Genomic DNA, 55675 nt, shown 5'->3' with positions numbered 1-55675 from the left:
CCGGGCCGCACCCCTGCTGATGACCGTCCGCCGGGCTCACGACCTGCTCGGCGCCGCCGGGCTCGCGGGCCTCATCGAGATGCTGATCGACGCCACCCGCACCAGGCAGCGGCACGACGCGGGCTGAACACGACGACGGGCCCGGCCGGCTGGTGCCGGCCGGGCCCGTTGCTCACGTCAGCCGCAGGCTGATCCGTTGAGGGTGATCAGCTCCGGCGCCGGGTTCGGTCCGCCCGGCGTCGTGGCGTTGAAGCCGAAGTACACCGTCTGCCCCGGTTGGATCCGGCGGTTGGTCGTGGTGTTCCGCGCCGTGACCGTGGCCCCGGCCTGGGTCGCCTCGGCCGACCACGCCTCCCGCACCTTCTGGCCGCCGAGGAAGGCGAAGCGGGCCGTCCAGCCGTCGACCACCGCGGTGCCCGTGTTGGTGATGGCCAGCTGCGCGGTGAAGCCACCGTTGCCCTGCCAGGGACCGTAGTTGGTGTACTCGGCCTTGCAGGACGAGCCCGCCGGAAGCTGCCCGGTGCCCTGGTCGGCCAGGAAGGAGGCCACCCAGGCGAGCGCCGAGTTCCAGTTGATCGCCACCTCGTTGGTCGCGTACGACTCGATGTGGTCGACGTAGCAGAACTGCGGCTTGCAGCCCTCCAGCAGATCCTTGGCGTACGGGTCGTCCAGGCCCGCGTTGGCCCCGCCGGCCAGTGATCCGGCCGGCGGATGCGGCGTGCTCGGGTCGGCCTGGTGGGCGAAGATCCGGCTGTGCTGGTTCTGCGAGGCGTGCTCGCCCCAGCCGGTGACGTACGACTGGTTCAGCGCGTTGCGGCCGAAGATGTAGTCGACGCCCTGCACCGCCCCGTCGCGGTAGCCGGCCTTGCCGGTCAGGTCGAACGCGGTGGCCAGTACCACGACGTTGTTGAGGATGTTGCTGTTGCCGCCCCAGAAGTAGCTGCCGGCGTCGCCCGGCAGAGGCAGCCCGTACGCCTGGGCCTTGAGCGTGGCCAGGTAGCGGTCCGCCGCGGTGACCACCGACTGGCGCACGCGCTGGCGGTCGGCCGCCGGCAGCAGGTTCGGCACGGTGGCCAGGTCGAGCCGGCCCAGAGCGGCCGTGCTGCCCCAGCCGAAGCCCGTGGCCGCGAAGACGTCACCGGTGTGGTGCGGCGACGCGGTCAGATCAGTGAGGTACGGCTGCTCGGCGGTGCTCAGGTACAGCTCCGCCGCGGCCCAGTAGAACTCGTCGCTGACGTCGGCGTCGCCGTAGCCACCACCGCCGCCACCGAGGTCCTGGGCCAGCTTCCCCGGATTCGCCTTCGCCGCGGTGTAGGCGGTGCGCGCCGCGGTGAGGCACTTGTCGGCGAACGCCGCGTCGTAGGGCGCGAACAGCCGCGCGCACTGGGCGGCGGTGGCAGCCAGGTTCAGGGTGGCGGCCGTCGATGGCGGGTGCAGCTCGCGGAGCTCAGGGTCGTCCTCGGGCTGCATCGGGATGCCGGTCCAGTTGGCGTCGTGCATCTTGTGGTGCACCATGCCGGCGAGCGGCTTGCCCGCCGGGACCTGCATGCGCATCAGGAACTCCAGCTCCCACCGCGCCTCGTCGAGGATGTCGGGCACGTTGTTGCCCCGCTCGGGCACCCGCAGCGTGCTGTCCGCCAGGGCGGCACCGTGCGCGGCGGTGACCGCGGTCTTGGTGCGTTCGAAGGTGCTCATGAGCTGGTGCACGGCGATGCCGCCGTTGACCACGTATTTGCCGTGGTCACCGGCGTCGTACCAGCCGCCGCGCACGTCGAGCCGGTAGTCGCAGGCGCTGGCGCGGCAGGGCACGTCGGTGTCGCCGCGGTTGGGGGCCACGCCGAGGTGGCCGGCCGGGCGGGCGTACTCCTCGCCGACCAGGTCGCCGTCGATCTCGATGCCGCTGCGCTGGATGTAGAAGAACTGCAGGGCGTCGGAGCGCAGCTGCTTGTAGACGGTGCCGGAGATGTCGAACGGGTGGCTGGTCTGCCCGTCGGCCACCAGGGTGTAGCCGGTGCCGGCGGTGCGGAAGCCGGTGAAGTCGATGGTGTGCACGTTCTGGCCGGAGGCGGCGTCCACCCCGCGCGGCGTGCTGGTGCCGTCGGCGACCACGTCACCGCCGGCGTTCTTCAGCTGCCAGCCGAACGCCTCGGTGGCGGCGGTGACCACGGTGGCGTTCTTGGGCCCGGCCGGGAGGTAGCCGACCTGGTTGACGCGGACCCGCGGCCCGGTGTCCGGCGTGTACGGAGGCTCTTCCTCACCGCCGATCAGCGATACGTTGTCCACGCAGAAACGGTACGCCTCGGCACTGCCACCCACCTGGAAGGCGACCTGACCCGCGGTGGTGTCCGCGGTTGCGGTGAAGGTGAACTCCAGGTGCTGGGCGGTGGGAGTCAGCGCGACGTCCCGCGACAGGAACGACGTGTACGGCTCGGCCCCCAGCTGCACGGCGGCCCGCACGCTGGCACCCGGGCTGGCCGAGGCGTCGAACGACAAGGTGTACGACGAGCCGGCCACCAGCGTCACGCCGTTCTGGCCGATGCCGGCGTCCCAGGGATTGGCCAGCCCGGCCGGCACCGCGGTGCACAGCCGCCCGTCGTCGATCCCGGTGTCCGTGGTGCCGTACGAGTACCAGCCCGCGGTCCCGTCGGAGAAGTCACCGTTCTCGACCTGTTCCGGCCCGGCCGGCGGTGGCGTCGCGCCGTCGCTGGTCAGGCTGACGTCGTCCAGGCAGAAGGTGTACGCCTCGGCGCTGCCCCCGAGCTGGAAGGTCAGCGTGCCGTTGGCCGAGTCCAGACCTGAGGTGAAGGTGTACTCGAAGGTCTGCGCCTCGGTGGTGAGCGCGACGGCCCGGGACAGCGCCGTGGTGTACGGCGCCTCGTTGAGCTGCACGTTGGCCCGGACGGTGACCGCGGCACTGGCCGAGGCGCTGAAGCTGAGGGCGTAGGCAGCGCCGTTGATCAGCGGGACGTCGTTGTGGCCGAGGCTGACGTCCCAGGCGTTGGTGGTGCCGGCCGGAACCTCGGCGCAGAGCCGACCGCCGACGACGGAGATCGGTGCGTTCTCGGTGGACCACCAGCCGGTGGTGCCGCTGGTGAAGCTGCCGTTCGGGATGTGCTGGACCGGCTCGGCGGCGGCCGGTTGGGCCGTCAACAGGGTCAGTCCGAGGCCGGCCGCGGCGCTCGCCGCGATCAGCCTGGCAGCCCGCCGGCGTCGATGTGGAGTCACAGGGGTCCTCTCAGGACTTCGCGGCCGGGTGCCGGAACGGTGGGACGGCCACGAGGGGGACGGAGCGATGGTGGGAGCGCTCCCATACTCGCGAATGTTGCCAGCCTGTGAACCGCCCGTCAATCGACCACCGTGATGGTTTGCACCGGTCTGCAAGAGTTACGGCCATCGATGGGCCGGGTCATCGGACCCGGCTGACGGGAGGCCCTTTCCATGCGCCTGCGAAAACTGCCCGCCGCTCTGCTCGCCGCCGGGACGGCTGCCGCGCTCGCCGCGGTCGCGCCCGCCGCGGCGAGCGCGGCACCCGGTCCGAGAGCCCAACTGAGCCCAGTGTCCACGGCATCCACCAGCATCACCCTGATCACCGGGGACCGGGTGATCGTCGCCCCGGACGGCCGGACCAGCGTCGAGAGCGCGCCCGGTCGCGCCGGCACCAGGTTCGTCAGCCGCAAGGCGGCCGGGCACCACTACGTGATCCCGGCGGACGCCCTGCCGCTGGTCCAGCGCGGCCGGCTCGACCAGCGGCTGTTCGACCTGACCGCACTGCGCAACTTCGGCTACACCGGCGAGGCCGAGCTGCCGTTGCTGGTCGCGTACCCGCGCTCCGGCAACCGCAAGGGGCCGGCCGCCGCCCGCGCGGCGACCGGCGCGACGGCCCGCATCGCCCGCGACCTGGGTGGGGTGGGCGCACTCGCGGTGCGCGCGCAGCGCACCGCGAGGGCCGAGCTCTGGACCTCTCTGACCGGGGGTACGGCCGCAGCCCGCACCCTGAGCCCGGGCGTCGAGCGGATCTACCTGGACGGCAAGCGCAAGCTCAACCTCGACGTCAGCGTGCCGCAGATCGGCGCCCCGGCGGCCTGGCAGGCGGGTCTGGACGGCACCGGCGTGACGGTGGCGGTCCTGGACTCGGGCATCGACGCCACCCACCCGGACTTCGCCGGCAAGATCGTGGCGGCCGAGAACTTCACGCCCGACCCGAACGCCGACGATCTCGTCGGCCACGGTACGCATGTCGCCTCGATCATCGCCGGCAGCGGCGCGAAGTCCGGCGGCAAGTACAAGGGCGTGGCCCCCGGTGCGAAGCTGGCGATCGGCAAGGTGTGCTCGACCGAGTTCTGCGAGGAATCGTCGATCCTGGCCGGCATGCAGTGGGCCGCCAAGGCCGCCCCGGTGATCAACATCAGCCTGGGCGGCGGTGACACGGCGAACATCGACCCGCTGGAGCAGGCCGTCGACGACCTCACCGCGGCCCACGGGGCCCTCTTCGTGATCTCGGCCGGCAACTCCGGAGCCACCGCGACCATCGGCTCGCCGGGCAGCGCCGACTCGGCGCTCACCGTCGGTGCGGTGGACGACGAGGACCAGCTGGCCGACTTCTCCAGTCGCGGCCCCCGGGTCGGCGACGACGCGATCAAGCCGGACATCACCGGGCCGGGCGTGGACATCGTCGCGGCCCGCGCCGCGAACGGTCAGATCGGCACCCCGGCCGGGGACGGCTACGTGAGCCTCTCCGGCACCTCGATGTCCTCCCCGCACGTCGCCGGCGCGGCGGCGATCGTCACCCAGCAGCACCCCGGCTGGTCGCCCAACCACCGCAAGACCCTGCTCATGGGGGCCGCGAAGCCGGCCCCCGGGGTGGACGTGTTCGGCCAGGGCGCGGGCCGGGTCGACGTGGCCCGCGTGGTGCGCCAGGCGGTGTCGGTGGATGAGGGCAGCATCAGCTTCGGCCGGCAGCAGTGGCCGCACGACGACGACGTCCCGGTCACCGAGACCGTCACCTACCGCAACGGCGGCACCGCCCCGATCACCCTGGCGCTGGCGCTGACCGACGCATCCGACACGTTCAGCGTGGCCGCGACCAGCCTGACCGTGCCGGCCGGCGGCACCGCCACGACCACGGTCACGGCGGACACCAGCGGCGAGGGCACCGACGGTTTCAAGTCCGCGCGGCTGGTCGCGACCGGCCCCGGCGACGTGCGGGTGGAGACCCCGGTCGCGGTGAACCGTGAGGTGGAGAGCTACGACGTCAAGCTGGTGCACGTGGGGCGCGACGGCAAGCCGGCCGAGCACGTCACCTCGTTCAACCGGCTGGACGAGCTGGCGTTCCACGACGTCTTCAGCGCCGAGCCGACCGACACGATCCGGCTGCCCAAGGGCGAGTACGGCCTCTTCACCTGGATCTACGGTGCCGAGGACATGACGATGCTGGTCCAGCCGAAGGTCGTGATCGACGGTCCGCTGACCATCCGGCTCGACGCCCGCCGCGGGGAACCGGTGAAGATCACCGTGCCCCGCAAGGACGCGACACCGGTCCTGGTCGCGGCCAACGCCGACTGGGTCAACGACGAGTTCGGGGTCAGCGTCTCCGCATTGTCCGAGACCGGCGACGACATGTTCCTCGGGCAGGTCGGCCCGCGCCGCAAGCAGCCGGGCTTCTACGGGTCGATCAACGCGGCCTTCGCGAAGTACGACGCGGCGACCGAGTCGTTCCGGGACACCCCGTTCACCTACAGTCTCGCCTACCTCAAGGAGGGCGCGTTCTACACCGGCTTCGCCAAGCGGGTCCGGGCCGGCGAGCTGGCCACGGTGCGGTCCCGCTTCGCGCGGGAGGCCGAGGGCGCCACGGGCATCAAGCTGAACTGGCCGAACCTGGGGCCGAACATCGGCGGATGGGCCGCCGGCCTGCCGTTCTCCCTGCCGTCGCAGCGCACCGAGTGGCTGAGCACCGAGGGCGCCACCACCTGGGCGCGCGAGTTCGACCAGGAAGTGCAGACGGACCCGGACAGTTTCCCCGAGCTGCTGAGCATCGCCTTCTCGGACGAGAATCGGTACCGGGCGGGCCGGACGTACTCCGAGGACTGGAACCGTGCGGTCTTCGCCCCCTGGGTCGGCGGGGACATCAACGCCGCCCTGCGGATCGAGAACACCATCGTGGCCGGCGTCCCGCTGTTCGGCGACGGCGTGGGGCACTGGGGTGACGCCCGCCCGGACACGGCACGCACCGCGCTGTACTCCGGCGGCAAGCTGATCGGCGAGGAGCCGTCCGGCTACGCCGAGTTCGAGGTGCCGGCGGGCAACGCGCAGTACCGGCTGGAGCAGTCGGCCACCCGCGGCGCCCCGTTCCGGCTGTCGACCTCGGTCAGTGCGGCCTGGACGTTCCGCTCGGCGACGGCCGGGGAGACCCCGACGCGGCTGCCGCTGTCGACCGTACGGTTCAGCCCGCGGGTGAACGAGCTGAACGTGGCCCCGGCCGGTAAGGCGTTCAGCATCCCGGTCACCGTGGGGCGCACGTCCGGATCGGCGGCCCGGCCCAACCGCACGCTGACCGCAGAGTTCTCGACGGACGACGGGCGCACGTGGCAGCCGGCCACCGTGCGCGGCACCGGTGACCGGCGCACGGTGCAGGTCACCAACCCGGCCGGACCCGGGTTCGTGTCGCTGCGCGCCAACGCGACCGACGCCGCGGGCAACACCGCCGCGGTGACGGTGCTGAGGGCGTACGAGGTGCGCTGAGCAGGATCACGAGAGGCGGTGGGTCACCTGACCCACCGCCTCTTCACCTGTCCAGGAGGACGGAGACCGTTACCCGGCCCCGGTCGTCGCGGTGGGATGTCGCGTGGCCGGCCCGGTCCGTGCCGTCCAGGTGCAGTGACAGCGGCGCGCCCGCGCCGAGGAAGTTGCGCCACCAGGTCTTGGCCTCGGGCATCCGGACGCCGATGGTGATCCGGTCGCCGTCGCGGACGAAGCCGACCGGAATGGTGAACGTCCGCCCGGAGCGACGCCCGGTGTAGGTGAGCAGCACGATCTTCCGCCCGACGAACCGGCCCCAGCGCGGCGACGCGATCAGGGCGGACATCCGCTTGTTGAACGGCACGGCGAAACGCACCAGCGAGGCGCGCGAGAGTGACGGCATGCGAGGACGCTAACGGAACACCCCGTCCGTTTCGCCGAAGTGAGGCAGGTGCCCGGCCATTCGCCTCACTACCAGCGGTGCTGCGGTGGTCAGCCGCGGCTCGGCCGGACGAGGTGCCCGGTGCTGGTGAGGGCCCGGGCGACGTCGATGAGTCTGGTGTTGCGAAGGCCAGCTCGGCGGTCCCGGCCCGGGTGTAGATCGCCCGGCGGTGGCGGCAGTCCGGGGGGATCTCCTTACCCTCCGGACATGTCCGGCTCACGCCGATGATTGAGGGGCCGCTATCGGGGCACTCGTCCGATTGCCGCCCACCTTCGGAGGACACCATCATGCGGGCCCTGATCTATACCGTCGCGGCGGTAGCTGTCGTGCTCATTGTGCTGGGCCTGATCATCAAGGCCGTCAAATGGCTGATCATCATCGGCCTCGTCGCCCTGGTCGCCGCCATCGTCATGGGCGTCGTGAAGGGCCGCCGGGCGTTGCGCTGAGCCGGCCCGCGCGGGAGGACCGCACGGGCACCGGCAGCACGAAGGCCCTGATCGCGGTGATCAGGGCCTTCGGTGCGGGTGGTGCGTCAGCCGGCGACCGTGATGGTGAACGTGTCGACGTTGGCGTTGTCGCTCTGTTGCACGTCCTCGTTGGTGTACGCCACCAGCGTCGTGGCGGTGCCGAGCGGGCCGGCCGGCGTCTCCGCGGGTGCCGTCAGGACCCACTCGAAGGTGCGCTCCTCGCCCTCGGCCAGCTGGCCGCCGTAGAGGACGCAGCCCACGCTGGTGCCGCCCGGCGGGACCGGCAGGCGGTCCGTCGGCACGCAGACGTCACTGGGCTCGATGGCCGGCCAGCCCTCGAGACCGGCCGGGACCACGACCTCGGTCCACAGTCCCTGGTGCGGGGCGTCGCTGTCGTTGCGTACGGTCACCGGCACCCGGCCCGTGAAGGTGCCGTCCGCCTGACGGGTGAGCGTCGCGTCGGCGGCGGTCACGGTGAGGGCGCCGGTCGTGTCCTGCACGTACGGCTGGGGGTTGCGCAGGGAACCGGTGGTGGCCCGGAACAGCGCCGGGAACTCGGTGGTCACCCCGTCGACCTCGACACTGCCGGCCAGCGGGGCGATCCGCGCGTACGACTGGGGCCGGGCCGGTGAGCGGAAGTTGGCCGTGATCACCGCGGAGCCGCCCGCGGCGATCTCGCCGTCGAGGGGGCACAGGGCGATCTGGCGGTTGTCGGGCGTGCGGTTGATGCCGCAGCCACCGGCGCCCTCGATGTCGCCGAGGGTCTCGGCGATCGGCTCGGTGATGCTGAAGCCGCCGTCGAAGGGCTCGCTGCCGGTGTTGCTGATGACGATGCGGACGCGGCCGGTGTGGCCGGAATCCGCCGGCTGCAGGATGAGCCGGTTCACCGTGAAGGTGACGTCGGCGGCCGGCGCGGCCTGGGCGGCGACGGCGCCGCCGAGCATGACGGAGCCCGCGGCGAGCGCTATCGCGCCCGCGCGTACGAAGATGCGCATGGTGGTTTCCTCACGTCGATTCCCCGTGTGACCGGAAACGATCGTCCCGGTCGATCGATCGCCGACCACGGTAGCAACGAGAGATCTCTATGTCTGCCCCGGCCGGATCACCGCTGGTCGAGCAGCTGGGCCAGGTGCACGGCGGGGCGGTCGCGCAGATCGGCGACCTGGGTACGGCAGGAGAACCCGTCGGCCAGCACCACAGCATCCGGGGCCGCGTCCAGGGCGGGCAACAGGTTCTGCTCCGCCACGGCCACGGAGACCTCGTAGTGGCCGATCTCGACGCCGAAGTTGCCGGCCAGGCCGCAGCACCCGGCGAGCCGTCGCACCCGGGCCCCGGTCGTGGCCAGCAGATCCGCGTCGGCCTTCCAGCCCAGGACGGCGTGGTGGTGGCAGTGCGGCTGGGCGATGACGTCCACACCGGACAGATCCGGCGGGGTCCAGCCCGGGGTCTGCGCGAGCAGCTCGGCCAGAGTCCGCACCGAGCCGGCCACCGCGGCGGCGTCCGCGTCTCCAGGGAGCAGCTCGTGGACGTCGGAGCGCAGGACAGCGGTACAGGAGGGCTCGATGCCGACGATCGGGATGCCGGCGCGGGCGTCGGCGGCGAGGGCGGCGACCGTACGGCCGAGGATCTTCTTGGCCGCGTCCAGCTGACCGGTCGTGATCCAGGTCAGCCCGCAGCAGACCGACCCGGACGGCAGCCGCGGCTCGTAGCCGGCGGCGCGCAGCACCCGTACCGTGGCCTCGGCGACCTCGGGTGAGAAGGCGTCGGAGAAGGAGTCGGCGAAGAGCACCACGGGTTGGCGGCCCTCGGCCGCCGTGGTGGCGAAGGTGCGCCGGAACGGGCGCCGGGCGAAGGCCGGCACGGACCGGCGCTTGTCCACCCCGGCCAGCCAGAGGAGGAACGGGCCGAGGACGGGCATCCGCACGGCGAGGTTGGCCAGCCGCGGCGTCCAGCCGGCCAGGCGGGCCCAGAGCGGCAGCTTGCCCAGCGTGTAGTGCGAGCGCGGGCGCAGTTTGCGCCGGTAGGTCTGGTGCAGCACCTCGGACTTGTAGGTGGCCATGTCGATGCCGGTCGGGCAGTCCGAGGCGCAGCCCTTGCAGGACAGGCAGAGGTCCATCGCGTCGTGCACCGACGGGTGCGACCACGGGAGCTCGCCGCGGACGACCTCCTGCAGCACCCGGGCGCGCCCGCGGGTGGAGTCCTTCTCCTCGCGGGTGGCCAGGTAGGACGGGCACATGACGCCGCCGGCGGCGGAGTTGTCGGCGCGGCACTTCCCGACGCCGGTGCAGCGGTGCACGGCCTGACCGAGCTCGCCGTCGTCGTGCGGGTACGCCATGGCGAGCTGCGTGAGCGGGAAGCGCCCCGCGGGCCGGACGTCGGCGTCGATCGGGTCCGGGTCGACCAGCACGCCGGGGTTGAGCAGGTTGCCCGGGTCGAAGGCGTGCTTGATCCCGGCGAACAGGGCGATGGCCTCCGCGGAGTACATGTGCGGGAGCAGCTCCGAGCGGGCGCGGCCGTCGCCGTGCTCCCCGGACAGCGAACCGCCGAACTCGCCGACGAGCCGGGCCGCGTCGGTGAGGAACTCGCGCATGATCTTGGTCCCGCCCGGCTGGTCCAGCGGGAGGTCGAGCCGGACGTGCATGCACCCGTCGCCGAAGTGGCCGAACGGGGCCGAGGTCATGTCGTACGAGGCGACGAGCTCGTCGAACCGGGCCAGGTAGGCACCCAGACGCTGCGGCGGGACGGCCGCGTCCTCCCAGCCCGGCCAGGCCGGCTTGTCCGACGGTGCCCGGCCGGCCAGGCCCGCGCCGTCCTCCCGGATCCGCCACAGCCGGGCCTGCACGGCGGGATCGGTCACCACCAGGGCGTCGTCGGCGATGCCGTCGGCCGCGAGCCGCTGCGCCCGCGCCGTCACCTCGCCGGCCTGGTCGCCGGCCAGCTCGACGAAGAGCCAGGCCCCGCCGCGCGGCAGCGGCGGGACGGCGTCCGGTCCGCGCCGGGCCCGCAGCACGTCGAGCAGGCGCGAGTCGAGTCCCTCGCAGGAGGTCGGGCCGTGCGCGACGACCGCCGGGGCTGCCTCGCCGGCCGCGACGATGTCCCGGAAGCCGAGCACGACCACCACCCGGACCGGGGAGTCCACGACCAGCTTGACGGTCGCCCGGGTGATGACCGCCAGCGTGCCCTCCGAGCCGACGAGCGCCCGGGTCAGGTCGAAGCGCTCCGGCAGCAGGTGCTGCACGGCGTAGCCGGAGACCTGCCGGCCGAACCGGTCGAACTCGGTGCGGGCGGTGGCCAGATGGGCGCCGACGACCGCGCGTACGCCGTCGATGACCTGCCCGGCGCCGTGCACACCCTCCGGTCCGGTGGTGAGCCTCTCCCCCGCCGCGGTCAGCAGCTCCAGGCCGGCCACGTTGTCGGAGGTGCGGCCGTAGGCAAGCGAGCGCGAGCCGCAGGCGTTGTTGCCGATCATCCCGCCGATGGTGCAGCGCGGGTGGGTCGACGGGTCGGGACCGAAGCGGACGCCGTGCGGCACGACGGCCTTCTGCAGGACGGCGTGCACGGTGCCCGGCTCCACCACCGCCGTCCGGGCGTCCGGGTCGATCTCCAGCACCCGGTTGAGGTGGCGGGAGAAGTCCAGCACGATGCCGCGCCCGACGGCGTTGCCGGCTACCGACGTGCCCGCGCCCCGGGAGGTCAGCGGCACCCCGGTCTCCCGGGCCACGGCCAGCGCCGCGGCCACCTCGTCGACGTGCCGGGGCCGCACCACGGCCAGCGGCGGGATCCGGTACAGCGAGGCGTCGGAGGCGTACATGCCGAGGGTGCCGGCGTCGGCCCGCACCTCGAGTCCGGCCCTGCCCAGTGCCGCCACCACATCATTCATAGGTAACATGTTACTCATGCCCGCGCTTCGTCTTCCTCCGGAGGCATCTTCTCTCGCCGACGCCGTCTCCCAGGCGGTCCGGGACGGCGTGGCCGCCGGGGAGCTCGTGCCGGAGACCACCTATTCCGTCTATCAGCTGGCGGAGCTGCTGGGCGTGTCCCGCAGCCCGGTCCGCGAGGGGCTGCTGCGGCTGGCCCAGGCCGGGCTGGTGGAGATCAGGCGCAACCGCGGCTTCCGGGTGCTCCCGCCGCGGGCGCACGACATCGAGGAGATCATCGGCATCCGCCTGGCCCTGGAACCGCCGGCCGCCCGCCTGGCGGCCGAGCAGGCGACGGACGACCAGCACGCCACCATCCGGACGGCGCTCGGCACCATGGCCGCCGCAGCCGCACGGGGTGACGACGCGTCCTTCTGGCCGGCCGACCGCGCCCTGCACGACCTGCTGCTGCGGGCCTCGGGCCGCCCGCGCACCGCGGCCATCGTCGAGCAGCTGCGCAGCACGACCGCCCTGCTCGGCCCGCCGACCACGGCCAGCGGACGCACCCTGACCGAGATCCACGCCGAGCACGAGCCGGTGGTCACCGCCGTGCTGGCCCGCGACGGGGCGGCCGCCGAGTCCGCGATGCGCGCCCACCTCGAGGCCACCCGCGGCCTGCTGATGGCGAAGCTGCGCTGACGGCCGGCCGCGTTTCGTGGCGGCGGCGCCGGGTACGCGACGGGCACACTGCAGAAAGGACACGGCCATGACCGAAACCCCGTCCGCTGCCGGACTTCCCCTCGCTGCGACCGTCGCGGGTGACCTCGTCGGCGACGACGAGAACCAGGGCGGCGGCGGTCCGACCGTCGGCGCCTCGGACCGCGACGCCGACGCGGCCCGTACCGGTGCCGACGTCGACCTGGAGAACGCGAACCGCGACTCCGACGGCGTACCGGTGGGTGAGGCCGACGCGGCGGCCGACGCCGAAACCGACTGACCACGCCGGGCCTGTTCAGCGCAGCGGCGGCAGCGCCTGCCGGTGGTCCAGCACCGCGCTGAACAGGTCGCCGTGCGTCTCGAGGCGCGGCAGGACCGACCGGATGGTGAACCCGTCGGGCCGCAGGCCCGGGTCGTCCAGTTCGTCCCAGGTGATCGGCGCGGACACCGGCGCGCCCGGCGCGGGACGCGGACTGTACGGCGCCACCAGGGTCCGGTTGATCGCGTTCTGGGGGTAGTCCAGCGGGACAGGCTGCCGCGGTCGCTCTTCTGCCACTTCCCGCTCCGGTTCCGCGACCACCACAGCCCGGCCGCGGACGCGACCGTGCCCTACGACCCTGGGGCTCGAAGCCGCCCACCCGGCCCGGTGCCCCGGCCGCCCGTGAGGATGCGGTGGCTGACCTCGCCCGACCGGGCGGCCAGGGCCCAGCCGGTGGCCGACGACACCAGGCGCAGCTCGTCGATCGTCGCGCCCTTCCCGCGGCCCTGACCGGCTCCGCGACCGGGGCCCTGACCGCGGCCCTGCCCCGGGTCCTCACCCGCCGGGCACGGCTGGCCGACCGCCGGCGCCACCGAGGTGCCCGAGATGCCGGAGGTCGCCCCGGTGAGCCGGAACCCGGTGATGCCGTCGCCGTAGCCCGCGGCGGAACGGGACCCGGACCCGCGGACCACAGCGTCGGTCAGCTCGTAGTGGCCGTACTCCTTGTGGTGCACCACCGGGTACGTGCGCTTGCCGCAGACGACCGAGTAGGTGTCGTCGGTCCAGAAGTCGTGGTCGAAGGCGACCTCTCCGGCCCGCGAGGCCAGCATCGCGGCGGTCCAGCCGAACGCCCGCCGGACGTCGGCCGCCCCGACGAAACCGGTCCGCGACGCGGGGTCGTACGTGACGGCCGCGGACGCCGGGGCGGCGGACACGATCCCGGCGGCGAGCGTCGCACCGGCGAGGGACAGCCGGAAAAGGCAACGCAAAGACATGTCTGACTCCTGGATCGCGCGGGCACCTGAGCCGACTAACGATCAACCCCGGTCCGGGGTGTGCGTGATGGTCAGCCATGTCCGCCGCGAGTTCGGGGCTCGGCGGGTAAGCGGCGGCGAATGCGGCGGGGTCGGCGCCCTCCCGGAACGAGACAGGGCGATCAAGCGGTGCGCCCGGTGGGGCTACGACCCTGTGGCGGCTGTCTCGGCGGACTCGATGGCCGACTTGAAGTCGGGGCCGGCCCCGAGTTGGGCGAGCAGCACATTCGCCGCGTTGTAGCAGTTGAAGCTCTCGATTCTTCCCTCCCGGAGATACCAGAGATCCGCCGTCGGCACGTCGATACGGTTACCGGTCGGCGGAATCTCGCCGACCGGAGTCGGGAAACTGCCGAGATGCGTTCCCTGAATGCGCAGTTCGACGGCAACGACATCGCCGGCCGCGTGCACTTCGAGGAGCTCGCGGTGGACGTCGGGAAATACGCCGGCAAAGCCCGCCAGCGCCTGAGGAATCTCGTCCCCGCGGAAGGTCAGTGCATTCGGCACGTCGTTGAACGTGCCGTTCTCGGTGAACAAGGCCCGGAAACCGGCTCCGTCGAGGACATTCCCTTCCGCCAGCCGGTACGCCTCGCGAACAATCTCCTCGTTACTCTTCACGTCTGCTCTCCTCGATGGTTCCGTGGTCTCCGGATGCGCGCGCTCCAGCCAGGCTAACAAGGTTTTTGACCGTGTAGTCAATAACGTAAGCTTGCTCACATGCCCCGCCCCCGCAAGTTCCTCGAGAGTGATGTCGTCAGCAGCGCCAGTGAGGTGTTCGCCGTGCACGGCCTGGCCGCGGCGACGCTGGACGACCTGGTGCGGGCGACCGGCTTGGGGAAACAGAGCTTGTACAACGCATTCGGCGGGAAGCGGGAATTGTTCTTCCGGGCACTCTCCGAGGACCGCGAGGAGGCGACGCGCGCCGTCTCGGAAGCGCTCGGACACGACGACGCGTCGCCGCTGGAACGCATTCGGGGTCACCTGCTCACGATGGCCATCGAGTTCAGCAGCAGTGATCGCCGGGTCTCGCTCACCACGCGTGCGCTGGTCGAATCGACCGGCGAGGAGGATCCCCTTTCGACGGCCACCAAGACCGGCATCGAACAGCTCGCCGGGGTCTATGCACAATGCCTGGAGCATGCGCGGGAGAACCGGGAGATCCCCGAGGACGCGAACGTGCAGTCGCTGGCGGTCTACTTCGTCGCCGTCACCCGGGGGATGGAGCTGCTCGGCCGAGCCGGTGTCGGCCGCGGCGTGCTCACCGCGGTCGCCCTCGACGCACTCCGCGTGCTCCACGGCCGGCGGATGGACGAGACCACCCCACCCGGCGATGCGGGTCAGCCGGGCTTGCGGGGACCGAAGCAGACGTAGCAGGCCAGTTCATCGGTGGTGTGGCGCGGAGGGCGCCCACAGCGGAGCACCTCGGCCGGAGGTCGCGAACGGCCCGGCACGGCCGCTTGCCGGGCCGTGGGCCAGCCGCGCCCGGTGCTGCGTCTGTGGACGGCTGCGCCCGTACCGTCGAAGTGGTTTGCTCAGGGCAACCGGACGACGTAGGAGTCGACCCGGGCGATGTGGCCGTCGCGGAATGTGAACAGGTCGTTGAAGGCGAACCGGAACGGTCCATGGTGGACACTGACGCCCCGGCCCTCCCCCGTCGTGATGACGACCGGGCCGTCCTCGTGGACGCGGTGGACGTCCAGCTGCGGATGGCCGGTGAAGCCCGGGTTCTCGATCTCGCCGTCGAACTCGGCCTTGCCGTGGGTGGTGCGGTGGCCGTGGATCACCCACTCGACGTCGTCGGTGAGGGTGGCGAGGATGCGCGGGTGGTCGCCGGTCCGGAAACCGGCGAAGTATTCCGCGACGAGATCGCGCTGGGTCATCGGATGCTCCGTTCCGGGGTGGTCGTGGGTGGCCGCAGGTGGGCCGCGAGCGCTTCGAGGATCGAGGCGAGTCCGTCGGCTGCCTGACTGGTCCGCAGCTCCGGGGGAAGCCGGCGCTGGTGGACGGTCAGGTCCGTGCCGTCGCCGGCCGGGCCGAGGGTGACGGTCGTGCGCAGGCCGGTGACCGGTTCGTCGAAGACCAGCTCGTGCGGCTCGGTGACGCTCACGTAGACGAACCGCAGCCGGCGCGTCGTGCCGTCCGGGCCCCGGGTGTCGAGGGCGAAGTCGCCGCCGGGGCGCAGGTCGACGGTCACCGAGTTCGCGGGCACGGTGGCGTGTGAGCCGCCCCAGAACGCCGCGATGCTCGCCGGGGAGGTGAAGGCCGCCCAGACACGCGCGGGCGGCGCCGGGAGGTGGCGCCGGGCGATCAGTTCGTCGCCGCGCAGTTCCGTGGTCAACGGCCGGCCTCCTCTTCGGTCAGGTGCTGTTCGAGGGCGTCGAGGCGGTCGGCCCAGGTGCGGCGCTGGTCGTCGATCCAGGCGCTGAGCCGGGCCAGCCGGTCGGCCCGCAGCCGGCAGGGGCGGCTGGTGCCCTCGCGGCGCTGCTCGACCAGGCCGCAGCGGCGCAGCACCCCGACGTGGTGGGAGATCGCCTGGTGGGTCAGGTCGAACGGCGCGGCGAGCTCCCCCACCGTGGCGTCACTGCGGGCCAGCCGGGTCACCAGGGCACGCCGGACGGGGTCGCCCAGAGCGGCGAAGGCGGCGTCGAGTTCGGAGGTGACCATGGCTCCACCCTAGCGCAAACGTCTGTTTGCGCAAGTCATTGTTTGTGCTTACGGCGGACCGCGGTGGACGGGGTCGGACACCGGTGGACCCTGTCAGCTGGACGCCGCCCGGACCGAGACTCCACCTCGAACGCGCCACTCATTCCAGGAGGAACTCCCATGTCCGGCAGCACCACCACCGAGATCGTCCTTCCCGGCATCGTCGAGCCCGAGCAGCTGCTCGTACGCCGCCGCCCGACCGCCGCACCCGGCCCCGGCCAGGCGCTCGTCGCCGTGGAGGCCAGCGGCGTCTCCTTCGCCGAGCAGCAGATGCGCCGCGGGCGCTACTTCGCCCAGCCCGCCTTCCCGTTCGTCCCCGGCTACGACCTCGTCGGCACCGTCGCCGCCGTCGGACCCGGCGTCGGCCCGGACCTCGTCGGCCGGCGGGTCGCCGCCCTGACCAAGACCGGCGGCTGGTCCTCCACGGCCCGGCTGGAAGCGGCGGACCTCGTCCCCGTGCCCGACGGCATCACGCCCAGCGAGGCCGAGACCGTCGTGGTCAACGGCGTCACGGCCTGGCAGATGCTGCACCGCGTCGCGAAGGTCAGCTCCGGCGGCACGATCCTCGTCCACGGCGCGAACGGCGGCGTCGGCTCGACCCTCGTGCAGCTGGCCCGGCACGCCGGCATCCGGGTCATCGGCACCTCGTCGGCCCGCAACCGCAAGGCCGTCAGCGACCTCGGCGCCGAGCCGCTGGACTACGCCTCCGCCGACCTCCCCGCCCGGGTGAGGGCCCTGGCCCCCGCCGGGGTGGACGCGGTCTTCGACCACGTGGGCGGCCCCGGCATCGTCGATTCGTTCCGCCTGCTCGCGCGCGGTGGCACCCTGGTCGCCTACGGCACCGCCTCGACCCGCGACGACAAGGGCAACCCGCTGCTGCCGGTCCTCGCCCTCGCCGCCCGCCTGGCGGTGTGGAACTACCTGCCGAACGGCCGGTCCGCGTCGTTCTACAACGTCTGGGGCGGCCGGCGCCGCCGGCAGGCGTTCCGCACCAAGCTGCGCGACGACCTCGGCCAGGTCTTCCAGCTGCTGGCCCAGGGCGTGCTCACCGCGCAGGTGGCCGCCGAACTGCCGCTCGAGCGCGCCGGCGAGGCCCTGCGCCTGGCCGAGTCGCGCACGGTCGTCGGCAAGGTCGTCCTGGTCGTGGACCACGGCACCGGGTCGGGACGCTGAGTCACCGGGCGGCGACGTCGGCCTCCCACAGCACGTCGCTCACCCGGGCGACAGCCGCCCGCAGGTGCCGGCGGTACGTGCCGAAGGGCAGGCCGAGCCGCCGCGCCGCCGCCTCCTGGGTCGGCGCGCCGGAGAAGTACGTGGCCACCAGAGCCGCGCGGGCCTTCACCCCGGCGAGGTCCGAGCGCATCGCGTCGACCGCCTCCTGCATCATCGCCCGCAGGACGACGGCCGGGTCACCACCGGCCGACGTCACGAACCGCCGGCGCAGCAGGCGGTTCGACGCGAACCCCTCGGGGTGGCGCCAGGTCTGCAGGGCCAGCCGGACGTCCTCGTCGAACTCCTCGCGGTCCGGCACCGCGTCGGCGCCGGGATCCGCCGGCCGGGCCGGGCGCCCCGGGACGGGACCCTGGTCGCCCACGCTGGCCGGTACGTGGCCGGTCACCACCGCCTGGAACCACTCCTCGAACGACTCCAGCCGCCAGTCGTTGACGAACAGTCCGTAGGTGGCGCCGCCCACGCGTGCGCGCCGGCCCGAGTCGGCCATGGCGGTGCCGAGCCGGGCCGCCCAGGCCGCCATGTCCTGGTAGACGTCGAAGTCGTGGGCCCGCCCGGTCGCCCGGTACGCCTCGACCAGCGCCCGCCAGTGGTTCAGCTCGACCACCGCCGAGGGCTGCTCGTACGCGCCCGGATACACCGCGAAGCGCGTGATGGAGATGTGCTCGCCCGGACGGGCCGGGCTGGTCGTGTTGCTGTACTCCCAGGCGGCGGCCACAACCGGGTCGGTCGCGAGGTCCTGCGGATCCGCCGGAACGGGGAGCACCAGGTGCGCCGAGAAGGCCACCATCTCGCCGCTGCGGACGTCGTGGAAGACATGGAACGCCTGCGGCTGCCGGGCGTACCAGTACGAGACCAGCGCCGCGGACTCCTCGCCCTCGGCCGCGCGGCTCAGCTCCAGCACACGCGGGAGGTGCTCCGCGGCCATCGCGTCCTCCTGCACACCGCCCTGGCGGGACCAGGCGTACGCCGCGCCCACGAGCGGCACGTCGCGGTAGAGGTAGAAGGCGCGGCCCATCGCGTCGAGCATCTGGCTGTCCGGGGCTTCGCGCGCCTGGCCCAGGTAGACCTCCAGCAGCCGCCGGCGGATGTCCTCGTACGCCTGCGGCGACCGCCAGCGCAGATCCGCGACGAGCGTCTCCCGAGCCGCGTCGTGCGGGAAGAGCCCCTGCGGCGAGGGTTCCACGAACGGCAGCCCGCGCAGCCAGCCGAACAGCGTCCCGGCGTCCTCCCCCGGCAGGGCGGCCAGCAGCAGCTCCTCGGTCGTCACGTAGGCCTGGGCCGCCACCTCCAGCGCCCGCCGGTGGGTGGCCGAGGGAACGTCGCCGATCAGGCGGGTCATCAGGGTCGCGAGCACCTCGCCGGTCGGCGTCCAGTCCCGGTCCTCCGCCGCGGGATGCTGCATGACGGCGGCGGCGAGCGAGAGCGCCAGCGGGTTGCCACCGGCGAATCCCGCGACCGCGGGCACCTCGGCCGCGCCGACCCCGCGGGCCGCCAGCAGCGCCGCCGCCTGCTCGTCGGTCAGGGGCGACAGCTCGAACACCGCGAGGACCTGCGACCAGCCGGGATCCACCGACCACTCGACCTCGGGCCGGCTGCGCCCGCTGAGCACCACGAGGGCACCGTCGGCCAGGCGCGGCAGGAACCGCTCGCGCAACCACCCCTCGAGCCACTGGCACTGGTCGAAGGAGTCCACCACCAGCACCGCGGAACCGTCCTCGAGCACCGCGGCCGCCGTCCGCTCGAACTCCTGCGGCGCCCGGGTGACGAAACGCCCGTCGATCTCGACCACGGACCGGCCGGCCTGCCGCGCCTGCTGCACCCAGAGCCGGGTCAGCGTCGACTTGCCGATGCCGCCCGGTCCGTGGACCCACAGCACCGCCACGCCGGAGTCACCGGACAGCGCCGCCCGGAAGGCCGCCCGCTCGTGCTCCCGGCCCACGAAGGCGCGTTCGCGAGCGGCTTCCAGCCGGCCTGCGAGCCCGCGACCCGCAGAACCGGGAACCGTCTCCGACCGCATCGTGCGCTCCTCCCGGGGAGTCGTCCGCAGTTCTCCGCCGGCGCGATTCTCCCAAATCCCCGACCCGGTGGACATGGCTGGACCCCGCTGGACGGTTGTGCCCGCTTCCGGGTGGACCGCGATCGATCCAAGACTCGGCCTGAGCGACGGGCACCGGCCCGGCGCCGGACCGGACCGGAGACAAACCATGACCAGTACGCCAGTTCCCGCCATCGACGAGAACGCACCCGTCATCGCCCGCCACAGCATCGTCGTGCACGCCTCGCCGGAGACCGTCTGGCAGGTGCACACGGACCTGCAGTCCTGGCCCGAGTGGCAGTCCGGCGTGGGCAGCATGGAGCTGCTCACCCCGGGACCGTTGCGGCCGGGCTCGGCCTTCCGCTGGCACGTCGAGGGCCTCGACATCACCTCCACCGTCCGCCAGGTCGTCCCGCGGCGCCGGCTGGTCTGGGGCGGTCCCGCCAACGGCATCACCGGGGTGCACGTCTGGGAGTTCACCGAGGATCCGGGCGGCGGGGTGCTGGTGCACACCGAGGAGTCGTGGAGCGGGGAGCCCGTCGAGGCCGACATCGCGTACGCGCAGGAGGCGCTCGACTCCTCCCTGACCACGTGGCTGGGCAACCTCCAGCAGCGCGCGGAAGGGGTCTGAGTCATGGCCGAACCACTCATCATCATCGACATGCTGCTCGCCCTGGCCGCCCTGATCGCCGTGTCCTTCGCGGGCCGGAACGCCGGGCGGCTGCACCGGGACCCGGCCTCGGCCCGGCGCCTGCGCCGCGCGCTCATCGTTACCGCCGGCCTCCTCACCCTGCGGCTGGCCGGCGCCGTGCTGCTGGCCACCGGCGGCCCGGAGCTGCTCGGGCTCGAACTCACCCTCGGACTGCCGCTCGCGGTGGCGACGACGGGATGGGCACTGCTCGACCGCCGCCGGTCGGTGCCGGCGACCCACGCCGCGGTCGCGGGCGGACTGGTCGCCTTCTGGCTGCGGTTGGTTCCGCCGGGGCCGCAGGACACCATGACGACCGTGGCCGTCGCCGTTCTGCTGGTCGCCGCCGCCATCGCCGGGTCGGTGCTGCTGACCCGCTGGCGTTCCGGTGGCTCCCGGCGGGCGAGGGCACCCTGGTTCGGCGCGGGCGCCCTGGCCGCGCTGGCGGTCCTGGGACTGGTCGGCTGGCTCGGCGCGGGTGGCCGACCGGCGTCGGCGTCCAGCGGCACCGACCACGCCGCCCACACCGGCGGACCCGTGGATCTGGGCGGTGGGCCGGCGGGCGGGCACCACGCCGGGCACCGGGCGGTCCAGGACCTGACCGGCCCCCGCGACCGCAAGCCGGACGTCAGCGTCACGCTCACCGCGGCGCATGCGACGGTACGGCTGAGCTCCGGGCGTACCGTCGACGGGCTGACGTTCAACGGCCGGGCACCGGGTCCCGAGATCCGGGTCCGGCAGGGGCAGTTGCTCGAAGTCGTCCTGGTCAACCGGGACGTCACCGAGGGCGTCACCGTGCACTGGCACGGCGTGGACGTGCCCAACGCCGAGGACGGCGTCGCGGGCCTGACCCAGGAGGCGGTCCCGCCCGGCGCCAGCCACCGCTACCGGTTCGTCCCCGACCGGGCCGGCACGTTCTGGTACCACACCCACCACGCGGCCGATCAGACCGTCCGGCGTGGACTCTTCGGCGCACTGATCGTCGCCCCGCCGGCCGAGGGCTTCGAGCGGACGTTCTTCACCCACCTCTGGCCCGGCGACGATCAGCCGACCCCGGCCTTCGGAACCGCTGACGCCGTTCAGCAGCACCGGCTGGCGGCGGGCGAGCGCGCGTACCTGAGGTTCGTCAACAGCTCACCCGAGCCGCAACGCCTGACCACCCACGGCACCGCGCTGACCGTCGCCGCCATCGACGGCAACGCGGTCGACGGCGCCACCGAACTGGCCGCCGGCACGGATGTGCTGCTCCCGGCCGGCGGGCGGGCCGACCTCACGTTCAGCATGCCGGACGCTGCCGTGACGATCCGCATCGACGCCGGGGAGAACCCCAACGACGCGGCCCTCGTGCTCAGCCCGGCCGGCTCGGCGCAGCCCGCCGCCCCGGGACGGGGCACTCCGGTCGACCCGCTGACCTACGGCGCCCGGCCGGCGAGCCCGCCACCGATCGCCACCGGCGGGTACGACCGCGAGTTCACGGTCGCGCTGCAGGACGGCTTCGCGTGGCACGACGGCGGCCTCACCTACGGCACTCTGATGAACGGCCGGATGGCCCCGTCGGTGCCGACCCTCATGGTGACCGAGGGCGACCGGGTCCGCGTCCGCATCGTCAACCGCGGCATCATGGACCACCCGATGCATCTGCACGGCCACCGCGTCCTGGTGCTGTCGCGCAACGGCACGCCGAGCACCGGCGGCCCGTGGTGGACGGACACGCTCAACGTCGGACCCGGCCAGAGCTTCGAGGTGGTCTTCACGGCCGACAACCCGGGCATCTGGATGGACCACTGCCACAACCTCGAACACGCCGCCGCGGGGATGGTCATGCACCTGGCCTACACCGGCGTGCACGCCTGACCCGGCCGAACAACGCCCCGGTCCCGGTCACACGGGCCGGGGCGTCCGGTCCGCAGCCGCGGCTTCGACTGCGGCGACCAGGTCGTCGAGCCGGCCGCGGACGCGGGCGGTGGTGAGGTGGTCGAAGTAGTCGCGGGAGCTGACGATCTCGCCGTCGCGGACGCGCAGGACGAAGATGCCCGGCTGGGTGAACGGTTCGCCGGTGTCGGCGACCGCGGGCGGGAATAGAGAAACCGGCCCCGGCGGCAAACGCCGCCGGGGCCGGGTCGGAGCGACTGTCCTCAGCGGACGGGTTCGATCCAGACGTTGCGGTACTGCACCTTGTTGCCGTGGTCCTGCAGGCGGATGGCGCCGGTGGCCGGGCCCTCCGGGATGTTACCGCCGGTGCCCCGGGGGATCTCGACGTTGTCCTGCACCTTCTTACCGTTCCAGACCAGGGTGACGCGGGCGTTCTCGGTCTTGGTGCCGGCCGCGTCGTAGCGGGCCGCCCGGAACGTGATGTCGTAGCTCTGCCACGTCTCCGGCGCGGTGGCCGCGTTCACGTCCGGGGCCTTGATCGTGTAGATCGCGCCCGCCTCGTTGTTGTCGAGCGTCGTGTCCCCGAACGAGTCGAGGATCTGGATCTCGTAGCGCTCCTGCTGGTAGACGCCGCTGTTGCCACGGTTCTGCCCGGTCACGTCCGGCGGCAGCAGCGGGACCTTGAACTCGACGTGCAGCTTGTAGTCGCCGAACGCGTCCTTGGTGCGCAGGTCACCGCAGCACACCTCGGTCGCGCCACCCGCGACGGCCGGCCACTGCGGGCGCCGCCCGTCGGTGTGCTGCCAGTTGTCGAGGCCGTGCCCGTCGATGAGCGCGATCCGCTGTCCCGGCTTACGCACGCTGATCAGGTCGAGGTTGACGTGTCCGGTGTCCAGGGCGTCGACCCGGTACTGAATCTTGTTCACGCCCTTGCGCAGGGTCAGCTTCTCCGTGGCGGTCGCCCACTCCTCCCAGGTGACCGTGGACGGCAGCGCGACCTGGCGGATCTTGCGGTCGTTGACGTGCACGCTCACCGTCTTGGTGCCGCTGAACGGGTTGGGACCGTTGGAGTAGCGCAGCCCGACGTCGTAGTCGCCGGCCTTGTCCACGGTGACGTGCATGGTGGTCGAGGCGTTCAGGGCGCCGAAGCCGGACGCGAAGCCGATGCCGGAGAAGCCGCGGTGGTCGGTGGCCAGCCCGGCAGCGCCTTCGCGGTTGCCCTCCTCGGCCTCGTAGTAGACCTGCTGCGCCTGCTTACCGGGGACCTCGTTCAGCGTGTACCAGGCCTCGGTGCTCCACAGCGTCTCGCCGTCACGGGCACTGAACGGCCGTGGCGACCGCAGGTGCACGACGCGGTCCCGGCGCAGCCCGGGCACGGTGAGGGTGACAGTCCTGCGATCGCCGGAGACCTTGGTGGCGGTCACCGTCAGCGTCTCCTTGTCCACCTCGGGACCGCCGTACTGCGCGGTCGGCGCGTAACGCCACTGCTCCACCTTGTACGCGGTCGGCAGCGCCTTGACCGTGGCGTCGGACAGCGGCTTGGTGTACTCGACCGTGAAGCCGGTCCCGGTGGCCTTCATCGTCTTCATGTCGAAGACGTCCTTGCCGTTCGGGGTGAGCTTCTGCAGGCCGAAGCGGAGCTTGCCCTCCTGGCCCCAGTTGCCCTCCGCGCCGAGCCCGCCGAGGTAGATCGCGCCGTCCGGCCCGATCGACACCTCGTTGATGCCGGCCTCCAGACCCTGGGTGTGCCGGAAGACCGCGCCCTGCTCCTGGCCGTGCACGGTCTCCAGGTACGCCCGCTGCAGCCCGCCGTAGGTGACGTCACCGATCAGCATCTGCCCCTTGTACGGCCCCGACTTGAGCAGTACGGGGGTGCTGGGCGAGTTGGCGATCTGGTTCTGCGGCAGCCAAAGCACCGGCCGGGTCACCGGCTCGGAATCGAACGGGCCGTCCGGGTTGGTGTAGTGGTTGTAGAACGCACCCTGCTCGATCTTGAGCAGCTTCGACGAGGGGAGCCAGCCGCCCTGGTTGTCGGTGACGTAGATGTCGCCGCCGGGACCCCAGCCGATCCCGTTCGGGGTCCGCAGACCGCCCGCGACCGTGGTGACCTTGCCGGTGCGCCGGTTGACCACGATGCTCGTGCCGCGGCCGCCGACCGGCTGCGGGTCCGTGGTCGCGCCGCCCTGATTGATCGACACCGACAGGTTGAGGTAGAAGTTGCCGTCCTTGTAGAGCAGGCCGAACGCGAACTCGTGGAAGTTGCCGCCGAACGGCCACACCGCCACCGTGCGCTGCGCGTCGAGCACCTGGTCACCGTTGGTGTCGCGCAGCTCGGTCAGCTCGTGCTTCTGCGACACGTAGACCATGCCGTCGACGACGGCGAGGCCCATCGGCTCCTTGAGCCCCTCGGCGATCTTGCGGTACGTGACCTTGGCCGGCCCGGTCTTGCCGGTCACCTTGTCGACCAGGTAGATCTCACCGGCCACCTTGTCGGACTTGCCCCAGGTGCTGAGCACCATCTTGCCGTCGGGCCGCCAGGCGATGCCGGTGACCTGAGGCTCGAAGCCCGGAGGACGCAGGTTCGTCAGGTCGTAGCCGGGGTGCACCGCGTTCAGCGGCAGCCCGTCGCCGGGAGCGTCGGTGCCGGCCACGCACTCCTTCTGCCCCGGCGCGGTCACCCGGACCACTCCGGCGTCGGTGCTCAGCGCGCTGGTCGGCACGACCGCGAAGTCGTCCGCGCCCGGCGGCTGCCAGGCGAGCGTGAGCTGCTGACCGAAGTTGCGCTCGAAGTGCTCGATCCGCAGCGGATGCACCCCCGCGGTCAGGTTGATGGCACCGTCCTTGGGCTCGGCGCCGTGCAGGCCGTCGTGGTCGACGACGAGGGTGTCGCCGATCCACAGCTTCGAGCCGTCGTCGCTGGTCAACCGGAAGGTGTAGGAGCCGGCGGCGGACACGGTCAGATTGGCCAGCGCGTGGGTGACGAAGTCGTCCTCCTGGCCGAACTGCTCGGCGGTCGACCAGTCCACTGTGGGCATGAGCTTGTCCACGTTCGGGGTCTGGCCGGGCTTGAGCTCGCAGACCCGGTTCAGGGGCAGCCCGATGTCGTAGGTCCGCAGGGTGACCCCGGGCTCCTGCGGCGGCAGCTCGGCGGCATAGGCGGGCGCAGCGGTGAATGTTCCGACGAGTAAGGCTGCCACTACCAGACGTTTCATGGCGCTCCCCTGTTACCAGCTCACTTCAAAGACGTGAACATCCTGATCCACTTTCGACGCCACGTCCATATCTTCTGCCGTGCGGATTCGAACTTTCTACTCCGGAGACAAAAGTGTCGACAGAACCGTTCTCGGACAGGTCGGAACAGGGACTTCGACGATCGGCGCCCGCGGACGCCGGCTCACTGCTCGCGCATCTTGCCCCAGCCGTGCCAGCGTTCGATCGTCACCTGGGCGCTCACCCGGGGGCTCACCCTGTTCGGGTAGTCGTTGCCGGTGTAGTGCCGGGCCAGGCGGTCGATGTCCCGCAGGCCCTCGTCGTCGGTGATGGAGTCGACGCGGCCCTGCAGGCTGACGTGGGTGTACCAGTCGTCCTCGGCCAGCACGGTCAGGGAGATCCGCGGGTCCGCACGCATGTGCTTGAGGCGGGCCCGGGTCGCGTCGAGGCCGAGCAGCACGCGGCCGTCGTCCTCCAGCAGGTACCAGGTCGCCACGGTCACCGGGCGGCCGTCGGCGGCCACCGTGGCCATGACGGCCGGGTTCGGGCGGCGGAGCAGGGCGAGGACGGATTCGGGCAGAGGCGTGTTCGGCATCCGGTCAGCCTAGATCCATCCCCGGGGCCCGGCCTGCCGGACCCTTGGCGGCACCCGGGGTGAGGAACTCGACCCGGGTGCCGCTCAGCAGCGGATCCTTGCGCGCGTGGAACTCCCGGACGTGCTCGGCCTGCTCGTGGGCCTGGAAGGCGTCCCGGTCCCGGTACACCTCGTAGAACACCCGGGCCAGCGGCTCGCCCTCGACCGCGGCCGTGGCGTAGACCAGCGTGCCCGGTTCGCGCTCGGTGATCTGGCGTACCGCCACCGCGGTGAGCTCGTCGAAGGCGGCCGCAGCGGCCTCGTCCCGGCAGTCGAACCGCACCACGAGTGCGAACACGTCGTCACCTCCGCGCATCAGGGATGGAAGACCACCTCAGGATTGTCCGGGTCCGGGCCGTCCAGCAGCGGCCGGGGCGCGCCGCGCAGGTGCAGATCGAAGAACGCGGTCACGTAGGCGCGCACGATCCGGGCTGTCCGGTCGCCGGGCAGGGGCGAGCCGGTGTCCGGGAGGCCGGCCTGGTCGGCCAGCACCGCGGTGTCGCTGAAGTCCAGGTGCCCGACGCCGGTGACGGTGAGCCAGCGCTTCCAGCCGTCGAGGCGTCGCCAGGCGCAGTCCCAGGTCTCGTCGGTGCCGCCGGGGATGTGGCCGGGCTGGCCGAGCAGCAGGAACGGGCGTCCGTCGAGGCCGTCGGCCGGGACGGGGGCGGCGACGGTGCCGTCCATGTTGATCCCGGCTCGGATGCGGCGGTCGATCGCCATGGTCGCCGAGGCGGCGTTGCCACCGATGGAGTGTCCCGCGATGCCGATCCGGGCCCGGTCGATCAGCGCCGCGTGGCGCCACGCCGGCCGGGCTCCGGTCAGCCGGTCGAGGACGAACGAGATGTCCCGGGCCCGGCCGGTGGCGACCCGGGCGGACCCCGCGCGCCCCTGGCCTTCGACAGCCTTGCAGGCGGTGCAGGTGAGGACGCGGCCGCCGGGGAAGGCGGTGCCCGCTGACTCGTAGGCGTGGTCGACCGCGGCGACCACGTACCCCCGGCTGGTCAGCTCCTCGGCGAGGTGGGTGAGCATGTGCCGGTGCAAAGTGAAGCCGGGTGACAGCACCACCAGCGGGTAGCGGCCGGGGCGCGGCTGGGCTCGGGTGCGGGCGGCGGTACGGGTGGCACTGAGCGCCTCGGGCGCGACGACGCCGTCGAGGTCGCGGTCCTCGAGGAACAGGCGGGCCTCGGCCGGGGTCAGGTACTGCGCCGGGCGGCCCGGACCCGCCGACGCCGGGTAGTACATCGACACCATCACCTCGCGGGGACCGGCGGGCACCCAGGGATCCCGCCGGGACCGGTCGACCAGGTGCAGGGCGTCCCGGCCGACGGCGTACGTCCCGGAGGGTGACGGCAGCGCGAACGTGGTCGGTGGAGTGCCGGCGGCCGAAGGAGGTGCGGGAGCGAGAGCGACGGCGGCCACCGCGACGGTTGCGGCAGCCCTCCTGGCGATAGCGAACGTAGTCGTCATGCGGCCAGCCAACCCGACCGGACCCGCCGGGAGCACTCCCCCACAGTGGAGTCCCTGGGTATACCGGGCACTACCCCCAGGGTCAGTCCGGCACGTGCTGCACGGCGACCACGCCGGGCATCGCCATCATCTCGGCCGCCAGCCCGCGGAACAGGCCGGGGCTGGTCAGCTCGACACTCCAGTGACTGGGCAGCCGCTCGGCGACCTCGGAATCCACCCGGCCGTGACTGCAGTACGCGCTCAGGAAGCCGGGTGCCCGCGGGTCCCCGGCGAACTCCGGGCTACCGCCCATGCCGCGCCAGATCGCCGCCTGGGCCAGGTTGCGCTGGTCCTCGGTGGCCTGCCGGTCGATGAACACCCGGGCCTTGTCGCTGGTCCGCGCGCTCGGCGGGTCCACGATGCCCGACGGCACCGCCGGGGTGCACGATCCCGGGAGCAGCTGCTGGGTGACCAGGGCGTACAGGCCCAGGCCGGTGAGCAGCGACGTGACCGCGGCCAGCGCGACAGCCGCGACCGGCCGGCGCCGCGCCAGGTCCAGTCCTCTGGTCGCCTGCCGCTGCCACTGCGGGAGCCGGCGCGGTGGCCGTTGCACCGCCGCGAGGAACAGCAGCAGCGCGGCCAGGAGGCCGAACAGCACCGCCGGCGTCCGCAGCGAGAAGGCCAGCCCCTGCCACGACGGCGCCGCGGTCTCGTCGGCCCGTCCGTCGGACGACAGCGCCAGCAGCGTGGCCGGCACGACACAGAGCACGGCCAGGACCGCGCCGACGGCGACCGGGGCGGTGATCCCGGGGTTGGGCTCCAGGCGGCGGCTGGCCCAGCCGGTCAGCAGCCAGGCGAGGAACGCGCCGGGCAGGAACCCGAGCCAGGTCACGGTCAGCAGCCACGACGGCGGCTCCTGCCACAGGTAGTACGTGGCGTTGCCGTCGCCGTCGTAGGCCGGGCGCCCGGCCCAGTAGTAGTCGTTGAAACGCAGACCCAGCCGGCCGCGGGTCGCCGTGAAGCTCTCGGACCGGTCCGCCGGGTCGGCGTCCACGACGTTGGTCTGGTCCAGCGGTGGATCCACGCCGGTGACCGTCCACCCGGCTGCCTCCAGCCGGGCGCGGACCCCGGCGGTGTAGGCGGCGACGTCCCGGGTGGCCGCGGTGTGCTTGACCCAGGAGACGGCGTAGCCGTACTCGATGCCCTCGCCGTCGCTCTGGCTGACGACCCGGGCCGCCTCGCCGCCGCCCCACACCGTCAGCCCGGGGAACACCGTCTCGCTGATCTCGGCGGCCTCGGCACCGGTCGGCAGCGGCTCGACGGCGTGCCAGCCGACCCAGTTCGCCACGCCGGCCCCGAGGCATCCGCCGGCCACCGCGACGAGCAGCGTCAGCACGACGATGCCCCGGCTCTTCGGCCGGCCGAGCCGGGCCCGGCTGCCGTGCCACAGGAGGTTCACCATCTCGCGCAGGCGTGGCCGGCGCCGGCCCGGCGGCGCGCTCTCCACCAGCGTGTCCAGCAATTCGTCGCGGCGCGGGCCGGGCGGATAGGCCCGCAGGAGCCGGCGGTACGCCCGGAGCAGCCGCGGATCAGCAGCGGTGGACGAGGTGACGAGGTCGCTCACCACGCCGGCCGCCCACCGAACCGGTGCGCGCCGGCCGGGCCGAGCCCGAACCGCTTGAGCTGGGAGGTCGCCGCCTCCAGGCTGGCCCGCAGCCGGTCGGTCTCGGCGGTCAGCGCGGTCGCGCCGCGGTGGGTGAGCCGGTAGTACCGCCGGTTGCGCCCGTCGACGAGCTCCTCGCGGTCCACCTCGACCAGGCCCTCGGCGGTCAGCCGGTCGAGTGCGGCGTACAGCGTGCCGGCCTGCAGGACCACCCGGCCGTCGGAGAGGGCGGTGGCCTCCTGGATGACGCCGTAGCCGTGCCGGGGCTGGGACGCCAGGGCGGTGAGGATCCAGAAGGTGGGTTCCCGCATCGAGGCAGCCATCGTCCCAATATAGAGATCATCTGACTATCGGGCAAGATGTCCGGGGGGCCGGGCCGGGAACCGGACGGCGCCCGCCGACGACTATCGGATCATGAGCTCCGAGGGGTACGGCCCGGCACCGCGCACGGCCGGTACCCGGTACTGCCGGGCCGGGCGAGGCCGGGGCGCCCCCGGCCGTGGCGCGTTCGTCGCCCGGCACAGCGCTGACGGCATCGTCCTGGTGAAATGCTGGAGACCGCCGGAGCCGCAGCCGTCGGCGCAGGGCCGGCGCGGTCGCGCTGTATTCACGGTTGCCGTGGCCGCGCTGGCCACCACTATGACGTTGCTGCTCGCCGGCGTGCCCACCGGACAGCCGGACACCGGTCCGTGCGCGGCCCGGGCCTCCGTCGAGGCGTACGCCGGCGGGCACCTGTTGCGCCTGCGGGCCGAGCCCGGCGCGGGCTCGGCCACGCTGGTGCATCTGTGCGCCGGTGACAGCATCGGACGGGTACGGTCCTGGGCGATCAGTATCAAGGGCGACGACCGGACGGCCGCGGTGCAGCGGGTGGCCGACCGGGTGGCCCTGGCGTCTGTCCCCATAGGACCCGGCACCGCCGCCGTCGCCGTCACCGTGGTGCCCGAATCGGGGCAGTCACTGACTTTCACCGCGCCGGTGACGTCGCCATGACACGTACCCGAGGAGCGTGATCGCCGCGACGAACACTCCCAGCCCGATCAGCGGCCCGGTCGGCAAACCGCCGGACCCGGCCGGCGCGGCCACCGGAGGTCCGGTCGTGGGGGCCGCCGGCAGGGCCGGGTCGGCGACGGTGAAGGTGTACGAGCCCTGCGCCGTGTGACCGTCCACCGACACCACGCGGTACGCGACCGTGTAGGTGCCGTTGCCCGGCGGTGGGCTGAGCGTCACCGTGCCGGAGCCGGCGTCGACCACCGGGGCCGAGGCGGCCAGCCGCCGCCGGGCGCTGTCGCTGACGACGATCGTGGCGAACTCCGGGTTGAGCCGTTCGCTGAAGGTCACCGTGACCGCCGTGGGCGCCTGGGCGAGCGTCGCGTCCCGGACGGGGGTCGAGGCGATCAGTTCGGCGTGCGCCCAGGCCGGGCTCCCCGGCAGCAGCACGGCGGCGAATGCGGCGAAGGTGAGCATGAGCTTCCTCATGTGAGCACCCGCTCGCCGATCCAGCCACCCTCCGCGCACCCCGGCGGTACGGCGAACACGGCCGACCCGATCGGGGTGATCCATTCGTTCAGCAGGTCCCGGTCCGCGAGGCGTTGCTGGATGGGCACGAACTGCCGGGCGATGTCACGCTGGTACGCCGCGAAGATCAGCCCGGCGTCCGGATGCCCGAGGGCGTTGGGCACCCCGTCGTAGTTGTACGGCCGGCGCAGGATCTTCAGCGCCGGATCGGTGACCCGGGCCCGGGTGACGTGCGAGAAGTCCGGCATCCTGGGCAGCCCGGCGTCGTCGAGGGCGGTGAAGTCGGGCTCGTCGTGCTCCTGGGAGCCGCTCAGCGGTGCACCCGACTCCAGGCGCCGGCCGGTGGCGTTCTCCTTGTCGGTGACGGCGAGCAGGTCCCACTTCTCGATCTCGGCCCGGACCCGCCGGACCACCAGGGTCGTGGAGCCGTCGGGATTCCAGACGGCCGGCTCGATCTCGGGACCGCGCGGATTGGCGGTGCCGTCGAGCTGGCCCAGCACGTTGCGCTGGGTGTGCTCCGGCGCCTGCATGCCGGGGCTGCGCCGGAAACCCTGCTGCACCCAGCGCACCGCCGCGAACGGGCGGGCGTCCTTGATGAGCATCCGCTGGGTGTGGGCGACGGTGAGCGGGTCGTCCGCGCAGATCTGCAGCAGCAGGTCCCCACCGGACCACCGCGTCTGCAGCCGGTCGATCCGGAACGGCGGCAGGTCCGCGACCGGGGAACGCAGACCGGCCGCGCGGTACAGGCCGGGCCCGAAACCGAAGGTCACCGTCAACCGGGCGGGCAGCACGGCGAGGGTGGCGTCGGTGTCGCCGAGCGCCGCGACACCCTGGGTGAGCCGGGCCGCGTCGTCGGTGAGCAGGCGCAGCATCCGGGCCAGGCCGCGCTTGTCGGTGCCGGCGGCCAGGGTGAACGCGACGAAGGCGGCGTGCGCGGGCGGGTCCTCGGCCACCCCGGCCTGGCGGGGACCGTGGAACGGGACTGTGGCCGTACCCGGGTCGAGGGGTGCGGAGGCCGCGGCCGGGCCCGCCGCGGGGTCCCCGGTCGCGGCGACCGCGGCGACAGCGCCGAGACCGGCGACCGCGCCCCCGGCGAGCAGGCGCCGCCGGCTCACCGGGGAAGGTCGCGGCGTCACGGCGCCGAGCTGGGCATCGGCATCATCGGCATGCCGGAGGCGGGCATGGACATGCCGGGGTCGTAGCTCTCCCCGGCCCCGGCGAACGGCTTGGCGATCGCGGTGAACGGCACGGTCCGGCCGTCGGCCAGGGTCAGGGTGAAGGTGACCTCACCGCCGGCCTCGATCGCCGCGGCCGGCTTCATCAGCATCAGGTGGTCGCCGCCGGGTGAGAGCTCGTGGGTGCTCTTCGCCTTGATGACGAAGCCGCCCTGCTTGGGCCGCATCAGCATCTTGCCGTCCTGCACGGTCATCTCGTGCAGTTCCATCGGCGACGCCGGCGACTCGGCGCTGACCACCGTGATGTCGGTGGTGCCGTCGTTGACCAGGATCGCGAAGGCGGCGGTCATGGCGCCGGCCTTCGTGGCCTTGACCCACGGGTCCTTGACGGTCAGGGCGGTCGAGGCCGCCGAGGCCGACGGCGCGGCCGCGGGCGCCGGCGCACCGCCGGCGGTCGCGTCGCTGCCGCCGCAACCGGCCAGGCCGAGGGTGGTCAGGGTGCCGGCGAGCAAGGCGGCCGCGAGGGTACGCCGGGAGCTACGGTTCAGGGGGTTTGACATGGTATCCGTCTCTTGTTGGGGTCTGCACAGGATTGGTCGGGATCCCCCGGAGAGAAGTTCCCGGCGACGTGATCTCCGTGGATCCACCGCCGGACGAGCAGCAGCAGGACGGCCGCGGCGGGCAGGGCCCCGGCCATCCAGGACAGTCCGGCCCCGAGGCGCTGGTCGGCGAGCAGCGACGGCGCCCACCCGGGGTGCACGGCGGTGTACCAGTCCGCGGCGATCACGGTGGTGGACCGCAGCAGCACGAGCCCGAGCACGGCCTGCGCCGCCACGGCCAGCAGGTGGACCACCACGAGCAGAGCCGGATGCACGCGGCGGCGGCCCGGCTCCCCGCCGAGGAGCGCCCGGAACAGCACGAGCCCGGCGACCACGAAGGACGCCAGCATCGCGATGTGCCCGAGGTGGTAGCGCATCAGCGGGCCGAGCAGACCGGTGAGGTACAGCCCGTGCAGGCTGATGACGAAGACGGCCAGCGCGACCAGCGGGTGGCTCACGAACCGCAGGAAGCGGCTCCGGAGTGTCAGCACCAGCCACTCCCGCAGGCCGCGCACCTGCGGGTCCGCCGGACGGCGCAACGCCCGCAGGGCCAGGGTGACCGGGGCGCCGCCGACGAGCAGGATCGGCACGGCCGTGGCCAGCACGACGTGCTGCACCAGGTGCACACTGACCAGCACGTACGCGTACCGCGCCACGCCCAGGCCGGTCATCGCGCCCAGCAGCAGCATCCCGCCCACCCAGGACGCGGTGCGGCTCGCCGGCCAGGCGTGCCCGGCCCGGCGCAGCCGGCGCGCCCCGGCCAGATAGGCGACGATGCCGACCGCGACGACCACCGGGAAGACCATGTCCGGGAGCGGGTCGGTGAGCAGCCGGGCCACGGTGACCGGGCCGGGCTGGTCGAAGCCGAGCAGCTCCACCAGCGGATCCGGGTCGACCGCGATCTCGGGCACCGGGGCCGGGCTCCGCGACAGGCCCACCGCCAGCCCGGCCGCCGCCGCCAGCACCAGCAGCTCACCGCCGGCCAGGCGCAGGAACGCCCCCGGGGCACCCGAGCGCAGCGCGGGCAGGGTACGGCGGCGGTGCACGGCGCCGATCACCCCGACCGCCAGCAGGGCCAGGACCTTGAGCAGCACCAGGAACCCGTACCGGGAGGTGCCGAGCGCCGGCCAGCCGCCCAGCCGCACCGCCGCGTTGGCCCCGCCGCTGACCGCCGTCGCCACGAAACAGGCCAGGGCCAGGCGGCTGTACCGGGAGGCGGTCTCGGCGAAACGGCGGTGGCGGCGTACCAGCAGCAGACCGGCCAATCCGCCCACCCAGAGCGACGCCGCGAGAATGTGCAGCGCCAGGCTCGTCACCGCGAGCTGATGGTCCCCCGCCCCGGCGGAATGGCCGGTGAAGGCCGGCGGCAGCAGCGCCGCCATCGCCAGCCCGGCGGTGACCGCGGCCAGGCCGCGCGACACCCCGGCCCGGCTCAGCACGGCCACCAGCAGGCCCAGCCCGGCCTGCAGCAGCAGCGCCTGCCCCTGGGCGATGGAGAACGCGAAGCCGGCCACCGCCGGCCGGCTCAGCCGCGCGACGGGCACGCCGAGCAGATCGGAGACGGTGACGACGATCAGCAGCAGACAGGTGGCCGCCCCCAGCAGCGCCGGCCACGTCGACCGGCGCAGCAGCAGCCAGCCGTGAGCCGCCACGCTCGGACCGTCGCCGGGCAGCAGAAAGGCCGCGGTGACGGTCAGGCCGACCGTCAGCACACCGAGGACGGTCGCCAGCATCGTCAGCGCCGGCAGTGCCCACACGGTGAGCGTGCCCGGACCCGGGATACCCGGCAGCACGGATCCGTCCACCGCTCCGCCGAACCGCAGCGACGCGATCAGGACCACCACGGCCGCACCGGCCGCTGCCACCATCAGGACTGACGTCCGCACCGCGCTCTGCACCTTGAACAGAGTCGGGCGGATCGGTGCCGTGGTTCCGGCCGGACCCTTGAACCTTGTTCTTCAGCTCCGCGGCCGGCGTTGCACCACGTCGGCGAGCACGGAGGTCACGAACCTGTGCACGGCTGCCGTGGTCGGCGGGCCCGGATCGCGGTCGGTGAACAGCAGGTGCCCGCCGCCGACCAGCGACAGGGTGAGGGACTCGAGGTCGGCGTCGGCCGCGATGCGGCCCCGGTCGCGCTCGTCGGCCAGGTAGGCCGAGACCGCGGTCGTCACCTGGGCCAGGATCGCGATGCCGCCGCCGGGGCGGGCCTGCCGCAGCCGCGCGCGCAGCTCGTCGCGGAAGGTGATGAGCGGGATGATCGCCAGCGGCACCGGCCCGAACAGCATGGTCAGCGCGGCGGTGAGATTGTCGGCCGGGGTGCCGGTGCCGGCCGACTCCCGCAGCGCCTCCGCCTGGCTCTCCAGCTGCGCGGCCCGGTCGAGCACCAGCTCGGCGAGGAACGCGTCGAAGTCGCTGAAGTGCCGGTGCAGGACCCCCTTGGCGCACCCCGCCTCGTCCGTGACCGCCCGGCTGGTCAGCCCGCCGGGCCCGGCGCGCAGCAGAACGCGCTCGGCGGCGTCGAACAGCTGCTGCCGCGCATCGCGCAGATGCACCCCAGTGGGCACGCGTGGTCCTTCCCAGACGTTGCTTAGTGGGCATGCGCCCACTAGGGTGGGCACATGCCCACCTTACCGCCCGAGCTGCCCGCGGAGCTGCACACGACCCGGCCGATGGCCGAGTCGTTCGGTACGGACGCACGACTCTACGACCAGGCCCGCCCCAGCTACCCCGACCCCCTCATCAGCCGGGTCGTCACCGGCAGTCCCGGGCCCCGCCTGCTCGACGTGGGCACCGGCACCGGCATCGCGGCCCGCCAGTTCCGGGCCGCCGGCTGCGAGGTGCTCGGCGTCGAACCCGACCCCCGGATGGCGGAGTTCGCCCGGGCCGGCGGTCTGCGCGTCGAGGTCGCCACGTTCGAGGCCTGGCAGCCGGCCGGCCGGACGTTCGACGCGGTGACCGCCGCCCAGTCGTGGCACTGGATCGACCCGGCGGCCGGCGCGCGCAAAGCCGCCCAGGTGTTGCGCCCGCACGGCCGCCTGGCGATCTTCGGTCATGTCTTCGAGCCGCCCGCCGCGGTGGCCGAGCCGTTCGCCGAGGCGTACCGCAGAGCCGTACCGGACTCGCCCCTGGGCAGCAGGATGCCGGCCCGGTCCGCGATCGACGCGTACCGGGCCGGCTACGCCGGGATCGCCACCACGATCCACGAGACCCGGCAGTTCACCGAGCCCGAGCAGTGGCAGTTCGAGTGGGAGCGGCCGTACACCCGCGACGAATGGCTGGCCCTGCTCCCCACGACCGGTGGCCTCACCCGGCTGCCCTCCGACAAGACGGCCGGCATCCTGGCGGCGGTCGGCGCCGCGATCGACGAGCTGGGCGGGCGCTTCACGATGCAGTACACGACCTTGGCGGTCAGCGCCGTGAAGGCAGCCCGCTAGCTCATCCGCGTCGTCACTCCCCCGAGGGTGCGGGCAGCGTGGTGCCCAGCCGCACCGGAGTGCCGAAGTTGGGCGTGCCGTCGGCGTTCCAGGTGAACTTCTGCGCCCGGGTGGAGCGGTTCATGTCGCAGGCGCCGGACGCGGAATCGTTGGCGTGGTAGACGATCCAGTCCTCGGTGCCGTCCGGTGACTTGAAGAAGCCGTTGTGGCCGGGGGCGAACACGCCGTTGGCGTCGCTGCGCTGGAAGACCGGGGTCGACTTCTTGGTCCAGTGCGCGGGGTTCATCGGATCGGTGCCGGTCAGCGTGAGCAGGCCCAGCTTGTAGTCGGGCCCCCAGCAGGCCGAGGCCGAGTAGACCACCATCACCTTGCCGTCGTGGTAGAGCGGTTCGGGTCCCTCGTTGACCGCGCCGGTCTGCCGCTCCCAGCTCAGCGTCGGCGAACTCAACCGGGCCCGGGAGCCGGTCAGGGTCCACGGGTTGCTCAGGCGCTGGATGAAGTTGCTCTGCCCGGCGCCGTCACCGCCGTAGGTCGCCATCATGTAGAGGCTCGAGCCGACCTTCAGGACGCTGGCGTCCAGGGCCCAGTCATTGCCGAGGTCGGCCTTGAAGGTGTACGGACCCATCGGGTCCGTACCGGCCGATTCGAGCACGTGCAGTCGCTGCGTCGGGTTGTAGTCGGAGACGTTCTGCCCGGCGGTGTAGTAGAAGTACCAGCGGTTGCCGTTCGGACCGTTGAGCAGGTGGAACTCCGGCGCCCACATGTTGCAGCAGCCGTTGGCCCGGCCGGCCAGGTTGAAGATGACCTGGTCGGGTGCGGTGGCCAGACCGGCCAGGGTCGCTGACCGGCGCATCGTGATGGTGGAGTTCCACGTCGTGGTGGCCAGGTAGTAGAACCCGTTGTGGTACTGCAGCCACGGGTCCGGGCCGTTGCGCTTGATCGGGTTGGTGAAGGTACCGGCAGCACCGCCACCGAGAGCGGCGAGCTGCCACTGCTGGTTCGCGCCGTCGAGGTCCTGGTACTGCGAGACCATCGCGCCGTCGGCGGTGCTCCACTCCCAGACCTCGACCGCCTTGCCGCTGGACCGGTTGATCAGCCGGGCGTAACCGCCGGCGGAGTCGGCCAGCCGGAACTGCTGCCGGGCGTCGTTGCGGTCGGCGTTCTGCACGAGCTGGATGCCGTCGGTGCTGCTGGGCAGATCGAGGACCTTGCCGCTGTGCACCGACTGCACCCGGTACCAGCCGCCGCCGGAGTCCAGGAAACGCCACTGCTGCCAGGCACCGTCGTTGCGGGTGTACTGGTTGATGGCCGCGCCGTCGGTGGTGGCCAGGTTGTAGACGTCGAGGGCCTTGCCGCTGTTGCGGTTGACCAGGACGTAGGACACGTTCGGTTGCACCGTGGCGGCCTCGGCGGCCGGCATGACCACTGCCGTACCCGCCGCGGCGAGCAGCGCGACCACGGCGCCGATCAGGAGTCTTCTGCGCATCGGAATATTCCTGCCCTCAGTAGACGAACGGCCAGCCGGCCGTGTCGTAGCCGATGAGGTTGAGGCCGAGGTTCGCGGCACCACTGTTGGTGTAGTAGTGGTAGACGAGGACCTCGGCGTCGGTGTCGGCGAGCACGGCCTGGTGGCCGGGGCCGTGGATGCTGCCGTGCCCGGCCAGCACCTGGGTGCCACCGCCGTTGTTCAGGTTGACGCCGTTGCGGTCCACGAACGGCCCGTTCGGGCTGGTCGAACGGCCCACCATGATCCGGTAGGTGCTGGCGGCGCCCTGGCAGCAGCGGTCGAAGGAGACCCACTGGTAGTAGTACGAGCCGTGCTTGAAGATGAACGGCGCCTCGATCGCCCCGCCGTTGCGGCCGGCGATGCTGCGGATGGTGCTGTCCGAGCGCTTACCGGTGGCGGGGTCGAGGGCGACCTGCTTGTGGCCGGACCAGAAGGAGCCGAAGCTCAGCCACCATCTGCCCGAGCTGTCCACCAGGAGGTTCGGGTCGATGGCGTTGAAGTTGTCCGACGTGCGGGACTCGATCACCAGGCCCTGGTTGGTCCACGAGCCGGAGGCCCCGGTGGTGCTGGTGGCCAGGAAGATCGCGGAGCGGTTCGAGCCGAACGACGAGGCCGAGTAGTACAGCCAGTAACGACCATTGTGGTACGAGATGTCGGGGGCCCACAGGTTGCGGCTGCCGCCGGTGTAGGTGGTGGTCCACGGCGCCCCACCGGGGAACACCGCGCCGGCGTTGCGGAACGCCGTACGGTCGGTGGAGGTCTTCAACGCGATGTTGTCTCCGGTGTGCGCCACGATGTAGCTGCCGCTCGGCGTCTTCACCATGGTCGGGTCGTGGGCGCCGATGTCACCGGTGACGGCGCCCGGCCTCGGATAGGCCGCCGGGGGGACGGTCGGCGTGGCGGCGGCCAGCGGCACCGCCGGCGCGGTGGCGGCCTGGGCATTGACCGCGACCGCGACGCCGGCGACCAGCGTGGCGGCCATAGCGCAGGCGAGCGCGCTGCGCCGGACAGTCTTCGTGCGTGTGCTGGACATGCGTCTCCTCGGGGAACGGTGGTGGCTCGTCGCGTCGCGCCTCACCGGACTGGGGGAAGGGAGGTCGGACGACGCTGCTCTATCGAGCCATGTAGATATATCGGTCGATGTTAACGGTCACAATTGTGATGTCAAGGTTTCGGTTACGTGAAGCCTGTCCACAAAGTCGTCCTGTTTGACGCTCCGGGTGGGTCCAGCGCCGAGGGCACACAGGTGGTGGCCGGCTTCCCGAAGATCGTGGAGGACGCCCGGGCCGGGCGCGGACCGGTCGGCGGCCTGATCGAACGGTTCAACCTGCTCGAGTACGCGCGGAACAACGACGACCGGTTCCGCGAGTACGCCGGCCGCCTGGGCGCTCCCACGCTGGCTGTGCTGCGCGGGGCGGCCACCAGCGTCGCGGGGATCGTGACCATCTTCGTGCCCTCGTACCTGATGGTGCTGGAGGCGCCGAAGGTCGTCACCGGCTACATCACCGGCAACCTGCTGATCAGCATCATCTGCGGCAGCCTCACCTACGCGGTGCCGGCGATCATGGGGGTGCCGTACGCGGGGCTGATCGCGTTGTTCGTGGGCCTCGCCGACCTGATCCCCCTGGTCGGTGCCACGCTGGGCGCGGTCGTCGCCACGCTGGCTGCTGGCCATCCCGGTCGCCGGCATCATCCAGATCATCGTCCGCGACATCCGGGGCACCCGGCGCGGCCGGCTCAAGTCCGAGCCGACCGTCGGCGAGGACGAGGCGCCGGTCGCGGCCACACCCGGGACCGCCGCGGCAGCACCCGGGCCGCCGATGGACGACGCCCCCGACGGGGCCGTCGCCGTCAACGGCCGCGGGGGCGTCCACCAGAGCTGAGGTCCGCACCTGTTCTCGAATCGACGGGCCACCGCTGCGGCGGTGGCCCGTCGTGCTGATGCCGGTAGGGGCCACCCTCGCTACAGTGGAGGCATGGCGACGAGCGACCGGCGCGGGGTGCTGCTGCGTTCGCTGCCCGCCCTCGTTCTGCTGGTGCTCGTGCTGGCCGCGGCCCCGCAGCGCTCCCCCGCACCACCGCGGGCCGCCGGTTGCGCCGCCCCTGCCGCCGCCGTGCCGTCCTCGTCCACGCAGGAGGATCCGGCTGCGGAGTCCGCGGCGAGCGACGAGCCGCCCGCCGACCGCGCCACCGTCCTCGCGGCGCAGTCCACCGCGAGCGCTCGCGGTTGCCGCGCGCCGCCCGTCGCATCCCGCTGACCAGCTGACCGGCGGTTGCCCGCCGCGACGTGGTCACAGCCTGAGATCGACACGAGTGGACTCATCGACGGACGGACCCTGTCATGAACGTGATCGCGGAAATGCTGCTGACCGAACCCGCCCCGGCGGTGATCTGGGCGACCCTGATGCTGCTGACCTTCCCGGCCCTGCTGGTGCTGGCCAGCCCGGCCGGCACCCGTCACCCCCGGCGGGCGGCCCGGGAGTGGCTGGCGGCGCTGCGCCGCTCCCGGTCGGTGAGGCGGCCGGCAGACCGGTCCAGGCGGCGCGACGAGGAGCGCCGGGCCCGGACGGACGAAGCGGTGCGGGCGGCCCGGTACGCCGAGGAGATCCGCGCGGCCGCCGACCATGCCGCCGGCAGCGCGCAGCGATGGCAGTGGATGTGGGAACAGAGCGAGGATCACCGGAACGCCGCGTGGCAGGCGTGGCTGGACGCCGACTCCCGGGTGCGCACGGCACTCGCCGCGGCGGCGTGGGGCAGGTCCTCGCCGGTGCGGACGTGCGAGGAGTACGCCGCCCGCGAGCGGTACCTGCACCGTACCGTGGCGGCCGCCGCCGACCGGGGTGAGCTGCCCGCCGCCGCGGTGGCCGACGCGCTGGCCGGCCGGCACGGCTGGGACGCCCGGCTGCATCCGGCCGAGCAGGACCTCGTGATCGCGCGGGCGTCGGCCGCGTGGCTGCGGCAGCGCTACGAGCAGGCGGTCGCCGCGGAGCGGGCCGCGCGGCACGACGCCGAGCGGGCCCATCGCGACGCCGGCAGCCTGCGCCACGAGGCGCGCGCCGCCGCCGTCCGGGCCGGGGAGCTCAGCCGGTTCCTTCCCGCACCGCGTCGCACTGCGCCTGCGGCGGGGTACGGGCCGGAGGCAGTCCCGGCCGGCTGACGCGACGGGGGCTCGAACCTTGCCCCCGATCGGGCTGTCGCTCCCGGGCGGCCCGGCGGGGCGGTCAGAGCTGTCGCAGACCCGCAGATGACAGCGCTTACCAGCACGAACAGAACGAGTTGCCGGACGGCGGCATGCCGCGCGCGGGGACGTGGGCGAGAATGAACCCGACACGCTCGCAGCTCAGCTTCGGAAGGAACTTCTCTTGGCCGGTGGACTCGTAGCCCTGCTGGACGACGTGGCGGTGCTGGCCCGCGCGGCCGCCGCGTCGATCGATGACGTCGGGGTGGCCGCCGCGAAGGCCGGCGCCAAGGCAGCGGGCGTCGTCATCGACGATGCCGCGGTGACGCCGCAGTACGTCCGGAGCCTGGCGGCCGAACGCGAGCTGCCGATCATCAAACGGATCGCCCTGGGGTCACTGCGCAACAAGTTCCTCATCATTTTGCCGGCCGTGCTGCTGCTCAGCCAGTTCGTGCCGTGGCTGCTCACCCCGATCCTCATGCTCGGCGGCGCCTACCTGTGTTACGAGGGCGCGGAGAAGGTGTGGGCCAGGATCGCCCACCACGACGCCCACGGCGCCGGCGAGCAGGGGACACCGGACGAGAAGACGCTGGTGTCCGGGGCGGTGCGCACCGACCTGATCCTGTCGGCGGAGATCATGGTCATCACCCTGAACGAGGTGATCGACGAGCCGTTCTGGTCGCGCCTGGCCATCCTGGCCGTCGTCGCGATCGTGATGACCGTCGCGGTGTACGGCGCGGTGGCCCTGATCGTCAAGATGGACGACGCCGGGCTGCGCCTGTCGCAGAGTTCCGGAGCCGTCGCCGCGTTCGGCCGCGGCCTGGTGAAGGCCATGCCCCTGGTCCTCACCGGCCTGACGGTGCTCGGCACCGCCGCGATGCTGTGGGTCGGCGGGCACATCCTGCTGGTGGGCACGGACGAGCTCGGCCTGCACGTGCTCTACGACGCCGTGCACCACGTGGAGGAAGCGGCCCACGACGCCACGGGCGCGCTCGGCGGGCTCGTCGGCTGGCTGGTCAACACGGTGGCCAGCGCCATCCTCGGGCTGATCGTCGGCGCGCTGATCGTGGCGGTCATGACCGTTACGGTGCACCGCCGCAAGGCCGCACACGGGACCGGGCACGAGGCCGACGAGACCCCGGCCGGACCCCATCACGAGGCCAAGGACGAGACCCCGGCGGGGACCCGTCTCAAGGCCGAGGACGAGACCGCGGCCGGGACCCGTCTCAAGGCCGAAGACGAGACCCCGGCCGGGACCCGTCTCGCGGCCAAGGACAAGACCACGACCGGGACGAAGGACGGGACCACGGCCGAGCCGGGCACCGACTCGCACTGACGGCCTCGTCCCCCTGCGACCGCCGAGCTCTCGGGCTCGGCGGTCGCTCACTGTCGCGCGCCGTCACCCGCCTCCCACCGGGGCAGGCGGAACGTCGCATAGGTGAACTTGCCGCTGATGCGCCCGTCCGCGGCGAAATGGAACACGTCCAGGCCGTGCCACTGCACCCGTCCGCCGTAGCGGGCGCGGGCGAACCAGCGCAGCATCGGCATGGCCCGGCGCCCGTGCGCGCCGGTGAGGTCCAGCCGGCACACCCACCGGATCGTGGCGCGGCGGTGCGGCTCGTCGATCACGCGGTCGTACACGTCGAAGGTCATGGCGCCGAAACGGCCCGCGAACTGCGGTGCGAACTCGGCCCGGATGGCTGCCAGGCCACGGCGCTCGGGTTTCTTGCCGGGCAGGTACGTGGCGTCGTCGGCGAAGAACGACATCACCTTGTCCAGGTCGGGTTCGGGCTCGTTGAAGGCGGCCACGAAGGCGTCCACGGTCTGGGCGAGGCCGGTACCGGCGGGGGTCATCCATCACTCCGATCAGGGGGTTGATCGATCCGGCCGAGACGCTAACAGAACGCCGTACCGTTAACAAGAGAACGTCGTTCCGCTACGGCGTCGGCTAGATTCCTGGCATGCAGGCGCCATTCCAGCGGGCCCGGCGCCCGGACCAGAAGGACCAGCGGCGCGAGGCGATCCTCGGCGCCGCCGCCGAGCTCGCGCAGCGCTCCGGGGTCGCCTGGGTCAGCCTCGGTGACATCGGTACGGCGGTGGGGCTGGCCAAGTCCAACGTGCTGCGCTACTTCGGCACCCGGGAAGAGATCTACCTGCGGCTCACCATGCAGGAAGGTGCGGACTGGGCGGCCGCCGTGGGTGCCGCGCTGCAGGGCGCGGTGGGCACCGCCGCGACGGCTTCGGCCCTCGCCGACGCGTACGCCGACCGGCCGCTGTACTGCGACCTGACCACGCACGCGGAGACGATGCTGGAACACAACGTTTCCATGGCGGTGCTGCGCGAGTACAAGCTGTGGGCGATCGACACCTACATGCGGCTCGGCCGGGGCATCGCCACGGCGTGCCCGCCGATGCCCCCGACGGACGGTGCCGCCCTGGTCATGGCGGCCAGCGCCTTCGTGGCCAAGCTGTTCCCCCTGACCCGGCCCCCGCAGGCGCTGCGCGAGCTCTACGAGCGCGAGCCCGAGATCGCTCGCGTCTTCCCGCCGTTCCGGCCCACGCTCACCCGCATGATCGCCGCCACCGCCGAGGGGCTGACCCGGCCCGCCTGACCAGGCCGGGAGCGGACGCGGAGGTCCACGAACGGCTGATGCGGCCGCGCGTGTCGCCTCCCCCGCGCAGGCCGGGACCGTACCTTGAGATCATGGCGACGGAGGCGACCCGCGGTACGCGGCCCTCGTTGCCCGCTCTGCTGGCAATTCTGCTGGCCTTGATCGCCGGGCTCTCGGCACCGCCGCTCACCGTCGACCAGGCTGGTCCCGGCACCATCGCGTCCGCCGGGGCGACCTGGCACAGCGACGCCGCGGCCGAGCATGTCGCCGCGGCGGCCGAGCCGCTGCCCGCACCGGTGGAAGTCGTCCACCGTGATCCTCTCGCCGCCTGCCGTACGCGCGTTCTGCGCACGCAGCTGGTGGTCGCGGTCCGCGCCGCCCGTGCGCCGCCCGCCGTGTCTGTCTGACGATCCGCCCGGGCGGGCAGCGGTCCGCCCCCGGTAGTCCTGCTTCCCGCCCTCTAGCCGGGCGTTCCCGTCTGCCCCGGCCGTGGGCCGCAGTGCGCTGCCGACCCATCGACTCCCGCACCTATCGAGGGACTTCTCTGACCATGAACGTGGTAGCGGAAATGCTGTTGACCGAGCCGGCCCCGCTGGCGATCTGGGTGACGTTGCTGCTGGCGGCCACCCTGTCGGTGCTGGCGCTGGCCGGTGTCGACGGCGTACGGGATCCCCATCTGGTGGTGCTGGACGCCGTGCCGTATCTGCGCCGCCGGCGCGAGCAGCGGGCCCGGCGCCGGCGGGATGCCGAGCACGCCGTGCGCTACGCCGACGAGCTGGTCGTGGCGGCCGGACGCGCCGCCCGGGTGGCGTCCCAGTGGCGCGAGCACTGCCGGCAGAGCGAGGAGCACACGGCCACCGCGTGGCAGGAGTGGCAGGACGCCGAGCAGCGGCTGGCGGTCCTGCGGGCCGCGTCCGCCTTCGCGATGCCGGCCGCCCGCACCCCGGCCGAGTACGCCGACCGCGAGCGCTTCCTGCACCGGGCGCTCGGCGCCGCCGTCGACCGCGGTGACCTGCCGGCCGGCGCCGCGGCTGAGGCGCTCGCCGGGCACGGTGGCTGGAATCCGTGGCTGCACCCGGTCGAGCAGGAACGCGCCGTGCAGCAGGCCGTGGCCGCGCATCGGCGGGCCCTCCACCAGCGGGCGGTCATGGCCGAGAAGGCGGCCCGGCACGATGCCCGCCTCGCCGTCGCCACCCGGGACAGCCTGCGGCAGGAGACCGCCGTCGCCGTCGTGCGGGCCGGCGCCGTACGTCATCTGGCGCCGGCCCTCCGGCACCGTCCGGCGTCCCGGTCCCGGCGGGCCGTGCTCGCTCCCGCCTAGCGCCATCCGGAAGAACCCCGGATCTTTCGCCAGCTCATGTCCGGATCGATGATCCTTTGACCGGCGCGCCGAGGTGACGGCCTCAGCGCCGGCTCGGTGAGCTGGGGAGTACTGGCCAGCAGAACGCTTCACCTGCGGTAAGTCCGTCGGCGCGAACAAGTTTCCGGAATGTTTCGGAAAAGTTTTGACAAGTGGTCGACCGGCCGCCTACCGTCGCCATCGACGGAGCTCAATAACCGTCGAACGACCCGCGACCACTCCCCCCGGTCGTGCAGGACGACCGGTCCCACCATCGCGTGCCGTCACGAGGAGGAAGCACCTACATGAACGACATCCCCACCCCACCGAGGAGACGGCGCATGCGCATGCTCCTCGGCGTCGCGTGCGCCGCAGTGCTGGCCACCGGCGGCACGGTGATCGCCGCCCCCAGCGCATTCGCCGAGGCCGACCGCACCGTCAGCTCGAACACCGTCGGCACCCACAACGGCTACTACTTCTCGTTCTGGAAGGACAGCGGCGACGCCAGCATGACGCTGCGCGAGAACGGCCGTTACTCCAGCCGATGGGGCAACAGCACCAACAACTGGGTCGGCGGCAAGGGCTGGGCCACCGGCAGCCGCCGGACGGTCACCTACTCGGGCAGCTACAACCCGGGTAACAACAACACCTACCTCGCCCTGTACGGATGGACGCGCAGCCCGCTCATCGAGTACTACATCGTCGAGAACTTCGGCAGCTACAACCCGAGCAGCGGCGCCACCCGGCTGGGCACGGTCACGACCGACGGCGGCACCTACGACATCCTGCGCAGCCAGCGGGTCAACAAGCCGTCGATCGAGGGCAACAACTCGACGTTCTACCAGTTCTGGAGCGTCCGCCAGCAGAAGCGCAGCAGTGGCACCATCACCGTCGGCAACCACTTCGACGCCTGGGCCCGCGCCGGCCTGAACCTCGGCCGGCACGACTACCAGATCATGGCGACCGAGGGCTACCAGAGCAGCGGCAGCTCCGACATCACCGTCAGCGAGGGCGGCGGCTCCAACCCCGGCAACCCGGGTAACCCGACCACCCCGCCGCCCAACAACCCGGGCGGCAACTGCACCGCGACGATCTCGGCCGGCGAGCAGTTCGGTGACCGCTTCAACCTCAACGTCGCGGTCAGCAACGCCAGCAACTGGACCGTCACGCTCAACATGAACAACGGGCAGAGCATTCAGAACAGCTGGAACGCCGCGGTCACCGGCACCAGCGGAAGCGTCACCGCCAGACCGAACGGCAACGGCAACAACTTCGGTGTGACGGTGATGGCGAACGGCAACTGGACCTGGCCGACGATCAGCTGCCGCACAAGCTGATGCCGACCATCTCCTGACACCGCACCTCGTGGCGCGGCGGCCTCCGGGCCGCCGCGCCACTCGCGTCACCAGGGCACGACACCGTCGTCGTTGAAGAAGGAGCCGGTCGGGCCGCCGTCGGGCAGGGTGGCGAGCCGGACCGGCGTCGCCGCCGCCTCCCCGGCCGGCCGGCCGGAGAAGCCCGTGAAGTCGGTCGCGACCAGGCCCGGGCAGGCGGCGTTGATGAGGATGCCCGTGCCGGCGAACTGCCGGGCGTAGTGCACGGTGACGGCATTGAGGTACGTCTTGGTGGGCGAGTAGGCGGCCATGACCGGGCCGACGTCGACGGCCGGATCCGACTGCCACGTCAGCGATCCGACGCTGCTGGAGACGTTGACGATGCGCGGCGAGGGCGAGCGCCGCAGCAGCGCCAGCAGCGCGTTGGTCACCCGGATCACGCCGTACACGTTGGTCTCCACGACCTCGCGGACGACCTCCAGGTCGAGGGTCGTCGGATCCTGCACCCACCCCGGTCCGGTCTCCCCCGAGATGCCGGCGTTGTTGACGAGAACGTCCAGCCGCCCTTCCTGGCGCGCGATCAGTTCCGCCGCCTCGGTCACACTGCGGTCACTGGTGACGTCCAGCGCGACCGCGAAAGCGTCCACGCCGGCGGCTTGGAGCTTCTGCACCGCCGCCTCGCCCCGGGCCCGGTCGCGGGCACCCACCGCCACGCGGTAGCCCCGCTCGCCCAGCCCGGCGGCGATCTCGTACCCGAGTCCCTTGTTCGCGCCGGTCACCAGCGCGGTCTGCTTGTCGCTCATGACGCCGATGTTCGCTCGGCGCTCCGGCCCGCCCTTACACCATTGCGGTTCGCTGTCATACCCCACCGGTATCACCGCAGTATCGTTGCGCGGTGGACACGCTGGAGACCCGCGAGCTGAAGTACTTCGTCACGGTCGCCGAGGAGCTGCACTTCAGCCGGGCGGCCGAGCGCCTCGGCATCGCCCAGCCGCCGCTGTCGCGGGCCATCCAGCAGCTCGAACGCCGCCTCGGGGTGCGACTGCTGGACCGCGACCGCCGCGGCGTCACGCTCACCGGCGCGGGTCAGGTGCTGCTCGACGAGGCCCGCGCCATCCTCGACAGCGCCGAGGCGGCAGCCCGCCGTACCCGTCGCGCCGCGGCCTCCACCAACCGCCTGACGCTCGCGACCAAGGCCGGAGCGAACCACGAGTTGCTGCGCAAGCTGCTCGACGCGCACGCCGCCGAACCGGACGCCGCCGAGATCGACGTGGTGCTGTGCGGCATGGGCGACCAGGCGCGGATGCTGCGCGACGGGCGCGCCGACGTGGCGTTCATGCAGCGGCCCTTCGACGCCCTCGCCGGGTTCGACACCGAGGACGTGCTGACCGAGCAGCAGGTCGCCGTCGTGCCCGCCGCGCATCCGCTGGCCGCGCGCACCTCGCTGCTCATGGCCGACCTCGAGGACGTGCCGGATCTGCCGGTCGCCCGGTGGCCCCGCCAGGACGGCACGTACGAGGCCGGCCCGGGCCCCGAGATCCACGACCTGTCGCAGCTGGCCCAGCTGATCGCCCTCGGGCACACCATGGCGGTCATCTGTGCCTCCGCCCGCTCGTGGCTGTGGGGCGCGCACGCCGCCATCCCGCTGACCGACTCCTCGCCGGTCACCACCGTGCTGGCCTGGCCCGCGCACAGCCGCTCCCGGGCGGTCGCCGCGCTCGTCCGCACGGCGGCGCAGCTGTAGGGGCGTCGTCAGGCGCCGAGGCGGGGATGGGCGGCGAAGAAGTCCCAGAGGATGTCCGTCGCCACGATCGGCGCTCCGGGCAGGGCCAGCTGCCCCTGTTTCGCTCCGGGCCAGGAATGTCCCATGTCCGTGACGACGTACACCTCGACGTCGCTGCCGTCGGCGCAGCGGGCGCTGGACCGGGTCACGGTTTTCGCACCACCCGGCGGGGCCTCGACGGGCCGGCAGCGCAGGCGCTCGCGCCAGGTCTTCAAGCCGGCCTGGAAGACGTCGTAGTACTGGTCCCGGGCGCCGATGATGGTCACCACCGAGACCGGCTCGTCCGGAGCGAAGCCGGCCGCCTGCACCCGGGGGCCACCGAACCCGCCGCTCACCGCCCCGATCGCGGCGAACACCCCGGTCGCCTCGACCGCGGCCCGGAAGCTCATGTCGGCGCCGTTGGAGATGCCGGTGGCGTACACCCGGGCGGGGTCGGCCCGCCAGTCGGTGATCAGCCGCGCGGTCAGCGCCCGGAGGAAGGCGACGTCGTCCTCGGCGCCGCAGCAGACCAGCGCGTTGAAGCCGCCGGCGACCCCGTCCGGGTACGCGACCAGGAACCCGTGCTCGTCGGCCTTGGCGTCCATCCCGATCATGTCCCGCAGCGCCGCGCCGGAGCCCGGATAGAAGTGCAGCGCGACGACCAGCGGCACCGGCTTGTCCGCGCGGTAACCGGGCGGCACGTGCAGCAGGTAGGAGCGTTGTCTGCCACCGACGTCGAGCGTCAGCGTGTGGTCGCCCGCCACGAACCGCTGGGCCGGCGCCGGCTCACCGCCACATCCGGCCAGCAGCAGTCCGCACACCAGACCCATGATCAAACCCGTACGCCGCACCGCTGCCCCCGTCTCTGCCCGACCGCCACGCCAGCAGAGTCGGCCACGGCTGCCGGCCGGTCAACGGTTTCGGCCGTCGCCGAAAGGCGTGGCAAGCTGTCCGGATGGTGCGCCTGTGGCTCGGACCCGCAGACCTCACGCAGATCCGGTTCGCCGACCGGCTGCATCCGGCCGGCACGGTGCTGCTCGCCAGCCAGGCCCTGCGCCAGCAGTCCGTGGCCGCTTCCCTGCCGGCCCTCGCGTCCCGGGTCGCGACAGCCACGCCGGCGCTGCGCCCGCTGCACCATCTGCTGCCGCCGCAGGGCTTCGTGCCGGACTTCATGACGCCGTGGGAGGGTCTGGCCTCGATCGAGGAAGGGCTGGACGCGATCCGCTCGACGCCGGCGCGCCGGGTCCGCTCGGAGGTGTCGGCGGCGTACGCCCGCATCACGGTCAGTGCCGCCCGCCGCCGGTTCGCCGCCGCCGACCCCGTGGTACTGGACACGCTGGTCGCGGCCATGCGGTCGTACTTCGACCAGGTGCTGGCGCCGGACTGGCCGGCGCTGCACCGCGCCCATCGCCGGCTCGTCGGCGAGGTGGCGAGCCGCTACGCGCTGTCGGGGGCCGACGGCGTGCTCGCGAGCCTGCACCCCGGGATCCGCTGGCGGGCGCCGGTGCTGGAGGTCGACGCCTGGCAGGACGGTGAGGTACGCCTCGACGGGCACGGGCTGCTGCTGGTGCCGTCGCCGTTCGCCGGTCCCCGGCCCCGTGTCCTGGTCGCACCGCGACGGCCCGCCCTGGTCGTGTATCCGGTCGAGCCGCCGGCCGAGCTGGACAGCCCGCCGGCCGGCGCGGCCGCACTGGCCGGGCTGTTCGGCCGGACCCGCAGCGCGGTGCTGATCCAGGCCGCCCGGCCCGGCCGGCACACCACCTCGACGATCGCGCGACAGGCCGGCATCAGTGTGTCGTCGTCCTCGGAGCACCTGTCCGCGCTGCGGGCCGCCGGGCTGATCTCCAGTCGCCGGGAGGGCGGTGCGATCGTGCACCGGGCCACCACTCTGGGCCGCGATCTGGTGAGCCTGCCCGGGCAATAGCGTCAGGGCTGCAGGTTCTCCAGGTCCTCCAGCAGGCTCGGGTGGACCGGCTTCCAGGCCAGAGCTTCCCGGGTGTGGGCGCTGGATGCGGGCTGGTCGGTGGCGAAGATCGCGCCGAGCGGGCCGTACGTCTCCGGCGGCACCGCCTGGACCGGCAGTCCCAGCCGCCGGCCGATGACCGTGGCGATGTCCCGCACCGCGTCACCCTCGTCGGCCACGGCGTGCCAGGCGTTCCCGGCCGGCGACTGCTCCAGGGCCAGCCGGAAGAGGACCGCCGCGTCGAGCGCGTGCACAGCCGGCCAGCGCTGCGTGCCGTCACCCGGGTAACCGGACACCCCGGTCTGGCGCGCGATGTCGGTCAGCATGCCGGCGAATCCGCCCTTGCCCTGGTGGTGCACTGTGCGCGGCAACCGGATGGCCGCGCTCCGGACCCCGCGGGCGGCGAGGTCCAGGACTGCCAGGACACCCCGGCTGCGCCCGCCGACCAGTCCTTCGGTCGAGAGTGGATCGGCCTCGGTGGAGGCCCGGCCCGGGACGTACGGGGTGCCCGAGACGGTGACGAACGGGCGCTCGCTGCCGACGAGTGCCTCACCCAGGGCCGCGACGGCGGCGTTCTCCTCGGCGACCGCCCGCGTGACGGCCTCGGCAGTGCTGAAGTCGTGGCTGAACGCCAGGTGGATCACCCCGTCGGCCCGCGCGGCGCCGGCGCGCAGGACGTCGAGATCGGCGAGCCCTCCCTGCAGCGGCTCGGCGCCGGCCGCCTCGGCAGCCGCCGCGGAGGCGTCCGAACGGGCGAGCGCCAGCACGGTGTGGTCGTGGGTGAGCAACTCGGTGACGACGGCCGACCCGATCAGGCCGGTGCCACCGGTGACGAAGACGCGCATGGAACTCTCCCTCAGTGATGGGACTCTTGTCCCATGACCCTACCAGAGTGATGGGACACAAGTCCCGTCGCCTAGGATGGGTCCATGGCCCGATGGGAACCAGGCGCGCGCGAACGACTCGTCATGGCGGCCGTCGACCTTTTCACCGAGCAGGGCTACGACGCCACGACGGTGACCCAGATCGCCGAGCGCGCCGGGGTCACCAAGAGCACCTTCTTCCGGCACTTCCCGGACAAGCGCGAGCTCCTGGTCGCCGGCCAGGAGACGCTGAGCCGGCTCCTGGCCGAGGGCATCGCCGAAGCGCCGCCCGGCGCGAGCCCGCTGGAGGCGATCGCCGCCGGCCTCGAACGCGCCTCGAACGCGCTGGGCCCCGCCAACCGCGAGCTCGGCCCTCGCCTGAAGGCAGCCGTCGCCGCCAGCACCGAGCTGCAGGAGCGCGACGCCCTCAAGAGCGTCAGCCTGGCGGCCGCCATGACGACTGCCCTCATCGCCCGCGGAGTGCCCGACCCGACCGCGGCCCTTGCGGGCGAGCTGGGTATGCTGGCCTTCAAGCGGGGATACGCCGAGTGGTCCGAGGGCGACCCGGACACCGGCGACGACCTTGCGCCGTACACGTTGGCGGCTTTGAAGGACCTGCGGGCCGCCAGTGCGGCGCTGAGCTGATGAGCGACCGGCTCTTCTCGTCCTTCGGCACCGCAGCGCCCGCTTGAGCCGAGCGCTGCCCGGACTATGCGCAGGCCGCACCGGGGTCGGGATACTGATCCGGGCCCGTCCGGCTCCGGAAGCAGCGTCCGCCGACGCTGAAAAGCAAGCGTGTGCCGGCGGTGGGACGAGCGTCGGCCGCGCATACTGACCCGGTGACCGACATCGTCACCTTCGGTCCGGGCGAGCCGCCGCGGCGACCGTCCCGGCGACTGATGGTGGCCGCCTTCGTCGTGCTGTCGGCCGTGGCGGCCGGGACGGTGGCGTTCGCCCTCGACCACCGTGGCGCGCCGGTCCCGTCCGCGACATCCAGCCCGGTGCCACGGGCCGCCGCCCCGTCCTGCCCGTCACCGAGCCCCACGGTGACCGCCGTGCCGGTGGCAATGATCATCGACTGCGCCGCCGGCGGCGGCCTGGACCGCCGCGACCCGACGGCCGGCCGCGGGCCGTGGACCGTGGTCGTCCGCCGCCGCGACGGCTCGCTGGGCCGGCTCGGCGCCGTGGTGACCTTCCCGGTCGCCGCACCGCCCGCGGGCGCGCGCACCGTGCAGGTCGGCGGGACCGAAGGTAAGGCCGGGCCGGGCACGGTGACCTGGCCGGTGGGCGGTGCGTACGCCCGGGTCCGGGGCGACCTGCCCGAGCCCGCGCTGATCGCGATCGCGGCACGCACGAGCGTCGCCGGTGGCCGGCCGGTGGTGCCGGAACCGCCGGCGGGTCACGCGGTGGCCGGCAGCGGGCCGTACCGGCCACCCACCATCCACGAGATCCGCTACGGCAGCGCCGAGCTGGGCGAACAGGCCGCGCTCGGCGGCGGCATCACCTACACCGGGGTGGCCCGCGGTGGTGGGTTCGAGGACCAGTTGTACGCGGTCACGGGCACCGCCGCCGGGCAGGTCGGCGGCCGGCCGGCCGTGGTGTCGCCGGTCATGGGCGGCAACGGCTCCCTCGCCTGGGAGCCGGCGCCGGGGGTGGTGGCCTACATCGGCTACAGCGGAGCGTCCCTCGACGACAACGCCGTCGCCGCGCTCCTGCGGCTCGCCCAGCGATCCCGTCCACTGGACGACGGAAGGTGGCGGGCAACGCGTCCCCGGGCGGTGGAACAGAGCAACGAACCCGGCTGAACCGATGCTCCGCCCGCAGCGCCGCCCGGACCGAGACGGTGATGCTGCGGGCGGTCCGGGTCGCGGTCACGTCCGGCGATGCGGTACTGGCCGGGCAGCACCATCGGGGGCCGGGCCACGACCGAGGTCTGCGGCCGACGCCGCCCGTGCCGGGGTCAGGCGTACCCGCCCGGGCCGACCGGTGCCGCCATGCTGTCCAGGCCGGCCAGGATCATGTCGCAGCTGCGCAGCACCACCTCGGCGGCCCGGCGCTGGGCCGGCGGCAGGCCCGGCCCCTGCGCCTGCTCGCGCCACCGCTCGGCGGCGGCGTGGGCCTGCGTCCAGGTGTCCTCCGCGGTCGCCTCCGGGGACATGCCCAGCCGCTCCCCCAGGCTGGTGCCCGAGCCGCCGAGCAGGCGCCGGGCGTCGACCGCGTGCTCGCGGGGCAGGTTGACCCGGCCCGAGCGCAGCGCCGCCAGCAGGCGCAGCTCGCGGAACTCGTGGGCGTCGGCCAGCAGCAGCTCCAGCTCGGCCAGCAGGTGGACGGCCGGCGGCACCTGCTGGGTGCGCAGCAGGTGGTCCAGGGTGGTCAGCGCCGAGCGGGCCCGCAGCGCGGCCCGGCGGGCGGTGAAGAGCTCAGCGATCGAGGCCTGCAGCTCCTTGAGGCCACTGTGCTCCTGCAGGCGCTCGCCGAGCGCGGCCGCGTTGTCGCAGCCGGTGCGGGCCAGGGTGATCGCCAGCCGGATGCCGCCGAGGCCGAAGCGCTGCAGGAGCTGGGCCCGCTGCTGGGCGGCGACCGGGCGCAGCGCATCGGCGGCGGTGAACCGGTCGGTGGAGAGCAGGTGCGGTTCGGCCGCGGCACGCGGCAGGGCGGCCATCGTGGCGATCGCCCGGAACTCGTCGTCGCGCAGGGTGCGGGCGGCCGCCGCGATCAGCGGCGAGACCGCGAGGACGTCCTGGCACAGCGCGCCGATCCGCGGCTCGCGGCGGCGGCGCCGCGCGGCCTGCTTGGCGGTGAGCAGAGCGTCGGTGCGGCCGCCGCCGGTGGCGTCGGCCCGGGACAGCACGATCATGGTCTGCACGGGGAAGACCGAGGGGCCGCGGATGCCCCGCGACGCCTGCAGCGCCTGCAGGTCGGTCTCGCCCAGGTGCGGCGTGACGTAGAGGACCGCGTCGGCGGTCCGCAGCGCCTGCGGCAGCGGCAGGTGGGTGTCGATCAGCTCGGTGCGGCGCAGGACCCGGCTCGGCCACTCGATGACGGCGCGGGACGCGCCGTCCGGGCGGCGGGCGTGCCGGGCGTCCGGGGCCATCCGCAGGCCGTGCGCGGTGCGGACCATCGGGATCTCGTACGGCGTCCCGCGCTCGTCCTGCCACCAGGCCCGCGGCTGGGTGCCGTCGCGGTAGGTGACGCTGGCCGGCCGTTCACCGGGCAGCTCCACCGGCGCCAGATCCTCCCCGATCAGCGCGCTGACCAGAGTGGAGACGCCGGACCGGGCCGGACCCGTGACGGCCAGCCGCAGCGGGTCGGCCAGCCGGTCGAGGGTGGAGCGCAGCAGCGCGGCGGCCGGCGGGTTGCCCCGGTAGATGTGCGCCGCCTCGTTCAGCAGGCGGTAGGTGCGCTGCTCCAGCTCCTCCTCGTCGATCACCCGCGGCCGCCCAGCGCGCGGGCCTGGGAGTGCAGCTGGACCAGCACGGCCAGCTCCTGCTGGAGCCGCCGGGCGTGCTGCTCGCGGGCAGCGACGTCCTGATCGGCCGCGGCCTTGGCGTTGCGCAGCGACTCCATCACGATCTCCTGCAGGTCCTCGGTCACCGCGGTGAAGTGGTCACGCAGCGCGCGCTGGGCCCGGCGTACGGTGTCGCGCGCCTCCTTGTTCAGCCCCACGAAGATGTCGTCGACGTGGCGCTGCACGGCGGTCCGGGCCTCCGCCTGCCGCTTCTTGAGCAGCGACTTGCTCTCGTCGCGGATGGTCTTGCCGCCGAACAGCGCGCCGCCGCCGATCGAGATCGGATTGATCAGCGACATCCCGGCCAGGCTGGTGGCCAGGCCGAACATGATCACCCCGCCGTAGGAGCCGCGAAGGCCGATGAACAGCTTCTGCCCGGGGGTGAACTTGGCGACCGGCGGCGCGTCCAGCCCGGGCACCCCGTCCGCCCGCTCGTCGGCCGTGACGAGCGCGGACGGCGGGAGCACCTCGCCGACCTCGGGCGGGAACTGGTCGGCGACCCGGCGGGCCATCCACTCGATGCGTTCGGCCAGCCAGCTCAGGCTGGTCCCGGTCAGGTCGGTGAGGGCCTGGCGCAGCCAGGGCTCGAACTCGTCCCACGCCTTGGCCGGGTCGGCGGTGGTGAAGTACTCGTCCGACTCGGCCAGCACCGCCCGGATCCGCTCCCGCAGGTCGTGCTCGATGTCCGACATCAGGTCGCCGACCTCGTCGGAGAGGGTGTTCTGCCAGCGGACCGCGCATTTGCGCAGGTCGTCGAGGCGGCGCTGGGTGGTGTGCAGCCGGGCCACCGCGTCCGGCAGCCCGGCGTTCTGCTGGGCCGTCAGCTCGTCGCGCAGCGGGCCGGCCAGTTCCTCGAGCGCGATCCGGCCGAGCCGGCTGACCGTGTCCCGGGCCAGCCGGTCGGGCTTGGCCGCCACCATCTGCTGCAGGTGGACGATGAGGTCGGTGAAGCCCGACTCGTTGTTGAGCGCGGTGTCGCCGGCCCGCAGCGCGTGCAGCCGCAGGGTGGCGGACACGGCGGTGGTGGCCGCCGGCACACCGGCCCGGGCCAGCCGGGTGCGGCTGTCGGCGAGGTTGCGCCGCCAGTCGATCGCGTAGTCGGTCTTGGTGAAGACCACGAGCAGGCCGGGGAAGAAGCGCGCCAGCTCCTGCAGCACGGCCAGTTCGGCGTCGGTGAGCTCGCGGCCCGCCTCGCAGGTGTAGAGCACCAGGTCGGCCCCGGCGTAGGTGGCCAGATCACTGGCCCGGCCGAGCGCCCGCTCGGCCGACGCGGGCAGGCCGGGCAGCGCCGGGGTGTCGATCAGCACCAGCCCGCCGGCCAGCAGCGTGCGGGGCACCGCGATGTCGGCGTGCACCGGGGTGCCGGCCGGGAACCGGGCCGCCGCCTCGGTGATCGCGGCGTCGAGGGCCTCCAGGCCGAGCGGGACGCGGTCCTGCAGGCCGACCTCGGCCGTCCACTCGGCGCTCGGCGACCCGCGGCGGATCAGCTGCGCGGCCGGCGACTCGGCGTGATGCACCACGGCCGGCACCACGGTGCCGCCCGGCGCGTCCACCGCGCACACCCCGGCGTTGATCAGTGCGTTGATAAGCTGGCTCTTGCCCTGGTGGGCGGCGCCGACGACCAGCACCCGCAGCTCGGGACGCAGCAGCTGGGCCCGCCGGCGCGACAGCCACTCGGCGACCTCGGACCGGCCGTGCGTGCCGCACGTACGGATCGTGGAGTCGAGGACGTCGAGCCACCACAGGGCGCCGGCCGCCCGCAGCGGATCGGGCTCGGCCTGCCGGGCCGGGACCGGGGACTGCGGGACGAGGGAGGCCGGACCCGCATAGGCCGTGGGTCCGGTCTCCCAGCTCGTCATCCGTTCCCGCCCAGTCTCTCGTCGTCGTGTCGCCC

Annotated in this window: 54 protein-coding genes (1 of these 54 only partly in view); 23 read left to right on the top strand and 31 right to left on the bottom strand. The window is 73.0% G+C overall.

Translation table 11 applies throughout. The features are described from left to right. A protein-coding gene (locus tag Aau02nite_RS12090; RefSeq protein WP_212988467.1) for a Fic family protein crosses the window boundary here: on the top strand, positions 1-127 show its 3' end. It extends 1331 nt beyond the left edge of the window; the window shows 127 of its 1458 coding nt (coding positions 1332-1458); its start codon lies off the left edge, out of view; it ends in the stop codon at positions 125-127. A gap of 50 nt (positions 128-177) precedes the next feature. Here Aau02nite_RS12090 and Aau02nite_RS12085 read toward each other — a convergent pair whose 3' ends face one another. Beyond that, on the bottom strand, positions 178-3225 hold the full coding sequence (locus tag Aau02nite_RS12085; protein ID WP_212988466.1) for a glycoside hydrolase family 9 protein: 3048 nt from the start codon (positions 3223-3225) through the stop codon (positions 178-180). Between the two features lie 213 nt (positions 3226-3438). Here Aau02nite_RS12085 and Aau02nite_RS12080 point away from each other — a divergent pair, with 213 nt between their 5' ends. Next, entirely contained in the window at positions 3439-6738 is a 3300-nt protein-coding gene (locus tag Aau02nite_RS12080) for a S8 family serine peptidase (protein WP_212988465.1), read from the top strand. A gap of 43 nt (positions 6739-6781) precedes the next feature. On the opposite strand, the gene Aau02nite_RS12075 is transcribed toward Aau02nite_RS12080, so the two are convergent. Continuing rightward, positions 6782-7138, bottom strand: a complete 357-nt coding sequence (locus Aau02nite_RS12075; protein WP_212988464.1) for a nitroreductase/quinone reductase family protein — start codon at positions 7136-7138, stop codon at positions 6782-6784. 326 nt (positions 7139-7464) lie between these two features. Here Aau02nite_RS12075 and Aau02nite_RS12070 point away from each other — a divergent pair, with 326 nt between their 5' ends. Continuing rightward, on the top strand, positions 7465-7623 hold the full coding sequence (locus tag Aau02nite_RS12070; protein ID WP_212988463.1) for a hypothetical protein: 159 nt from the start codon (positions 7465-7467) through the stop codon (positions 7621-7623). Between the two features lie 86 nt (positions 7624-7709). Here Aau02nite_RS12070 and Aau02nite_RS12065 read toward each other — a convergent pair whose 3' ends face one another. Further along, complete coding sequence (locus Aau02nite_RS12065) at positions 7710-8639, bottom strand: hypothetical protein (RefSeq protein ID WP_212988462.1); 930 nt, start codon at positions 8637-8639, stop codon at positions 7710-7712. 107 nt (positions 8640-8746) lie between these two features. Then, the gene (locus tag Aau02nite_RS12060) at positions 8747-11524 is read right to left on the bottom strand and encodes an FAD-binding and (Fe-S)-binding domain-containing protein (protein ID WP_246595074.1); all 2778 of its coding nucleotides are present in this window, start codon (positions 11522-11524) and stop codon (positions 8747-8749) included. A 16-nt stretch (positions 11525-11540) separates the two neighbouring features. Here Aau02nite_RS12060 and Aau02nite_RS12055 point away from each other — a divergent pair, with 16 nt between their 5' ends. Continuing rightward, a complete protein-coding gene (locus Aau02nite_RS12055; protein ID WP_212988460.1) occupies positions 11541-12200 on the top strand; it encodes a GntR family transcriptional regulator in 660 nt (219 codons plus the stop codon). Between the two features lie 67 nt (positions 12201-12267). After that, positions 12268-12498 (top strand): hypothetical protein, encoded by a 231-nt coding sequence (locus tag Aau02nite_RS12050; RefSeq protein ID WP_212988459.1) that lies wholly within the window; start codon positions 12268-12270, stop codon positions 12496-12498. A gap of 15 nt (positions 12499-12513) precedes the next feature. On the opposite strand, the gene ligD is transcribed toward Aau02nite_RS12050, so the two are convergent. The 3 genes from ligD to Aau02nite_RS12035 form a co-directional block, all read right to left on the bottom strand. Further along, positions 12514-12774, bottom strand: coding sequence for a non-homologous end-joining DNA ligase LigD (gene ligD, locus Aau02nite_RS12045; protein ID WP_212988458.1), 261 nt, complete (start codon positions 12772-12774; stop codon positions 12514-12516). 53 nt (positions 12775-12827) lie between these two features. After that, the gene (locus Aau02nite_RS12040; RefSeq protein WP_212988457.1) at positions 12828-13472 is read right to left on the bottom strand and encodes a hypothetical protein; all 645 of its coding nucleotides are present in this window, start codon (positions 13470-13472) and stop codon (positions 12828-12830) included. Between the two features lie 183 nt (positions 13473-13655). Next, the gene (locus Aau02nite_RS12035) at positions 13656-14126 is read right to left on the bottom strand and encodes an ester cyclase (RefSeq protein ID WP_212988456.1); all 471 of its coding nucleotides are present in this window, start codon (positions 14124-14126) and stop codon (positions 13656-13658) included. A 99-nt stretch (positions 14127-14225) separates the two neighbouring features. On the opposite strand from Aau02nite_RS12035, the gene Aau02nite_RS12030 reads away from it, so the two are divergent. Further along, complete coding sequence (locus Aau02nite_RS12030) at positions 14226-14879, top strand: TetR/AcrR family transcriptional regulator (RefSeq protein ID WP_212988455.1); 654 nt, start codon at positions 14226-14228, stop codon at positions 14877-14879. 161 nt (positions 14880-15040) lie between these two features. Here Aau02nite_RS12030 and Aau02nite_RS12025 read toward each other — a convergent pair whose 3' ends face one another. Genes Aau02nite_RS12025 through Aau02nite_RS12015 form a run of 3 tightly spaced genes read right to left on the bottom strand, consistent with a single transcriptional unit; the run spans position 15041 to position 16172 of the window. Beyond that, entirely contained in the window at positions 15041-15388 is a 348-nt protein-coding gene (locus Aau02nite_RS12025) for a nuclear transport factor 2 family protein (protein WP_212988454.1), read from the bottom strand. Continuing rightward, the gene (locus Aau02nite_RS12020; RefSeq protein WP_212988453.1) at positions 15385-15846 is read right to left on the bottom strand and encodes an SRPBCC family protein; all 462 of its coding nucleotides are present in this window, start codon (positions 15844-15846) and stop codon (positions 15385-15387) included. The genes Aau02nite_RS12025 and Aau02nite_RS12020 overlap by 4 nt, the downstream gene beginning before the upstream one ends. Beyond that, a complete protein-coding gene (locus Aau02nite_RS12015) occupies positions 15843-16172 on the bottom strand; it encodes an ArsR/SmtB family transcription factor (RefSeq protein ID WP_212988452.1) in 330 nt (109 codons plus the stop codon). The genes Aau02nite_RS12020 and Aau02nite_RS12015 overlap by 4 nt, the downstream gene beginning before the upstream one ends. Before the next feature lie 159 nt (positions 16173-16331). On the opposite strand from Aau02nite_RS12015, the gene Aau02nite_RS12010 reads away from it, so the two are divergent. Beyond that, a complete protein-coding gene (locus tag Aau02nite_RS12010) occupies positions 16332-17384 on the top strand; it encodes a medium chain dehydrogenase/reductase family protein (protein WP_212988451.1) in 1053 nt (350 codons plus the stop codon). A gap of 1 nt (position 17385) precedes the next feature. Here the strand turns inward: Aau02nite_RS12010 and Aau02nite_RS12005 are convergent, their stop codons facing one another. Then, positions 17386-19461, bottom strand: a complete 2076-nt coding sequence (locus Aau02nite_RS12005; protein WP_212988450.1) for an AAA family ATPase — start codon at positions 19459-19461, stop codon at positions 17386-17388. A 187-nt stretch (positions 19462-19648) separates the two neighbouring features. Here Aau02nite_RS12005 and Aau02nite_RS12000 point away from each other — a divergent pair, with 187 nt between their 5' ends. Together Aau02nite_RS12000 and Aau02nite_RS11995 are read left to right on the top strand one after the other, a co-directional pair. Further along, positions 19649-20110, top strand: coding sequence for an SRPBCC family protein (locus Aau02nite_RS12000; protein WP_212988449.1), 462 nt, complete (start codon positions 19649-19651; stop codon positions 20108-20110). 3 nt (positions 20111-20113) lie between these two features. After that, positions 20114-22021, top strand: a complete 1908-nt coding sequence (locus Aau02nite_RS11995; RefSeq protein ID WP_212988448.1) for a multicopper oxidase family protein — start codon at positions 20114-20116, stop codon at positions 22019-22021. A 27-nt stretch (positions 22022-22048) separates the two neighbouring features. On the opposite strand, the gene Aau02nite_RS11990 is transcribed toward Aau02nite_RS11995, so the two are convergent. From Aau02nite_RS11990 to Aau02nite_RS11960, 7 genes are all read right to left on the bottom strand, one after another. Continuing rightward, entirely contained in the window at positions 22049-22270 is a 222-nt protein-coding gene (locus tag Aau02nite_RS11990; protein ID WP_212988447.1) for a nuclear transport factor 2 family protein, read from the bottom strand. A gap of 32 nt (positions 22271-22302) precedes the next feature. After that, positions 22303-25251 carry a 3-keto-alpha-glucoside-1,2-lyase-like domain-containing protein gene (locus Aau02nite_RS11985; protein ID WP_212988446.1) on the bottom strand — a complete coding sequence of 983 codons (2949 nt, stop codon included), beginning with the start codon at positions 25249-25251 and terminating at the stop codon, positions 22303-22305. 182 nt (positions 25252-25433) lie between these two features. Beyond that, entirely contained in the window at positions 25434-25844 is a 411-nt protein-coding gene (locus tag Aau02nite_RS11980) for a PPOX class F420-dependent oxidoreductase (RefSeq protein ID WP_212988445.1), read from the bottom strand. 4 nt (positions 25845-25848) lie between these two features. Next, on the bottom strand, positions 25849-26181 hold the full coding sequence (locus tag Aau02nite_RS11975) for a putative quinol monooxygenase (protein ID WP_212988444.1): 333 nt from the start codon (positions 26179-26181) through the stop codon (positions 25849-25851). 17 nt (positions 26182-26198) lie between these two features. Next, positions 26199-27350 (bottom strand): alpha/beta hydrolase family protein, encoded by a 1152-nt coding sequence (locus Aau02nite_RS11970; protein WP_212988443.1) that lies wholly within the window; start codon positions 27348-27350, stop codon positions 26199-26201. Positions 27351-27432: 82 nt separating this feature from the next. Further along, positions 27433-28956, bottom strand: coding sequence for a hypothetical protein (locus Aau02nite_RS11965; protein ID WP_212988442.1), 1524 nt, complete (start codon positions 28954-28956; stop codon positions 27433-27435). Then, entirely contained in the window at positions 28950-29315 is a 366-nt protein-coding gene (locus Aau02nite_RS11960; protein ID WP_212988441.1) for a PadR family transcriptional regulator, read from the bottom strand. The genes Aau02nite_RS11965 and Aau02nite_RS11960 overlap by 7 nt, the downstream gene beginning before the upstream one ends. Positions 29316-29406: 91 nt before the next feature. On the opposite strand from Aau02nite_RS11960, the gene Aau02nite_RS11955 reads away from it, so the two are divergent. After that, positions 29407-29982: a hypothetical protein gene (locus Aau02nite_RS11955; RefSeq protein ID WP_212988440.1), complete on the top strand. Its 576-nt coding sequence runs from the start codon at positions 29407-29409 to the stop codon at positions 29980-29982. Here the strand turns inward: Aau02nite_RS11955 and Aau02nite_RS11950 are convergent. The 5 genes from Aau02nite_RS11950 to Aau02nite_RS11930 form a co-directional block, all read right to left on the bottom strand. Next, positions 29947-30468: a copper resistance CopC family protein gene (locus tag Aau02nite_RS11950; RefSeq protein ID WP_212988439.1), complete on the bottom strand. Its 522-nt coding sequence runs from the start codon at positions 30466-30468 to the stop codon at positions 29947-29949. The genes Aau02nite_RS11955 and Aau02nite_RS11950 overlap by 36 nt on opposite strands. Beyond that, a complete protein-coding gene (locus Aau02nite_RS11945; protein ID WP_212988438.1) occupies positions 30465-31622 on the bottom strand; it encodes a Dyp-type peroxidase in 1158 nt (385 codons plus the stop codon). The genes Aau02nite_RS11950 and Aau02nite_RS11945 overlap by 4 nt, the downstream gene beginning before the upstream one ends. Positions 31623-31639: 17 nt before the next feature. Then, positions 31640-32242 (bottom strand): copper chaperone PCu(A)C, encoded by a 603-nt coding sequence (locus tag Aau02nite_RS11940; RefSeq protein ID WP_212988437.1) that lies wholly within the window; start codon positions 32240-32242, stop codon positions 31640-31642. Then, positions 32227-34167 carry a bifunctional copper resistance protein CopD/cytochrome c oxidase assembly protein gene (locus Aau02nite_RS11935; RefSeq protein ID WP_246595073.1) on the bottom strand — a complete coding sequence of 647 codons (1941 nt, stop codon included), beginning with the start codon at positions 34165-34167 and terminating at the stop codon, positions 32227-32229. The genes Aau02nite_RS11940 and Aau02nite_RS11935 overlap by 16 nt, the downstream gene beginning before the upstream one ends. 72 nt (positions 34168-34239) lie before the next feature. After that, on the bottom strand, positions 34240-34845 hold the full coding sequence (locus Aau02nite_RS11930) for a TetR/AcrR family transcriptional regulator (RefSeq protein WP_212988436.1): 606 nt from the start codon (positions 34843-34845) through the stop codon (positions 34240-34242). A gap of 54 nt (positions 34846-34899) precedes the next feature. Here Aau02nite_RS11930 and Aau02nite_RS11925 point away from each other — a divergent pair, with 54 nt between their 5' ends. After that, positions 34900-35715 (top strand): class I SAM-dependent methyltransferase, encoded by an 816-nt coding sequence (locus Aau02nite_RS11925; RefSeq protein WP_212988435.1) that lies wholly within the window; start codon positions 34900-34902, stop codon positions 35713-35715. A gap of 13 nt (positions 35716-35728) precedes the next feature. On the opposite strand, the gene Aau02nite_RS11920 is transcribed toward Aau02nite_RS11925, so the two are convergent. Both Aau02nite_RS11920 and Aau02nite_RS11915 read right to left on the bottom strand, forming a co-directional pair. Further along, positions 35729-37201 carry a family 43 glycosylhydrolase gene (locus tag Aau02nite_RS11920; protein ID WP_212988434.1) on the bottom strand — a complete coding sequence of 491 codons (1473 nt, stop codon included), beginning with the start codon at positions 37199-37201 and terminating at the stop codon, positions 35729-35731. Positions 37202-37217: 16 nt separating this feature from the next. Continuing rightward, entirely contained in the window at positions 37218-38255 is a 1038-nt protein-coding gene (locus tag Aau02nite_RS11915) for an arabinan endo-1,5-alpha-L-arabinosidase (RefSeq protein WP_246595072.1), read from the bottom strand. A gap of 147 nt (positions 38256-38402) precedes the next feature. Here Aau02nite_RS11915 and Aau02nite_RS11910 point away from each other — a divergent pair, with 147 nt between their 5' ends. The 4 genes from Aau02nite_RS11910 to Aau02nite_RS11895 all read left to right on the top strand — a co-directional run bounded on the left by Aau02nite_RS11910 (position 38403) and on the right by Aau02nite_RS11895 (position 41736). After that, entirely contained in the window at positions 38403-39164 is a 762-nt protein-coding gene (locus Aau02nite_RS11910) for an AI-2E family transporter (RefSeq protein ID WP_212988433.1), read from the top strand. Positions 39165-39198: 34 nt separating this feature from the next. Further along, the gene (locus tag Aau02nite_RS11905; protein ID WP_212988432.1) at positions 39199-39480 is read left to right on the top strand and encodes a hypothetical protein; all 282 of its coding nucleotides are present in this window, start codon (positions 39199-39201) and stop codon (positions 39478-39480) included. Positions 39481-39563: 83 nt separating this feature from the next. Continuing rightward, complete coding sequence (locus tag Aau02nite_RS11900; RefSeq protein ID WP_212988431.1) at positions 39564-40379, top strand: hypothetical protein; 816 nt, start codon at positions 39564-39566, stop codon at positions 40377-40379. Between the two features lie 205 nt (positions 40380-40584). Then, positions 40585-41736: a DUF808 domain-containing protein gene (locus Aau02nite_RS11895; RefSeq protein ID WP_246595071.1), complete on the top strand. Its 1152-nt coding sequence runs from the start codon at positions 40585-40587 to the stop codon at positions 41734-41736. 47 nt (positions 41737-41783) lie between these two features. On the opposite strand, the gene Aau02nite_RS11890 is transcribed toward Aau02nite_RS11895, so the two are convergent. After that, positions 41784-42254 carry a YybH family protein gene (locus Aau02nite_RS11890; protein WP_212988430.1) on the bottom strand — a complete coding sequence of 157 codons (471 nt, stop codon included), beginning with the start codon at positions 42252-42254 and terminating at the stop codon, positions 41784-41786. A gap of 107 nt (positions 42255-42361) precedes the next feature. Here Aau02nite_RS11890 and Aau02nite_RS11885 point away from each other — a divergent pair, with 107 nt between their 5' ends. From Aau02nite_RS11885 to Aau02nite_RS11870, 4 genes are all read left to right on the top strand, one after another. Then, on the top strand, positions 42362-43012 hold the full coding sequence (locus tag Aau02nite_RS11885; RefSeq protein WP_212988429.1) for a TetR/AcrR family transcriptional regulator: 651 nt from the start codon (positions 42362-42364) through the stop codon (positions 43010-43012). A gap of 92 nt (positions 43013-43104) precedes the next feature. After that, complete coding sequence (locus Aau02nite_RS11880; protein WP_212988428.1) at positions 43105-43419, top strand: hypothetical protein; 315 nt, start codon at positions 43105-43107, stop codon at positions 43417-43419. Between the two features lie 143 nt (positions 43420-43562). Further along, positions 43563-44333 carry a hypothetical protein gene (locus Aau02nite_RS11875; RefSeq protein ID WP_212988427.1) on the top strand — a complete coding sequence of 257 codons (771 nt, stop codon included), beginning with the start codon at positions 43563-43565 and terminating at the stop codon, positions 44331-44333. 365 nt (positions 44334-44698) lie between these two features. After that, positions 44699-45688: a glycoside hydrolase family 11 protein gene (locus Aau02nite_RS11870; protein WP_246595107.1), complete on the top strand. Its 990-nt coding sequence runs from the start codon at positions 44699-44701 to the stop codon at positions 45686-45688. Positions 45689-45753: 65 nt separating this feature from the next. Here the strand turns inward: Aau02nite_RS11870 and Aau02nite_RS11865 are convergent, their stop codons facing one another. After that, positions 45754-46488: an SDR family oxidoreductase gene (locus Aau02nite_RS11865; protein ID WP_212988425.1), complete on the bottom strand. Its 735-nt coding sequence runs from the start codon at positions 46486-46488 to the stop codon at positions 45754-45756. A gap of 92 nt (positions 46489-46580) precedes the next feature. On the opposite strand from Aau02nite_RS11865, the gene Aau02nite_RS11860 reads away from it, so the two are divergent. Then, positions 46581-47429, top strand: coding sequence for a LysR family transcriptional regulator (locus Aau02nite_RS11860; protein WP_438841124.1), 849 nt, complete (start codon positions 46581-46583; stop codon positions 47427-47429). An 8-nt stretch (positions 47430-47437) separates the two neighbouring features. Here the strand turns inward: Aau02nite_RS11860 and Aau02nite_RS11855 are convergent, their stop codons facing one another. Continuing rightward, positions 47438-48277, bottom strand: a complete 840-nt coding sequence (locus tag Aau02nite_RS11855) for a CE1 family esterase (RefSeq protein WP_246595070.1) — start codon at positions 48275-48277, stop codon at positions 47438-47440. A 125-nt stretch (positions 48278-48402) separates the two neighbouring features. Here Aau02nite_RS11855 and Aau02nite_RS11850 point away from each other — a divergent pair, with 125 nt between their 5' ends. Further along, positions 48403-49371 carry an ArsR/SmtB family transcription factor gene (locus tag Aau02nite_RS11850; RefSeq protein ID WP_212988424.1) on the top strand — a complete coding sequence of 323 codons (969 nt, stop codon included), beginning with the start codon at positions 48403-48405 and terminating at the stop codon, positions 49369-49371. Between the two features lie 2 nt (positions 49372-49373). Here Aau02nite_RS11850 and Aau02nite_RS11845 read toward each other — a convergent pair whose 3' ends face one another. After that, on the bottom strand, positions 49374-50255 hold the full coding sequence (locus Aau02nite_RS11845; RefSeq protein WP_212988423.1) for an SDR family oxidoreductase: 882 nt from the start codon (positions 50253-50255) through the stop codon (positions 49374-49376). Between the two features lie 84 nt (positions 50256-50339). Between Aau02nite_RS11845 and Aau02nite_RS11840 the strand changes: the two genes are divergently transcribed. Then, on the top strand, positions 50340-50918 hold the full coding sequence (locus Aau02nite_RS11840) for a TetR/AcrR family transcriptional regulator (RefSeq protein WP_212988422.1): 579 nt from the start codon (positions 50340-50342) through the stop codon (positions 50916-50918). 194 nt (positions 50919-51112) lie between these two features. Next, the gene (locus tag Aau02nite_RS11835) at positions 51113-52078 is read left to right on the top strand and encodes a hypothetical protein (RefSeq protein WP_212988421.1); all 966 of its coding nucleotides are present in this window, start codon (positions 51113-51115) and stop codon (positions 52076-52078) included. Positions 52079-52233: 155 nt separating this feature from the next. Here the strand turns inward: Aau02nite_RS11835 and Aau02nite_RS11830 are convergent, their stop codons facing one another. Next, a complete protein-coding gene (locus tag Aau02nite_RS11830; protein ID WP_212988420.1) occupies positions 52234-53703 on the bottom strand; it encodes a P-loop NTPase family protein in 1470 nt (489 codons plus the stop codon). Beyond that, positions 53700-55640, bottom strand: a complete 1941-nt coding sequence (locus Aau02nite_RS11825) for a dynamin family protein (RefSeq protein ID WP_212988419.1) — start codon at positions 55638-55640, stop codon at positions 53700-53702. The genes Aau02nite_RS11830 and Aau02nite_RS11825 overlap by 4 nt, the downstream gene beginning before the upstream one ends. Positions 55641-55675 lie beyond the last annotated feature (35 nt).

This window comes from Actinoplanes auranticolor, assembly GCF_018332655.1.
In the GTDB taxonomy this organism is placed as follows: Bacteria; Actinomycetota; Actinomycetes; order Mycobacteriales; family Micromonosporaceae; genus Actinoplanes; species Actinoplanes auranticolor.
The sequence above is the reverse complement of the archived record's forward strand: the minus strand, read 5'-3'. Positions and strand labels throughout refer to the sequence as shown.

Coding starts and splice junctions, on each gene's coding strand:
- Aau02nite_RS12080 (WP_212988465.1), top strand. CDS start 3,439: ATGCGCCTGCGAAAACTGCCCGCCGCTCTGCTCGCCGCCGGGACGGCT.
- Aau02nite_RS12075 (WP_212988464.1), bottom strand. CDS start 7,138: ATGCCGTCACTCTCGCGCGCCTCGCTGGTGCGTTTCGCCGTGCCGTTC.
- Aau02nite_RS12070 (WP_212988463.1), top strand. CDS start 7,465: ATGCGGGCCCTGATCTATACCGTCGCGGCGGTAGCTGTCGTGCTCATT.
- Aau02nite_RS12065 (WP_212988462.1), bottom strand. CDS start 8,639: ATGCGCATCTTCGTACGCGCGGGCGCGATAGCGCTCGCCGCGGGCTCC.
- Aau02nite_RS12060 (WP_246595074.1), bottom strand. CDS start 11,524: ATGAATGATGTGGTGGCGGCACTGGGCAGGGCCGGACTCGAGGTGCGG.
- Aau02nite_RS12055 (WP_212988460.1), top strand. CDS start 11,541: ATGCCCGCGCTTCGTCTTCCTCCGGAGGCATCTTCTCTCGCCGACGCC.
- Aau02nite_RS12050 (WP_212988459.1), top strand. CDS start 12,268: ATGACCGAAACCCCGTCCGCTGCCGGACTTCCCCTCGCTGCGACCGTC.
- Aau02nite_RS12040 (WP_212988457.1), bottom strand. CDS start 13,472: ATGTCTTTGCGTTGCCTTTTCCGGCTGTCCCTCGCCGGTGCGACGCTC.
- Aau02nite_RS12030 (WP_212988455.1), top strand. CDS start 14,226: ATGCCCCGCCCCCGCAAGTTCCTCGAGAGTGATGTCGTCAGCAGCGCC.
- Aau02nite_RS12025 (WP_212988454.1), bottom strand. CDS start 15,388: ATGACCCAGCGCGATCTCGTCGCGGAATACTTCGCCGGTTTCCGGACC.
- Aau02nite_RS12015 (WP_212988452.1), bottom strand. CDS start 16,172: ATGGTCACCTCCGAACTCGACGCCGCCTTCGCCGCTCTGGGCGACCCC.
- Aau02nite_RS12010 (WP_212988451.1), top strand. CDS start 16,332: ATGTCCGGCAGCACCACCACCGAGATCGTCCTTCCCGGCATCGTCGAG.
- Aau02nite_RS12005 (WP_212988450.1), bottom strand. CDS start 19,461: ATGCGGTCGGAGACGGTTCCCGGTTCTGCGGGTCGCGGGCTCGCAGGC.
- Aau02nite_RS12000 (WP_212988449.1), top strand. CDS start 19,649: ATGACCAGTACGCCAGTTCCCGCCATCGACGAGAACGCACCCGTCATC.
- Aau02nite_RS11995 (WP_212988448.1), top strand. CDS start 20,114: ATGGCCGAACCACTCATCATCATCGACATGCTGCTCGCCCTGGCCGCC.
- Aau02nite_RS11985 (WP_212988446.1), bottom strand. CDS start 25,251: ATGAAACGTCTGGTAGTGGCAGCCTTACTCGTCGGAACATTCACCGCT.
- Aau02nite_RS11980 (WP_212988445.1), bottom strand. CDS start 25,844: ATGCCGAACACGCCTCTGCCCGAATCCGTCCTCGCCCTGCTCCGCCGC.
- Aau02nite_RS11970 (WP_212988443.1), bottom strand. CDS start 27,350: ATGACGACTACGTTCGCTATCGCCAGGAGGGCTGCCGCAACCGTCGCG.
- Aau02nite_RS11960 (WP_212988441.1), bottom strand. CDS start 29,315: ATGGCTGCCTCGATGCGGGAACCCACCTTCTGGATCCTCACCGCCCTG.
- Aau02nite_RS11955 (WP_212988440.1), top strand. CDS start 29,407: ATGAGCTCCGAGGGGTACGGCCCGGCACCGCGCACGGCCGGTACCCGG.
- Aau02nite_RS11950 (WP_212988439.1), bottom strand. CDS start 30,468: ATGAGGAAGCTCATGCTCACCTTCGCCGCATTCGCCGCCGTGCTGCTG.
- Aau02nite_RS11940 (WP_212988437.1), bottom strand. CDS start 32,242: ATGTCAAACCCCCTGAACCGTAGCTCCCGGCGTACCCTCGCGGCCGCC.
- Aau02nite_RS11925 (WP_212988435.1), top strand. CDS start 34,900: ATGCCCACCTTACCGCCCGAGCTGCCCGCGGAGCTGCACACGACCCGG.
- Aau02nite_RS11920 (WP_212988434.1), bottom strand. CDS start 37,201: ATGCGCAGAAGACTCCTGATCGGCGCCGTGGTCGCGCTGCTCGCCGCG.
- Aau02nite_RS11915 (WP_246595072.1), bottom strand. CDS start 38,255: ATGTCCAGCACACGCACGAAGACTGTCCGGCGCAGCGCGCTCGCCTGC.
- Aau02nite_RS11905 (WP_212988432.1), top strand. CDS start 39,199: ATGGCGACGAGCGACCGGCGCGGGGTGCTGCTGCGTTCGCTGCCCGCC.
- Aau02nite_RS11900 (WP_212988431.1), top strand. CDS start 39,564: ATGAACGTGATCGCGGAAATGCTGCTGACCGAACCCGCCCCGGCGGTG.
- Aau02nite_RS11890 (WP_212988430.1), bottom strand. CDS start 42,254: ATGACCCCCGCCGGTACCGGCCTCGCCCAGACCGTGGACGCCTTCGTG.
- Aau02nite_RS11885 (WP_212988429.1), top strand. CDS start 42,362: ATGCAGGCGCCATTCCAGCGGGCCCGGCGCCCGGACCAGAAGGACCAG.
- Aau02nite_RS11880 (WP_212988428.1), top strand. CDS start 43,105: ATGGCGACGGAGGCGACCCGCGGTACGCGGCCCTCGTTGCCCGCTCTG.
- Aau02nite_RS11875 (WP_212988427.1), top strand. CDS start 43,563: ATGAACGTGGTAGCGGAAATGCTGTTGACCGAGCCGGCCCCGCTGGCG.
- Aau02nite_RS11870 (WP_246595107.1), top strand. CDS start 44,699: ATGCTCCTCGGCGTCGCGTGCGCCGCAGTGCTGGCCACCGGCGGCACG.
- Aau02nite_RS11865 (WP_212988425.1), bottom strand. CDS start 46,488: ATGAGCGACAAGCAGACCGCGCTGGTGACCGGCGCGAACAAGGGACTC.
- Aau02nite_RS11855 (WP_246595070.1), bottom strand. CDS start 48,277: ATGGGTCTGGTGTGCGGACTGCTGCTGGCCGGATGTGGCGGTGAGCCG.
- Aau02nite_RS11850 (WP_212988424.1), top strand. CDS start 48,403: ATGGTGCGCCTGTGGCTCGGACCCGCAGACCTCACGCAGATCCGGTTC.
- Aau02nite_RS11845 (WP_212988423.1), bottom strand. CDS start 50,255: ATGCGCGTCTTCGTCACCGGTGGCACCGGCCTGATCGGGTCGGCCGTC.
- Aau02nite_RS11840 (WP_212988422.1), top strand. CDS start 50,340: ATGGCCCGATGGGAACCAGGCGCGCGCGAACGACTCGTCATGGCGGCC.
- Aau02nite_RS11825 (WP_212988419.1), bottom strand. CDS start 55,640: ATGACGAGCTGGGAGACCGGACCCACGGCCTATGCGGGTCCGGCCTCC.